The sequence below is a fragment of the uncultured Streptococcus sp. genome (assembly GCF_901875575.1).
Classification (GTDB): Bacteria; Bacillota; Bacilli; order Lactobacillales; family Streptococcaceae; genus Streptococcus.
The window spans coordinates 1-57,671 of the sequence record NZ_CABFMF010000004.1 but is presented as its reverse complement, the minus strand read 5'-3'; the positions used below and the strand labels follow the sequence as shown (position 1 = coordinate 57,671).

The 57,671-nt window shown below is 39.4% G+C and carries 51 protein-coding genes, 1 other RNA gene and 1 pseudogene (1 of these 53 running past the window's edge); 14 read left to right on the top strand and 39 right to left on the bottom strand.

Annotated elements, in window-relative coordinates:
- The 7 genes and pseudogenes from QZ114_RS01065 to rpiA form a co-directional block, all read right to left on the bottom strand.
- Nucleotides 1-614: the 5' portion of a chloride channel protein gene (locus tag QZ114_RS01065; RefSeq protein WP_295498677.1), read on the bottom strand. It extends 670 nt beyond the left edge of the window; 614 of the gene's 1,284 nt are visible here — the first part of the coding sequence; its start codon is at nucleotides 612-614; the stop codon falls past the left edge of the window.
- Nucleotides 608-832, bottom strand: a pseudogene (locus QZ114_RS01060) (purine-nucleoside phosphorylase); the annotation flags it as partial. The pseudogene QZ114_RS01060 and the gene QZ114_RS01065, both read right to left, overlap by 7 nt.
- Nucleotides 833-972: 140 nt before the next feature.
- Nucleotides 973-3,702 carry a thiol-activated cytolysin C-terminal domain-containing protein gene (locus tag QZ114_RS09810; RefSeq protein WP_366926333.1) on the bottom strand — a complete coding sequence of 910 codons (2,730 nt, stop codon included), beginning with the start codon at nucleotides 3,700-3,702 and terminating at the stop codon, nucleotides 973-975.
- A 232-nt stretch (nucleotides 3,703-3,934) separates the two neighbouring features.
- A complete protein-coding gene (locus QZ114_RS01045; protein WP_295498674.1) occupies nucleotides 3,935-4,744 on the bottom strand; it encodes a purine-nucleoside phosphorylase in 810 nt (269 codons plus the stop codon).
- Nucleotides 4,741-5,301 carry a DUF1697 domain-containing protein gene (locus QZ114_RS01040; protein ID WP_295498671.1) on the bottom strand — a complete coding sequence of 187 codons (561 nt, stop codon included), beginning with the start codon at nucleotides 5,299-5,301 and terminating at the stop codon, nucleotides 4,741-4,743. The genes QZ114_RS01045 and QZ114_RS01040 overlap by 4 nt, the downstream gene beginning before the upstream one ends.
- A 1-nt stretch (nucleotide 5,302) precedes the next feature.
- Nucleotides 5,303-6,514, bottom strand: a complete 1,212-nt coding sequence (locus tag QZ114_RS01035; RefSeq protein ID WP_295498668.1) for a phosphopentomutase — start codon at nucleotides 6,512-6,514, stop codon at nucleotides 5,303-5,305.
- Nucleotides 6,515-6,527: 13 nt separating this feature from the next.
- Nucleotides 6,528-7,211: a ribose-5-phosphate isomerase RpiA gene (gene rpiA, locus QZ114_RS01030; RefSeq protein ID WP_295498664.1), complete on the bottom strand. Its 684-nt coding sequence runs from the start codon at nucleotides 7,209-7,211 to the stop codon at nucleotides 6,528-6,530.
- A gap of 232 nt (nucleotides 7,212-7,443) precedes the next feature.
- On the opposite strand from rpiA, the gene QZ114_RS01025 reads away from it, so the two are divergent.
- Nucleotides 7,444-7,629 (top strand): hypothetical protein, encoded by a 186-nt coding sequence (locus QZ114_RS01025; protein WP_295498661.1) that lies wholly within the window; start codon nucleotides 7,444-7,446, stop codon nucleotides 7,627-7,629.
- Nucleotides 7,630-7,652: 23 nt separating this feature from the next.
- Here QZ114_RS01025 and QZ114_RS01020 read toward each other — a convergent pair whose 3' ends face one another.
- The 10 genes from QZ114_RS01020 to QZ114_RS00975 all read right to left on the bottom strand — a co-directional run bounded on the left by QZ114_RS01020 (nucleotide 7,653) and on the right by QZ114_RS00975 (nucleotide 26,618).
- Entirely contained in the window at nucleotides 7,653-8,504 is an 852-nt protein-coding gene (locus tag QZ114_RS01020) for an NAD(P)H-hydrate dehydratase (RefSeq protein WP_295498658.1), read from the bottom strand.
- 242 nt (nucleotides 8,505-8,746) lie between these two features.
- A complete protein-coding gene (locus QZ114_RS01015; RefSeq protein ID WP_295498655.1) occupies nucleotides 8,747-15,745 on the bottom strand; it encodes an SIALI-17 repeat-containing surface protein in 6,999 nt (2,332 codons plus the stop codon).
- Between the two features lie 579 nt (nucleotides 15,746-16,324).
- Nucleotides 16,325-17,182 carry a bifunctional methylenetetrahydrofolate dehydrogenase/methenyltetrahydrofolate cyclohydrolase gene (locus QZ114_RS01010; RefSeq protein ID WP_295498652.1) on the bottom strand — a complete coding sequence of 286 codons (858 nt, stop codon included), beginning with the start codon at nucleotides 17,180-17,182 and terminating at the stop codon, nucleotides 16,325-16,327.
- A gap of 158 nt (nucleotides 17,183-17,340) precedes the next feature.
- Nucleotides 17,341-18,684, bottom strand: coding sequence for a DEAD/DEAH box helicase (locus tag QZ114_RS01005; protein ID WP_295498689.1), 1,344 nt, complete (start codon nucleotides 18,682-18,684; stop codon nucleotides 17,341-17,343).
- Between the two features lie 336 nt (nucleotides 18,685-19,020).
- Complete coding sequence (gene carB, locus QZ114_RS01000; RefSeq protein ID WP_295498649.1) at nucleotides 19,021-22,197, bottom strand: carbamoyl-phosphate synthase large subunit; 3,177 nt, start codon at nucleotides 22,195-22,197, stop codon at nucleotides 19,021-19,023.
- Nucleotides 22,198-22,644: 447 nt separating this feature from the next.
- Nucleotides 22,645-23,724 carry a carbamoyl phosphate synthase small subunit gene (locus tag QZ114_RS00995; RefSeq protein WP_000166853.1) on the bottom strand — a complete coding sequence of 360 codons (1,080 nt, stop codon included), beginning with the start codon at nucleotides 23,722-23,724 and terminating at the stop codon, nucleotides 22,645-22,647.
- Between the two features lie 49 nt (nucleotides 23,725-23,773).
- Nucleotides 23,774-24,697, bottom strand: coding sequence for an aspartate carbamoyltransferase catalytic subunit (locus QZ114_RS00990; RefSeq protein ID WP_295498642.1), 924 nt, complete (start codon nucleotides 24,695-24,697; stop codon nucleotides 23,774-23,776).
- A gap of 17 nt (nucleotides 24,698-24,714) precedes the next feature.
- On the bottom strand, nucleotides 24,715-25,236 hold the full coding sequence (gene pyrR, locus QZ114_RS00985; RefSeq protein WP_267248267.1) for a bifunctional pyr operon transcriptional regulator/uracil phosphoribosyltransferase PyrR: 522 nt from the start codon (nucleotides 25,234-25,236) through the stop codon (nucleotides 24,715-24,717).
- 210 nt (nucleotides 25,237-25,446) lie between these two features.
- Nucleotides 25,447-26,076, bottom strand: a complete 630-nt coding sequence (gene nth / locus QZ114_RS00980; RefSeq protein ID WP_000244443.1) for an endonuclease III — start codon at nucleotides 26,074-26,076, stop codon at nucleotides 25,447-25,449.
- On the bottom strand, nucleotides 26,076-26,618 hold the full coding sequence (locus tag QZ114_RS00975; RefSeq protein ID WP_295498633.1) for a DUF177 domain-containing protein: 543 nt from the start codon (nucleotides 26,616-26,618) through the stop codon (nucleotides 26,076-26,078). Before QZ114_RS00975 ends, nth begins: the two co-directional genes overlap by 1 nt.
- 167 nt (nucleotides 26,619-26,785) lie before the next feature.
- Between QZ114_RS00975 and QZ114_RS00970 the strand changes: the two genes are divergently transcribed.
- The 3 genes from QZ114_RS00970 (at nucleotide 26,786) to QZ114_RS00960 (ending at nucleotide 29,153) form a co-directional block, all read left to right on the top strand.
- Nucleotides 26,786-27,115 carry a helicase BlpT gene (locus QZ114_RS00970; RefSeq protein ID WP_295498629.1) on the top strand — a complete coding sequence of 110 codons (330 nt, stop codon included), beginning with the start codon at nucleotides 26,786-26,788 and terminating at the stop codon, nucleotides 27,113-27,115.
- 186 nt (nucleotides 27,116-27,301) lie between these two features.
- Entirely contained in the window at nucleotides 27,302-27,577 is a 276-nt protein-coding gene (locus tag QZ114_RS00965) for a hypothetical protein (protein WP_295498626.1), read from the top strand.
- A gap of 16 nt (nucleotides 27,578-27,593) precedes the next feature.
- Nucleotides 27,594-29,153, top strand: coding sequence for an ATP-binding cassette domain-containing protein (locus tag QZ114_RS00960; RefSeq protein WP_295498623.1), 1,560 nt, complete (start codon nucleotides 27,594-27,596; stop codon nucleotides 29,151-29,153).
- A 45-nt stretch (nucleotides 29,154-29,198) separates the two neighbouring features.
- On the opposite strand, the gene htpX is transcribed toward QZ114_RS00960, so the two are convergent.
- The gene (gene htpX / locus QZ114_RS00955) at nucleotides 29,199-30,098 is read right to left on the bottom strand and encodes a zinc metalloprotease HtpX (RefSeq protein WP_295498621.1); all 900 of its coding nucleotides are present in this window, start codon (nucleotides 30,096-30,098) and stop codon (nucleotides 29,199-29,201) included.
- Between the two features lies 1 nt (nucleotide 30,099).
- On the bottom strand, nucleotides 30,100-30,660 hold the full coding sequence (locus QZ114_RS00950; protein WP_295498618.1) for a LemA family protein: 561 nt from the start codon (nucleotides 30,658-30,660) through the stop codon (nucleotides 30,100-30,102).
- A 93-nt stretch (nucleotides 30,661-30,753) separates the two neighbouring features.
- On the opposite strand from QZ114_RS00950, the gene rsmG reads away from it, so the two are divergent.
- The gene (rsmG, locus tag QZ114_RS00945; protein WP_295498616.1) at nucleotides 30,754-31,467 is read left to right on the top strand and encodes a 16S rRNA (guanine(527)-N(7))-methyltransferase RsmG; all 714 of its coding nucleotides are present in this window, start codon (nucleotides 30,754-30,756) and stop codon (nucleotides 31,465-31,467) included.
- 301 nt (nucleotides 31,468-31,768) lie between these two features.
- Nucleotides 31,769-33,052, top strand: a complete 1,284-nt coding sequence (locus tag QZ114_RS00940) for a uracil-xanthine permease family protein (RefSeq protein WP_295498613.1) — start codon at nucleotides 31,769-31,771, stop codon at nucleotides 33,050-33,052.
- Between the two features lie 353 nt (nucleotides 33,053-33,405).
- Here QZ114_RS00940 and ssrA read toward each other — a convergent pair.
- From ssrA to QZ114_RS00920, 4 genes are all read right to left on the bottom strand, one after another.
- Nucleotides 33,406-33,754, bottom strand: a transfer-messenger RNA (tmRNA) gene (gene ssrA / locus QZ114_RS00935).
- A gap of 199 nt (nucleotides 33,755-33,953) precedes the next feature.
- The gene (tnpA, locus tag QZ114_RS00930; protein WP_295498610.1) at nucleotides 33,954-34,418 is read right to left on the bottom strand and encodes an IS200/IS605 family transposase; all 465 of its coding nucleotides are present in this window, start codon (nucleotides 34,416-34,418) and stop codon (nucleotides 33,954-33,956) included.
- 295 nt (nucleotides 34,419-34,713) lie between these two features.
- On the bottom strand, nucleotides 34,714-35,553 hold the full coding sequence (locus QZ114_RS00925) for an HAD family hydrolase (protein WP_295498607.1): 840 nt from the start codon (nucleotides 35,551-35,553) through the stop codon (nucleotides 34,714-34,716).
- A 24-nt stretch (nucleotides 35,554-35,577) separates the two neighbouring features.
- On the bottom strand, nucleotides 35,578-36,900 hold the full coding sequence (locus QZ114_RS00920) for a CapA family protein (protein ID WP_295498604.1): 1,323 nt from the start codon (nucleotides 36,898-36,900) through the stop codon (nucleotides 35,578-35,580).
- A gap of 171 nt (nucleotides 36,901-37,071) precedes the next feature.
- On the opposite strand from QZ114_RS00920, the gene def reads away from it, so the two are divergent.
- From def to QZ114_RS00905, 3 genes are read left to right on the top strand one after another with little or no spacing between them, the layout of a single operon-like run.
- Nucleotides 37,072-37,683: a peptide deformylase gene (gene def / locus QZ114_RS00915; protein ID WP_295498601.1), complete on the top strand. Its 612-nt coding sequence runs from the start codon at nucleotides 37,072-37,074 to the stop codon at nucleotides 37,681-37,683.
- Between the two features lie 48 nt (nucleotides 37,684-37,731).
- Complete coding sequence (gene rlmB / locus QZ114_RS00910; protein WP_295498598.1) at nucleotides 37,732-38,460, top strand: 23S rRNA (guanosine(2251)-2'-O)-methyltransferase RlmB; 729 nt, start codon at nucleotides 37,732-37,734, stop codon at nucleotides 38,458-38,460.
- A 47-nt stretch (nucleotides 38,461-38,507) separates the two neighbouring features.
- Nucleotides 38,508-38,654: a hypothetical protein gene (locus QZ114_RS00905; RefSeq protein ID WP_295498595.1), complete on the top strand. Its 147-nt coding sequence runs from the start codon at nucleotides 38,508-38,510 to the stop codon at nucleotides 38,652-38,654.
- Here QZ114_RS00905 and trxB read toward each other — a convergent pair.
- The 7 genes from trxB to QZ114_RS00870 form a co-directional block, all read right to left on the bottom strand.
- The gene (gene trxB / locus QZ114_RS00900) at nucleotides 38,651-39,562 is read right to left on the bottom strand and encodes a thioredoxin-disulfide reductase (protein ID WP_295498592.1); all 912 of its coding nucleotides are present in this window, start codon (nucleotides 39,560-39,562) and stop codon (nucleotides 38,651-38,653) included. The two genes, QZ114_RS00905 and trxB, sit on opposite strands and share 4 nt — an antisense overlap.
- Before the next feature lie 65 nt (nucleotides 39,563-39,627).
- Nucleotides 39,628-39,852, bottom strand: a complete 225-nt coding sequence (locus tag QZ114_RS00895) for a DUF4059 family protein (protein ID WP_295498686.1) — start codon at nucleotides 39,850-39,852, stop codon at nucleotides 39,628-39,630.
- A gap of 77 nt (nucleotides 39,853-39,929) precedes the next feature.
- On the bottom strand, nucleotides 39,930-40,673 hold the full coding sequence (locus QZ114_RS00890; RefSeq protein ID WP_295498588.1) for an amino acid ABC transporter ATP-binding protein: 744 nt from the start codon (nucleotides 40,671-40,673) through the stop codon (nucleotides 39,930-39,932).
- The gene (locus tag QZ114_RS00885; protein WP_295498584.1) at nucleotides 40,673-41,473 is read right to left on the bottom strand and encodes an amino acid ABC transporter permease; all 801 of its coding nucleotides are present in this window, start codon (nucleotides 41,471-41,473) and stop codon (nucleotides 40,673-40,675) included. The genes QZ114_RS00890 and QZ114_RS00885 overlap by 1 nt, the downstream gene beginning before the upstream one ends.
- Before the next feature lie 157 nt (nucleotides 41,474-41,630).
- On the bottom strand, nucleotides 41,631-41,987 hold the full coding sequence (locus QZ114_RS00880) for an arsenate reductase family protein (protein ID WP_295498581.1): 357 nt from the start codon (nucleotides 41,985-41,987) through the stop codon (nucleotides 41,631-41,633).
- A gap of 20 nt (nucleotides 41,988-42,007) precedes the next feature.
- Complete coding sequence (locus tag QZ114_RS00875) at nucleotides 42,008-42,511, bottom strand: methylated-DNA--[protein]-cysteine S-methyltransferase (protein ID WP_295498683.1); 504 nt, start codon at nucleotides 42,509-42,511, stop codon at nucleotides 42,008-42,010.
- The gene (locus QZ114_RS00870) at nucleotides 42,511-43,005 is read right to left on the bottom strand and encodes a GNAT family N-acetyltransferase (protein ID WP_295498578.1); all 495 of its coding nucleotides are present in this window, start codon (nucleotides 43,003-43,005) and stop codon (nucleotides 42,511-42,513) included. The genes QZ114_RS00875 and QZ114_RS00870 overlap by 1 nt, the downstream gene beginning before the upstream one ends.
- Nucleotides 43,006-43,139: 134 nt before the next feature.
- Between QZ114_RS00870 and QZ114_RS00865 the strand changes: the two genes are divergently transcribed.
- Together QZ114_RS00865 and QZ114_RS00860 are read left to right on the top strand one after the other, a co-directional pair.
- The gene (locus QZ114_RS00865) at nucleotides 43,140-43,589 is read left to right on the top strand and encodes a DUF1836 domain-containing protein (RefSeq protein ID WP_295498576.1); all 450 of its coding nucleotides are present in this window, start codon (nucleotides 43,140-43,142) and stop codon (nucleotides 43,587-43,589) included.
- Complete coding sequence (locus QZ114_RS00860; protein WP_295498573.1) at nucleotides 43,586-44,233, top strand: hemolysin III family protein; 648 nt, start codon at nucleotides 43,586-43,588, stop codon at nucleotides 44,231-44,233. The genes QZ114_RS00865 and QZ114_RS00860 overlap by 4 nt, the downstream gene beginning before the upstream one ends.
- Before the next feature lie 22 nt (nucleotides 44,234-44,255).
- On the opposite strand, the gene pdxT is transcribed toward QZ114_RS00860, so the two are convergent.
- From pdxT to nox, 3 genes are all read right to left on the bottom strand, one after another.
- On the bottom strand, nucleotides 44,256-44,837 hold the full coding sequence (gene pdxT, locus QZ114_RS00855; protein ID WP_295498570.1) for a pyridoxal 5'-phosphate synthase glutaminase subunit PdxT: 582 nt from the start codon (nucleotides 44,835-44,837) through the stop codon (nucleotides 44,256-44,258).
- A complete protein-coding gene (gene pdxS, locus QZ114_RS00850) occupies nucleotides 44,838-45,713 on the bottom strand; it encodes a pyridoxal 5'-phosphate synthase lyase subunit PdxS (RefSeq protein ID WP_295498568.1) in 876 nt (291 codons plus the stop codon).
- A gap of 151 nt (nucleotides 45,714-45,864) precedes the next feature.
- Nucleotides 45,865-47,244 (bottom strand): H2O-forming NADH oxidase, encoded by a 1,380-nt coding sequence (gene nox, locus QZ114_RS00845; protein WP_295498565.1) that lies wholly within the window; start codon nucleotides 47,242-47,244, stop codon nucleotides 45,865-45,867.
- 307 nt (nucleotides 47,245-47,551) lie between these two features.
- On the opposite strand from nox, the gene QZ114_RS00840 reads away from it, so the two are divergent.
- The 3 genes from QZ114_RS00840 to QZ114_RS00830 are packed head-to-tail and all read left to right on the top strand — an operon-like array spanning nucleotide 47,552 to nucleotide 50,403.
- Nucleotides 47,552-48,475: an FAD:protein FMN transferase gene (locus QZ114_RS00840; RefSeq protein WP_295498562.1), complete on the top strand. Its 924-nt coding sequence runs from the start codon at nucleotides 47,552-47,554 to the stop codon at nucleotides 48,473-48,475.
- A gap of 59 nt (nucleotides 48,476-48,534) precedes the next feature.
- Nucleotides 48,535-49,140 (top strand): NADPH-dependent FMN reductase, encoded by a 606-nt coding sequence (locus tag QZ114_RS00835; protein ID WP_153222858.1) that lies wholly within the window; start codon nucleotides 48,535-48,537, stop codon nucleotides 49,138-49,140.
- 18 nt (nucleotides 49,141-49,158) lie between these two features.
- On the top strand, nucleotides 49,159-50,403 hold the full coding sequence (locus tag QZ114_RS00830) for an NAD(P)H-dependent oxidoreductase (protein ID WP_295498556.1): 1,245 nt from the start codon (nucleotides 49,159-49,161) through the stop codon (nucleotides 50,401-50,403).
- A 113-nt stretch (nucleotides 50,404-50,516) separates the two neighbouring features.
- On the opposite strand, the gene QZ114_RS00825 is transcribed toward QZ114_RS00830, so the two are convergent.
- The 6 genes from QZ114_RS00825 to pgdA all read right to left on the bottom strand — a co-directional run bounded on the left by QZ114_RS00825 (nucleotide 50,517) and on the right by pgdA (nucleotide 57,519).
- On the bottom strand, nucleotides 50,517-50,774 hold the full coding sequence (locus QZ114_RS00825) for a DUF896 family protein (protein ID WP_173253493.1): 258 nt from the start codon (nucleotides 50,772-50,774) through the stop codon (nucleotides 50,517-50,519).
- A gap of 41 nt (nucleotides 50,775-50,815) precedes the next feature.
- Nucleotides 50,816-52,852, bottom strand: a complete 2,037-nt coding sequence (gene glyS / locus QZ114_RS00820) for a glycine--tRNA ligase subunit beta (protein ID WP_295498550.1) — start codon at nucleotides 52,850-52,852, stop codon at nucleotides 50,816-50,818.
- 212 nt (nucleotides 52,853-53,064) lie between these two features.
- On the bottom strand, nucleotides 53,065-53,982 hold the full coding sequence (gene glyQ / locus QZ114_RS00815; protein ID WP_295498547.1) for a glycine--tRNA ligase subunit alpha: 918 nt from the start codon (nucleotides 53,980-53,982) through the stop codon (nucleotides 53,065-53,067).
- A gap of 192 nt (nucleotides 53,983-54,174) precedes the next feature.
- Complete coding sequence (locus QZ114_RS00810) at nucleotides 54,175-54,936, bottom strand: elongation factor Tu (protein WP_295498544.1); 762 nt, start codon at nucleotides 54,934-54,936, stop codon at nucleotides 54,175-54,177.
- A gap of 272 nt (nucleotides 54,937-55,208) precedes the next feature.
- The gene (locus QZ114_RS00805) at nucleotides 55,209-56,051 is read right to left on the bottom strand and encodes an aldo/keto reductase (protein WP_295498680.1); all 843 of its coding nucleotides are present in this window, start codon (nucleotides 56,049-56,051) and stop codon (nucleotides 55,209-55,211) included.
- A 76-nt stretch (nucleotides 56,052-56,127) separates the two neighbouring features.
- Nucleotides 56,128-57,519, bottom strand: a complete 1,392-nt coding sequence (gene pgdA / locus QZ114_RS00800) for a peptidoglycan-N-acetylglucosamine deacetylase PgdA (RefSeq protein WP_295498541.1) — start codon at nucleotides 57,517-57,519, stop codon at nucleotides 56,128-56,130.
- Between the last annotated feature and the right edge of the window lie 152 nt (nucleotides 57,520-57,671).

Below are 57,671 nucleotides of genomic sequence, written 5' to 3'. Positions count from 1 at the left end.
ACATAGGTAGTCAAACCGACTAAGACAAATCGTTTAATAGATAGAGCAATTCCTAGAGTTTCAAAAACAAAGAAGACACTTGTTAATGGAACCTGGTAGACAGCTGCTAGACCAGCACCAGCACCACAAGCAAGGAGAAATATTTGATCCTTCTTAGAGAGAGAACATATTTTCCCAATTGGTCCTGCAAATAGAGTTCCAATCTCTCGTGGTGCAGCTTCTTTACCAATAGGGGCTCCTCCTCCAACTGCAATAATTTGCCAAATTGAATGAAATAGCTGTTTTAAAAAATGAAGTTTGTATTGTGAAATCTCATCCTTCATCTGTGCTTTAATAGAAAAAATCTGTGATTTTTTTTGCAAGAAATACCAGACCAAGGATGAACTGACACCTACGATTATTAAACTTAATCCTATCCGCGATGAGGAAACTCCATCTGTCAAGAATACAGTTTGATGCTCTGATTGACCAAAAGCTATCCCCTCTATCATCTTTAAAAGATAATGTAGAAAAATACCAGATAAACCAGAAACTAGCCCTTGCAAAATTACTGCTAGAAATAATTTAAGATTATAAGGGATTTTCTGAAAAACACTCCTCAATTCTTTTAACATAATAATAATTCAGTAAAAACGGCTTTAAGTAAGCCTTTAACACACTCAGTCACTTCTATAACCTCTTTGTGGTTAAGCTCTTCTTTGAAACCAGTAGTATAGTTAGTAATACATAAAATTCCTAGAACTTTCAAACCTGAGTAGTCCACAACAATAACTTCAGGAGCAGTTGACATTCCGACCATATCTGTTCCAAGTATCTTATAGGTACGAATTTCCACTCGTGTTCAAATTAGAACACCTCACTCTACCTTTCTGTTTAATTTTGTTCTCTCACATAGAACTAGCTGAGTCCTGTTCAAGATCAGCTAGTCCTTTCTTATAAACTAGACAAACGAACTGTCATTGTATCGTCAGATTATAAGACATCATCGTCACTCACCTTAGAATTCAATGTTGTTCCCCAGTGAGTAATTTTACGATGTGGTTGGGCGAGAAGAGGTCTGTTGTCATAGATTGTTTGCCATCTATTCCAGATAAGACCTGTTCTCTTTTCAATCTTAATTCGAAGATTGCGCATATTAGACTTAATTGGGAGATTGAGGATAGAGCCTGCGGTCTGATTGCGCCCATTCCCTTCCCAAGAACGACTTCGGACAACTGATTGACCATTTCTATCTACTGTAACTTCTTCCCACGATATTGAATAACGTGCAATATAAGCGCCGCTATGTTGGATAGTTAGGGTCTTATCTTTTACAGGAGTGTAGTTTAACAGTTGTACAGGTTTAGAAGCTTGCGTAGTTACATTATTTTTAGCTACAAATCGAAAAACTTCTACTTCTGCAAGGCTGAGAGCTTGATTTTTTTGACGCAATTGAACACGAACACGGCGACCTAGTTTACCATTCAACTGGAGATCTAAACTGCTTCCTGCTAAACGAGAAACATATTGTCTAGCAACTTCTGTCCCTTTTTCATCATATAAAATCACATCAAAGTCTGAGAGACGTTTAGAAAGTTCTCCATCCCCACGGTTATGAAGGCGAACAAGTCCTACCTGTTCTGTACGACCTAAATCAACTTCCCACCAAGGCTGGTTTTCAAATTTTGTATGTGTAATTGATTGCTGGCTATAACTACTATTGGTATTGCCATCCAAGGCACGACTAGCATCTCCTCCAAAATCAGTAGAACTTTGCTTAGCTTGTTTTTTCCAAGCGATATTTTCAGCGCGAAAAACTTGAACTTCTGCAAGACTGAGAGCGTTATATCCATCTAACTCAATGCGTACAAAACGAGCTTTCTTATAATCAATTGAAATCTGAGCGGAACTATCTCGTAAGTATGCAATGCGCTTTCTTTCAATTTCTTTTCCAGAACTATCTAAAAGAATCACATTAAAATTAGTCAGTCTATCTTGAGCAGCATCTGTTCGATTGTAAATATTAATCTGGCGAATCGTTTCTTCCTTATCTAAATCGACTTGCCACCAAGGTTTTGATTGAAAATCTGTATGAGTGACAGAATGATGTCCGTAGTTTCCATCTAATTTCCCATCAACTGCTCTTCTAGCATCTCCTCCAAAAGCTGTCGAACTTTGAGTTACTCGTTTCCCTAGAGCTATGTTTTCAAATGATTCTACACTAGGTTGAGTAGACAAGAGGGGAACTTCCTTTTTCTTAAAGAAATAAACTTTGTCCAATTTTTGATCACGATATCCCTGTTTATCAAGCGTATCACGTTTTCCAATATTAAAATTCGGGATAGCATTCATTCTACTTTCAAAATAACCACGCGAACGGTGCTTGAAACTAGAGTTACCTGTAAAGGTTACAATATCATGATCATTACGAATCAAAGATGTCACAACATTATCATTATCGACCACATAATGTTTTATTTTACCAGATAATGCCAACTTACGACTTTCTAATCCTACATCCCAGAAACCATTTTTAGCATTCCAAATAGTTCGAGAAGTAATGACTTTAGGAGCGCTAAATGTCGTAACTTTTTTCAAAACATTATTATAAAAAGTAGGATATTTTTGATAAGCTTCAACTGCCGCTATTTGAGCTAAGTAGCCTCCCAGCGAATGACCTGTCATATACAGATTGGTGATACTGGAATCCTGCGCCAGTTCTTTTACAACATTACGGATATCATCCGCTTGTGCAGGTTTATTTCCACCAAATAAAACAAAATCTGCACTTAAATCCTTGGCGTCATTAACTCGCGTTCCACGAATAGCCAACATTTGAATCGTATTGTCTTTTAAATAAGGAAGATCACTCTTAGTTTCAAACAAGAAAGCATCCAAACCACTTGCTGTATGATAAGCCTTTTTCATCTTCCAAAATGGGGCTAACTCATTGTGCATCATTTTATATTCTTGACGATCAAGATAGAGACTTGGAAAAGGATTTTTATGATCTAGAATTTTTTCAATGTAATCATCATCACGATAAGCCAACTCCATAAAAAGGAGGGAATCACGATCTGTGACATACCATTGTTTCTTGTTATCATCTTCCCCGTCTTCTAGTCCATCTCCATCACTATCTGCTAGTAAAGGATGGCTATGGTATCCTAAGTAGTCTTTCCCATCTTTATTGTAAATATACAATTCATCCTTATTCTTTATTCCATCATGATCATCATCTCCATCAGGATCTAAAAATTTTCCACCGTATAAAGAATTATCGACAAGTTCCTTCTCTACATGGAGTTCTCCTTTAGAAATTTTGACAAAGTCTGCCTCTGTTACTGGACGAGAATTTTTCGGCTCATCCTTTAGAATTTCCTCTTTCTTCAATTCCTCGTGAGGCACAGCAGATTCTTTTTGATATAATTCTTCTCCTGCTTTTTCTTTCTGATTTTTAACAACTTCTTTTGTCTCTAAAGTTGATTGAGTAGTTGTTGCTTTCTCCTCTGTAATAGATATTTCCTGTTTTTTATCAGTGCTTTCTTTTATGGAACTATCCGTTGCATTTACTACTAGAGGAGTCTCATTTTTCACAACTGGGTTACCTTCATTGGCAGAAATTCCTGTCGGTGCTAAAAAAGCAAAACCAACTGCAATAGACACAACTCCGATACTTAGTTTTTTTATACCAAAACGCATAATTCGTTGATTAATTCTCATTTATTCATATATCTTTCTTTTATTTTTCCCCCTCTTTACCAACACTATTCTCCAATCAGCTAATCTCCTTTAGAGTCACAGTTTCATTTTTATACTTGGTTAGCAAGGATTTGATGAGGTTTATAAAAGTATAGAAACCTCATTCAATTTTCATATCATAATTCTATATGGAAGTTAATTGTTTCATTCATCTTCCAACTTACAGAAATATTTTCCTACTGATTTTTCTTTCTCATAGTTCAGCAAGAATGGCTTTTAGCAAGCCCTTGAAGTCGCCTTTAACACGTTCAGTCACTTCTACAACTTCCTCGTGATTGAGTTCTTCTTGGAATCCAGCTGCAAAGTTAGTGATACATGAGATTCCCAGAACTTTCAAGCCAGAGTGGGCTGCCACAATAACTTCAGGAACAGTCGACATACCAACTGCATCTGCTCCCAGTGTCTTATAGGCACGAATTTCTGCTGGTGTTTCATAAGTTGGACCAGTAACACCGATATAGACACCTTCATCAAGCTTGATACCAATTTTTTTAGCCACTTCATGGGCAGTCACACGGTATTCTGGTGTGTAGGCCTTAGACATATCTGGGAAACGAGGACCAAATTCATCCAAGTTTTCACCCATCAATGGATTTTGACCCGTCATGTTGATATGGTCTGAGATAGCCATCAAAGTACCAGGCCCATAACCAATACCACCAGCTGCATTGGTTACAATGACACCTTCACATCCAAGAACTTTCATGACACGTACTGGAAAAGTCACGACTTCCAGAGGATTGCCTTCGTAGAAATGGAAGCGACCTTGAAGAGCCAAGACCTTGCGACCTGCAAGTTCCCCATATACCAATTTACCAGCGTGACCGACTACTGTTGAACGGCCCCAGTTTGGAATCTCAGCATAGTCTACTACAACTGGGTTTTCAATTTCTTCTGCCAATTCTCCCAGTCCTGATCCAAGGATTAGACCGAACTCAGGCGTTTGGATTCCCTTGTCTTTCAGGAAGGCAGCTGTTTCATTGATTTTATCTAAAAATGTCATTGTGTGTCTCCTTTTTTAGTTTTTAGCATTTGACCGATTTTGTCAAAAGTTTTAGCATTGCGAATGGTGATGTTACGATAAAAGGGCATCTTGAGTAAGTACTTGTGATAGGCTGTTTCGTAGTATGATTCTTCGGAGTATTTTCCCCAGAAAATACCAAGTTTTCCAAAATGAACGACTTCATCTTCCAGTTCCAAACCGTTCACTTTCTCGATCACTTGATCCACATCTAAGCCCTCCGTGTAAAAGAGGACATCCTTTCGTGCCAAATCTTTGGTCCACCAATCTGGCAGATTATTCAGCTCTTCTTCATAATCTTCCTGACTCAGCAAGGAAAAGCTCTTAATAAATGGATAATGGACTGCAAAGAAAGCCTCTAACTTTTCAACCAATCGGGCTTTGGGGTCTGTCGAAGTAAAGAAAATATTGCCACTGTTGATGTAGGTCTCAAGCTTTTCCAGTCCCAACTCTGTCAGTTCTTGACGAAGTTGCGCCATGACAACCTTATTTTTCCCACCGACATTAATGCCCCGAACAAGTAAAGCATATCGCGTCATCTTATACCAATTTATCTAAGAAACTTTCACCAATCATGGCAGTTTCAACACCAAAGTTATCCGCAACTGTTGCTGAGATATCTGCAAAATGTCCAACTGGAATGACACCATTTCCCTTAAAGCTAGGGCTATAGGCCAACAATGGAATATATTCACGAGTGTGGTCTGTTCCTGCATAGGTTGGGTCATTTCCATGGTCCGCAGTAATCAAGAGAAGGTCATTCTCTCTCATGGCTGCGATAATTTCAGGCAAGCGTTCATCAAACTCATGCAAACAATCACGGTAACCATGAGCATTACGACGGTGGCCGTATAGGGCATCAAAGTCCACCAAGTTTGTGAATGAGAATCCTTTTTCAAACTCAGCAAGTCCCATAGTCTTCAATAGTGTATCAATTCCATGGCTATTTGACTTGTTGTGGCCCATGTCATGATTGATACCAGCGCCGTTAAAGATATCGTTGATTTTACCAACAGCGTATGTATCAATACCTGCTTCATTCAATTTATCCAAAACAGTCGGTGCAAATGGAGATACAGCCAAATCACGACGGTTTGCTGTACGAGTGAAGTTACCTGGTTCACCTACGTAAGGGCGAGCAATGATGCGACCAAGAAGTGCTGGACGCTCAAGTGTAATCGAACGAGCGTATTCACAGATACGGTACAATTCATCCAACGGAATGATATCTTCGTGAGCTGCAATTTGAAGAACTGGGTCAGCTGAAGTATAGATAATCAACTCCCCTGTTTCCATCTGACGTGGTCCAAAATCATCGATAACAGCCGTTCCTGAGTAAGGTTTGTTTGCTTCACGAATAACCTTGCGTCCTGAGAATTCTTCAATTTTTGTCAAGATTTCTTCTGGGAATCCATTCCAGAAAGTATCGAAAGGCTCCGTAATATTGAGACCCATGATTTCCCAGTGGCCAGTCATCGTATCCTTACCAAGAGATACTTCTTCTAATTTTGTCACATAACCTGTTGGATTGCTTTCAGCTGGCACCGTCTTCAATGCTGTTTCACGAGGAATATTTCCAAGACCGATTTTAGCCATGTTTGGGACATTCAAACCAACTGTTTTTGAAATGTGTCCCAATGTGTCAGAAGCTCCATCTGGAACCCCTGCATTGACAAAGTTATTGGCATCTGGTGCCGCACCGATTCCTACAGAATCCAATACTACCAAATGAATACGATTAAATTTTGACATTTTATGTCTCCTTTTATTTCTCTTTTGTTGAAGTTAAAATCTGAACTCCATCTCGTCCAGCAACGATGACCTTGTCCACCATTTGGTTAAATAAGCCATGCTCCACGACACCAACAACATGGTCCAATTCTTGTCCGAAAGCAATTGGATCTTCAATGACATCCAAGGCAAGGTCAATGATAAAGTTCTGCATATCAGTCACAAAACGTTGACTGTCTTTTTCACGGAAACTTGGTTTATAGCCAGCTCGTTCAAAACGACGAAAAACCTGCTCTGCACCATATTGAACCACTTCCACAGGCAATTTAAAAGCACCTAGTTTCTCTACCAGCTTGCTTTCATCAACTACCCAAATGTATTCTTTAGATGGTGTTGCAACCACCTTCTCCATTAGGAGGGCACCGCCACCGCCTTTGATTCCATTAAACTGACTATCCACTTCATCTGCCCCATCAACCGTCACATCAACAGAGTCCACTTGGTCAATAGACTTGAGAGGGATATTGAGTCCTTCTGCCTGTTTACTGGTTACACTAGAAGTCGTCACAGCTGTAATCTGCAAGCCTTCTTCCTTGATACGACGACCGATTTCTTCTACAAAATAATAGGCAGTCGAGCCAGTACCTAGTCCGACTACCATACCATCCTTGACAAACTCAGCAGCCTTGATACCTGCCATTTTCTTCAGTTTTTCCACTCAAACACCTCCATTAGAGAGCTATTTCTATTATAACATGTATCACTTTTTATTTCATGGATACACTAGAAAAAACCGAACATTTTTATGTATGATTTCTAATTTTCTTTCATCATTCTAGCATCCGAATCATAACATCCTATATCTTACTATAGAAAACTCTTTAAAAACTAGAGTTGATTTTCTTTATAAAAGATGATTAAATAGTAAAAAACATAAGAAGAGAATTACCATGAATCCATTAGATTTATTTAATCAAGTAAAAGAGTTAATCGAAACTAAAGATTTCGATGCTGCAAAAATATTTATTTCAGAAAATCAAGATCAACTCGGAGAATACTTCTCTCAAGCTCAGCAGTTGATTTCTGGTTCTGAAGGCCTAGATGGCCTCGTTGGAAAGATTAAAGGATTTTTCTAAAAATATAAAGACTCCTGAAACTATCAGGTGCCTTTTTGAGATATTTTTTTCATCATTTTAGGAATCTCGTGACTAATCTCAGTCGGCAAGACCACATAATGCTCTTGAGCTAATTCTTGAGCAATAGCTGAATGAAGATGAGTTGCAACTACAACTCGCTCAAAGAGACTGGCTTGCTGGAATTGGCCTGCAAATCCTGCGATCATCCCAGCTAGTGTATCTCCCATACCACCAGTCGCCTGATAGGGACCACCAACCTGTAACTGATAACAATCAGACTGTCCAGCTTGCCAAATACGAGTAGCTGGACCTTTTTCAACTAAAATCGTTCCTTGAGGGAAGGAAGTCAGGGCACTAGCCGTTGCATCTTTGTTTTGCTTTTCAATAGCAATACCAGACAGTTTTTCCCATTCTTTTTGGTGGGGAGTTAGGATAAGCTGGTTAGACGGAAATGACAAACTTGTTCTAGCAAGGATGGTCAAGGCCCCTCCGTCTACAATCAAAATCTGATTTTGTCTTAAGCCAGCAAAGACCTGTTTGACCAGATTTTCTCCATAAGCATCGTCTCGTAAACCAGGCCCCAGCAAGACAACCTCTGCCTTCTCCAATTGCTCTTTTAACAATTGCTGGTCTTGAAGAGAAAAGGCCATAGCCTCAGGTAAATGGCTGTGCAGAGCTGGAATATTTTCCCTGTCCGTTCCAACGGTCACCAATCCTACACCACTCTTAACTGCAGCTAGCGCAGCCATAATGATAGCACCACCATAAGGATAGGTACCACCTAACAGAAGCAAGCGACCATAGTCTCCTTTATAACTTGTACGAGAACGTTCAATCATGACTTTTTCTAGTAAGGTTTGATCAATCACTTTCATCGTTTTTTCCTCTCAACTTCATTATACTACAAAAAGGTACACACCTTGCAATTTGGATTACTATTTTCTGTCTAACTTTTGGGGCATAATTCCCCTCTCTTGCTTACACCTATATAAAACTGGAGAAGACCATGATTGTCTTCTCCAGTTTTTAGATGCCATCAACTTACTATAGTTGAAAAAGAAAGCAATTTTTAATCATTGACTAATATCTACAAATAGGAAGTCATTAGACGTACAGACTAATCTTCTTTACGTTTTGCAGTTAATAGTGCTGCTGACAAGGCCAAGCTAACACCTGCCAAGAAGATGGATGTCTCAGATTCTCTCTCTCCTGTTTCTGGCAATCTCTTGTCTTCCTTGACAACTTGAACTGGTGCTTCTGGAGTCTGAGCTTTTTCTAACGAATTAAGCTTGAACTTTGGTTTTTCTACTGTAGGAGCTGGTTGATTACCTACTGTGGCTAGAACACCACGGTACTCTGGTACTTCATTTAGTGCTGCTTCTACAAAATTAGCACCGCCTTTGAATTCTGGAACTTCGTTAATTAGAGCCGACTCCTCTCCTTTACTACTTAAAGTAGATGTTTTTACTCCTACTTCAATAATACGATCCTGAGCCTTTCTTTCTTCAGAATGAACAAGAGTTCTAGTAGTTCCCAACACTTGAATATAGTCAACTTTTTCTCCAGCTTGTCCTTCAGAAACTACACGACGTTTACCTTGAGCAAGCTCAGGGGTTTCACGAATAACTTCTTTAAATGGAAGTGAAGTCTTTTCAATTTCCAAACTTGGTGCTGCTGCAACTAAGTTCTTAACGCCTTCTGTCGGTGTTGTTTGGAAAGTAGACTTAAAGTGTAAACGATATTCTTTCACTAGATTTCCATCTTTGGAAACAAGACGAACGAGTGTTGGAAGATTGGCATTTCCAGGATCCACAACTGTAACTACTCCATGTCCACTAGTTGTTGCAGTGACTTTTGGTTTGGAGCCCATTGTTGTTAGGGTGTAATCTGTCACATTTGGATCAAATTTTTCCAATGCTTTTCCATCGATCGAAATAGTAGCCGATGGTGTTTCCACCTCCACTTCTTTACCAGCAGAATAGGCTGTAAATTCGACTACTGCTAGCCCGTTAGTAGTAGACTTACGAGTCATTCGAGCACGAATAGCTGTTGTTTGAATCGGATCAAAGTTAAACTCAATTGGTTTACCAGCTACTAATTCTCCAGAAGCTTTGTAAGAAATTGGTTCCCAATTTTCTGCCTTGTTGAATGGATGGTCAGCATTTTCTTCATAACGAGAGATAGTAGTTGGTTCAGTCAATGCTGGACCAATGTATCTTTCTAAAACCATTTTCTCTGGAGCATCTGTTCCACTGTCTTTAAAGAACTGCATGGCAACTTTTCCAATAGCTTGTGAGGTAATGTTACCGTTCTTCTTAAACAATATTCCCACAGAAGTTTCTTGATTTTTTGGTGTACGAGACCAGTTTGTCCAACGTCCATCCTCATTAAATTTTCCATCATTGATATAGAAAATTCTATCATGTGAATTTGCTTGTGTATCGTTCGTTGTTGAAGCAAAGGCTTTAGAATCCGTTTCATTGTTGCTTGGATTTTCTGAGATGACTTGATTTCCTTTAGCTACAACTGTCACTTGCATGGTAGTTGTTAGATTTGTACCGATGACATGACCAGTTACTTGGAATCTTCCCTCATGCTCTGTCGCATGTTCAGGAATAGCATCCCATTTCACTGCCAGTTTATCTGTAGTCCAAGTATTTGAAGTTGGATAATAAATAGTGACTTCTGATGGAAGTTGAAGGGTATCTCCGAGCTTCAAAGTAGTTGCACCATTTTCAGCTGCTAAAGGTAGACTTGTATCTTTTTCATCATTACGGTAGATTCGATATTCTTTTAAAATAGTGCCATCTTCAGCCTTCAAAATAAGACGTGTCGCACCTTTTGGACTTGTTGCTGGAACAAGAGTAACCAAACCATTGTTGCTAGCTGTTGCAGTGATTTCTTTGCTAGATTGAGGAATATAATAATCTGTTTTCGATGGATTAAAATGTTCAAGATCCTTGCCATCTACTTTGATAGAAATATCTGAACTTGTTTCACTTAAGACCTTGTTTCCAAGGACAGTTAGCTCTGTCAGACCAACTCCTGCAGTACCTTCAGCCTTTTTCATTCGAAGACGAATAGCATAGGTTTCTACCTTGTCAAAGGTGAAGTGATTTGTTTGAGTTGCTGAAAGTTGACTTGGAGCATGTAAGTTTTCAACTGCTTTCCAATTGTCTGGATTATTAAATGGATGATTGCTATCTCGCTGAGCATTGCTGACATCACTTGGTAAATCTGGAATTTCTTTACCTACATAATATTCAACTACATAGTCTTTTGGAAGCCCAATTGCTCCATCAGTATAGAAATCAACTGACAAATTATTGACAAATCGTTTCGTCAAGTCTCCTGAATTACCAAACAAGATAGAAGCCCAATCATTATCAGTATTTGTTCTCCAAGTAGTCCATCTATTTTTAGCATCTGTTGGTTTTCTTGACACAGTCAGGTCGTTCAAGGAATTAGCTGAATCATCTCCTCCTGTATTGGATACAATGGCAGCTGGCAATTGCGAACCTGTCCATTGTTTCGAGATATTATTTCCAGCAACAACTTGACTAGACACTCGAACATGAGCTTTAGTGGTAAGATTGCTACCCACTAAACGACCATTGATTTCATAGACTCCTTCTGTTTGACTAAAGTTTTCTGGAACCTTATCCCAAACTACATCTTTGTAGATAGTTGTTCCATTAGAATGGTAAGCACGTACATTAGCTGGCAATTGAACGGTTTCACCCCTAGGAACTGTGAGACTGATTTCCTCAGCAACTTGTAAGCCTTCAACCGTTACAGTCGCTTGAGCTTCAATATCTGTACCTTCTACGCGTCCTTTAATAGTAAAGCTATGATAGTGGTTTAGATCTTTTTCATCTATCTTGTCCCAAGTTACAGACACTTTGCGTGGCAAGCCCTTATCAAATTCTGCTCCAACTTCTTTAGGTAGATTCGGTTGCTGATGAATATCTGTAGATACAGATACTGGATGAAGTTTTACAATTTTCTTCTCCACTTTATTTTCTTTAATCACTACTTCAGTAGTTACAGATTCCGTAGTCTCTTTTTGATTATCGATGCGTGGTGTCAATGTCACGCGTCCTTTGCTATAAAGAAGGAGGTTTTGTCCATTCACTTCAAGATGTCCGCCATCAGACGATTTAGCTTCTAGGTGAATATCTGATGCTGAAAATTCTGTTTGAGAACCATCTTCATATTGACCAATCACACGATAAGTTAAAACTTGATCTTCTGTGGCACCTTCTTTACCTTTTACATCTACTTCTAAGCGTTTCAAAGCTGGAGCTTCCTTCACAAATTGAATCAAGTAACTTTGTACCAAATCTCCCTTTTGATTACTTAAGAAGACTGAAGCCTGATAATCATTTGCAGCTGAAGCCTGCTGTACGTTTACCTGATAACCTGTAGCTTGAGCTCCAACATTCGGAATTGGAGCTGTATAAGGAAGTGATACGCGATAATAAGTCTTGCTAGGATCAAAGTTTTCAAGAGTTTTATCCCCAACTGTAATTCCTGCAACACTACTCATTGTTTCCTTGTTGCTCGCAATAAAGGTTGCCGTAACCTCATGACCATCACCTACTAATTTACCAGTAGCTTCCGTACGTCCACCTTCTTTTGTCAAGGCAGAAGGATCTTTCAAGGTCCATGAGACAACCTCTGTATCAATTAAGTTCCCATCTGTCAAAACAGCTGTGACCGTTTTATCCAGATCAGCTTCATTGGTACCAACCGGTACTGTAGCAACTTTTGGTAACCATTTATCTAAGGCAACCACTTTTACAAGTGCCTCAACTGGTTTTTCCAAACCTTCTACTCGTCCAGATACTTTTTTTACACCTGCGCTTGTCAGCAAGTCTGATGGTAATTCCCAAGTTACAGACTTCTCTTCAACACTACCATCACTATAAATAGCTGTTACCGTCTGAGGTAATACAGGATTTGTGCTAACATCAGTTGTCGCCTTCACAGGAGAATAGGATACAAAGTGACGGTTTTCTTTCTTACCAGAAACAGTTGCGACCGTTGCACTATCAGAAGTTAAACCAGCAGAATCTGCATAAAGCGTAAATTTACCTTCTTTTTCTGTTGATTTTACAATAACAACCCCTTTACCATTGAAAGCACGTCTTTGCCATGTTCCGTCTGCTTGGGCTTTGTAGCGCTCACGACTAGCTTGTTCTCCGTTATCGACCCCAACAATTTGTCCCTGACCATGAAGATTGAAATGAACAAGATTGTTCGCTGTCGGAACCACATTCCCATCGCCATCAACAATTTCGTAATGGATGTATGATAGGTCTTTACCATCTGCCGTGATGACATGCTCTTCTTTCGTCAAGCGAACTTTTGCTGGTTCACCTGCTGTTGTCACACTATCACGTGCAATTTCTTTGCCATTTTCATCTCGAGCAATAGCAGTCAGTGTACCTGGTTGGTATTTTACAAGCCACTCGAGATACAATTCACTTGGTTTAGCCCCTTCATGATAAGGACGTCCATCTTCTGTCGTTTTCTTCGTATATTCCTTTTTACCAAGCGACTGTCCATTTAAGAATAATTCTACACTTGTAGCATTTGAGAAGGTCCTAACCGGAACCTTTCCATCAACTAACATCTTACGTTCTTTAAGTGTTTCTTCAGTCCAGTTCCAATGTGGTAGAATACGAACAGTTGGTTTTTCTTTAGCACTATACCACTCACTGCGATAAAGGTAGAAATCATTTTTTGGTAAACCAGCCGTATCGATGATACCAAAGTAAGAGCTTTTTACAGGTGTATTATCTTGGTTATGCCATGGAGTTGGTTCACCAATATAATCAAACCCAGTCCAGATAAATTGTCCGGCATATCCTGCACGATCACGGTCAAAAGTCCATGATTCAGTAGCTGTTCTTCCCCATCCAACACGGTCATTACCATAGTCAGATTGTTCATAGTGACGATTTGGACGGTTATCATGTCCAAGTATTTGAGCAGGATTGTAATAAGAATCACGCGTTCTAGTAGCTGAAGAGGTTTCAGAACCATAAATGAGCCAATCTGGATGCGCACTACGAACCGCATCATAAAAACGTTCACCATAGTTCATACCCACAGCATCCATGATTTCTGCAACCTTTAAGAAATCACCTGTCGCTGCACGACTAAATTTATTTTCACCCATGGTTACATAACGTTCAGTATCAATCGCCTTGATAATAGCCTTCAGACGCTTAGCAGTTTCGATAGAACGAGGACTACCATTTGCCTCTTCCACTTCGTTTCCAAGAGACCACATGACAATAGATGGATTATTTTTATCCCGTTCTACCATCGTTCTGAGATCAAAATCAGACCACTTCTCACCCTTTTTAGCCTCTGGGTGTGTTGCATCTTGATCAAAGAAACGTCCATAGTCGTATGTTTTCTTACCACCATACCAGGTATCAAAAGCTTCCTCTTGAACCAACAGACCTAAACTAGCTGCAGCATCAAGCAACTGAGGGCTAGCTGGATTGTGTGTTGTACGAATAGAGTTAACCCCCATATCTTTCAGGAGTTTTAATTTACGATAGGTAGCCTTATAATTCTCTTCTGCACCCAAGGCCCCATTGTCATGGTGAATACTTACTCCGTGGAATTTCATCCGCTCGCCATTCAGAGAGAAACCATCCTTAGCAGTCCAATTGAAATAGCGGTAACCAAATGTATCTTCTGTTACATCAACAAGTTTCCCTTCTTTGTATACCTTTGTTTTAAGTACATACAGTTGAGGGTGATAACTTTTCGTAGTCCAAAGTGTTGGCTTATTAACTAGAATTGTTTGATTGAAATCTGCTGTTTCATTTTCTGACAAAACCTTAGTTGCAGAACGAGTCAATTCTGAAACAGGCTTACCCTCCTTGGTAAAAATTTGTTGCTCCACAAATACCTTAGCAGATTGTTTATCTGCATTTTTAATTTTACTTTGGACTTGAGTTTCAACATTCCCTTCTTTTTGCTCAGCCAGTTTTGGAGTAGTGATATGATTACCATTTTCGGCAACATGGACTTTATCACGATAACTTAGAGTGACATCACGATAAATACCACTTCCAGAATACCAGCGACTACTTGGTTGTTTATTAGTCACTTGAACAGTGATTGAATTTTCACTACCATCTTTATTTAAAAACTTAGTGATATCATAGGAAAAATGATTATATCCACTCGGATAATGGCCAACAAATTGACCATTTACATAGACCCTAGAATCCATGTAAACTCCATCAAAATTGATCCGTACATCCTTGTTCTTGTCAGCTTCATTGACTGTGAACGTTTTACGATACCAAGCTGTTCCACCATTTAACTGTCCACCTTCGTTTCGAGCGGGAGACTTATGGTCGAAATCAAAATAAATGCTCCAATCATGTGGAAGATTCAATTTAGACCAATCATGTACATCCACATCTTTTTTTGAAAAATCGCCTTGAGCATTTAATTTAAAATACCAATCTTTATTAAAATCTTGTTTTCGTTCCGATAAGAGTTGTTTCTCTTTATCAATTTCTGCTTTGTTGGACTTGTCAGAAATAGCTTGAGAATTGTCAGAAGAAGGTTTAATTTCTGTATCTGCTTTTACCTGGTCGTTTCCAGAAGCTTTTTGAGAATCCTCTTTCACTACTGTTTCAGCTGTTGTTGCAGGTTCAACAGGCTTTGGATTTATCTCTTCAGATTTCTGTTTGTTCTCGGCTTTGTTTCCTTCTTCTACTTTATTTGGAGTTTCAACTTTAGGACTAGCCAATTCATTACTGTCCTTGTTAGCTGGTGTAGTTGGTTCTGTACCTTTAATAACTTTATCTTCTGCTGATTCAGCTTTCGGTTTTTCAAATTCTCGCCCACCATTCTCATCAGCCTTTGCAATAGCGACTGCCACTTCATCGGGAAGCTTATCTAAAGGTTGTGCTTGATGAACAGTTGTTTCTTCTGATGGTGTATTGGATGAAGATACTTCCTCAGCTTGTACTACTGATAAACCAAATATACTAGCTCCAATCATGACAGAAGCAGCACCTATTGCAAATTTACGAATACTGTAATGACACCGTTTATCAAAAAGTCTTTTATCCATTAAAATCCTCATTTCTTTCTCTTGATATCTAGTAAGCGTTTACTTTTTACTAGAAACCTCCTTCCGAAAACACAAACAGATACCGAGTCAAATAATATATTCTACATGATAAATATATCAAAATAAAGACTGAATTGCAATTAATTATTGTAATTTAAAGCTAATAAATGACTGTTTAAGAAACTCTTTAAAACAGACTTATCTAAAAAAATCTACTATCATAGAACCTTCATGCGATTATTTTCTTTCTACGAGAAAACTCTAAAAATATAAAGCTAAACCCTTCGTCTTATTCTGTATCATTTATCCTTTTAAAAGCAATAAAAAAGAGGTAAAAACCTCCTTTTAAATCATGATAGGTAAATAAGTTAAAAAAGTATTTCAAAGTTTAGCTATTCTTCTCATGAATCATCTCCACCTATCAATACAGCTCATCTTAATGAACATAAGATTTAAAAAAACTTTTAATTTATGCTAAGGATTAGATTTCTAAAATACTGTCATATAATTTTGAGACATTCAAAAACCATAAAATTCTCACCCTTAAATTTTTGCAGATTAAGTACGAATCCTATTTTCTTATCTCTTGTCCAATGTCCGAAGGGCTGCCTGATAAGTTTGCTCCATCAGCATGGTAATAGTCATAGGACCGACACCTCCAGGGACTGGCGTGATATGGCTAGCAAGTGGTGCAACCGCCTCATAATCCACATCTCCACAAAGCTTGCCATTTTCATCTCGGTTCATCCCAACGTCAATAACAACTGCTCCAGGTTTAACAAAGTCAGCAGTCACAAACTTAGCACGACCGATCGCTACAACTAGGATATCTGCTTTCGATGCTAGTTGAGCAAGATTATGGGTACGTGAATGGGTCAAGGTCACTGTCGCATTCTTGGCCAACAGAAGCTGGGCCATGGGTTTCCCAACAATGTTTGAGCGACCAATAACAACCGCATTTTTACCTTCCAAGTCAATCCCATATTCATGAAACATTTCCATAATTCCTGCAGGTGTTGAAGGAATCATAACTGGGTGCCCAGACCAGAGACGCCCCATGTTTAGCGGATGAAAACCATCTACATCCTTTTCTGGATTAATGGCTAACAAAACTACCTCTTCATCGATATGTTTGGGTAAAGGCAACTGAACCAAAATCCCATGCCAAGCTGGATCTTGATTGTATTTGGCAATCAAGTCCAACAATTCCCCTTGGGTAATGGTTTCTGGAACTCGCACTACTTCGCTACGGAAACCAGCCGCAAGGGCTGAGCGCTCCTTGTTTCGAACATAAACTTGGCTGGCAGGATTGTTTCCAACCAAAATCACTACCAAACCAGGTACTAGACCTGTTTCTTCCTTTAATCTTGCAGTCTTTTCAGTCAACTGTCCTTGTAACTTAACAGCTAGAGCCTTCCCATCAATAATCTGTGTCATATCACTTCTCTTTTCTTACAAATATCTTTAATTATACCAAAAAATAGAATATAGCTCTAACACTTCTTGGCTAGGTCATCCTATAGTTTCAAACTATAAGAAAAAGCCCTTTACGAGCTTTTTAGTTTTTCAAAAGTTCACTTGAAGAAATGCAATCATTAAAAAGTTTGTCGTTTAGCTTTACGCTCTGCACGGCCACGCGCACGATTTTCTGCACGCTTGGTTTTACGGCGTTTTTCATCCACTGCCCACTGGATTTTCTTCTTATAGCCTGGTTTCACTTTTTTCTTTTTCTTTTTAACCAAACCTATCATCTCAATGTCAAGTTGATCTTGCTTCTTCTCACGGTTAACACGTCGATCACGGTCATAGGTATCTTGAAATTCTCCATCCTTAACTATCTTAGGAGTGAATTTTATTCCCAGCTTCTCCAACTCACGGATATCTGAATCATCACTTGGTTGATAAAGAGTAATAGCTGTACCAGGCAAGCCATTGCGCCCAGTACGCCCAACACGGTGAACAAAGAAAGATAAATCTTGTGGAATAGCATCATTGATAACATGGCTAACCCCTTCAATATCAATTCCACGAGCTGCTAAATCCGTTGCAACAATATACTCAAAGTCAAGATTTTTCACCTGATTCATGATTCGCTTGCGTTCACGAGGGGCAATATCACCATGAATCTTTGCCACCTTTAGTCCTTGAGCCGTCAAGTAAGAATGCAATTCATCCGCACGCGTCTTTGTATTGACAAAAATCATTGCCAAATAAGGCTGCATCAACTGAGTCAACTGGTAAATTTGAGCATTCTTGTCACGTCCCTTGGTCGAAATCAACCAGTTATCAATGGTATCAGAAATAACCGTCTTTGTCTTGATTTTCTCCATAACAGGGTTTGACAAATATTTTTTCAAAAATGGCTGCAACTTTTGGGGAATAGTTGCTGAAAACACCATAAATTGCAAATCTTTTGGAAGGCTTCCAGCAATCTTATCAACCGTATCTAAGAATCCCATATCCAAGGTCATATCTGCTTCATCCACGACAAAGATCTTAGCCTTGTGAATAGCTAAATCTCCTGATTTGACCAGATCATAGATGCGCCCTGGAGTTCCAATGACAATATGGGGCTGATTACTAGCTAATTTGTCTATCTGACGAGCCTTATCTGTACCACCCACATAGTTCACAACACGAACATCTTCTTCGGAATGACTTGCTATCTGACGAGCCGCTTGGTAAATCTGAGTAGCCAACTCACGACTCGGAGCCGTAATCACTGCCTGTACACTATCGTTAGATTCATCTAATTGCTGAAAAATCGGCAATAAGAACGTATGGGTTTTCCCAGACCCTGTTTTTGATTCACCGACCAGGTCTCGTCCCGCTAAAACAATGGGGATTAACTTCTCTTGTACCTCTGTAGGAGTGATGAATTTCAACTCCTCCAGAGCTTCATTAATATAATTTTTAAACTGAAATTTACTAAATGACATAATATCCTCGATTCTATCCATCTTCTCCATTATACCATATTTTGCGTTGTTACAGTAGAGGAACTTGAATAGCTTATCTTGGTAATGTCAGCTAAAGAGTTATTTTCATTTTAATCTGTTAGTTTTATTTTAGATTCACTTCTTTTTAGAAAAAAACTATTTTACTACAAAATAAATCCTCCCAGTAGAGAGGAAAATCCGCAGCATGTATGTATTCGTTAAAATCTTATTTATCCCTTTTTACGAATCAAATAACGAAATCCATCACAGTGGCTGAGTACTATTTTATCCAATCTAAAAAAAGAGAAGACATTTGCATCTCCTCTTTCTGTAATTTTAGATTGCTTCTGTAACAAAGCTACGACTTTCAAGAACCTTCAGCATGGCATTTGCTGTGTCTAATGCGGTAAACAGAGGAACTCCATGTTCAATGGCTGAACGGCGGATTTGTTCACCATCCACGTCTGCAGTTCGTTTAGAACCAACCGTGTTAATAATCGCTTGGATTCTACCTTTACGAACAAAGCTTGGAATATCCTTGTCATCATCACCAATTTTACCAACCAACTGGGCTTTAAGGCCATGATTTGCAAAGAAGGCTGCTGTCCCTTCTGTAGCTAGGATACCATAACCAATATTTTGGAAGCGACGAGCCAAATCCAAGGCTTCCTCTTTGGAATCATCAGCAATAGTAAAGACAACGTTACCAAAGGTTGGCAAGTGTAAGTAAGAAGCTTCAAAGGCTTTATAAAGAGCTTTTTCAAGAGTAGTATCTGATCCCATTACTTCACCTGTTGACTTCATTTCAGGACCTAACAAGCTATCCACTTTTGCTAGCTTCGTAAAGGAGAAGACTGGTGCCTTGATGTGAACGCGAGTACTTTCAGGGTAAAGACCATCTTGGTAGCCAAGTTCTTCCAAACTTTGACCGAGAATAAGCTTGGTCGCTACTTGAGCCATAGGAATATTGGTCACCTTAGAAAGGAATGGAACCGTACGGCTAGCACGTGGATTGACCTCGATAACATAGACTTTTTCATTCTTGATGACAAACTGGATGTTCATCATTCCAAGGCAGTTAAGACCGATTGCTAGGCGTTTAGTGTAATCTGCAATGGTTTCTTGCACTTTATGAGACAGGGTCTGAGGAGGATAAACCGCCATAGAGTCGCCTGAGTGGACACCTGCACGTTCGATATGCTCCATGATACCTGGAATGAGTACGTTTTTACCATCTGAAATCGCATCAACTTCACACTCTTGTCCCACAATATAAGAGTCAACAAGAACCGGGTGATCAGGACTAGCCTTAACCGCTGTACGCATATAAGAACGAAGATCTTCTTCATTTTCTACAATTTCCATGGCACGTCCACCAAGTACATAGGATGGGCGAACAAGAACTGGGAATCCAATATTACGAGCTGCAAGAACTGCTTCTTCTTCATTGGTTGCCGTTTGACCTGGTGGCTGTGGAATATCCAATTCTTTAAGGGCTTGCTCAAAGAGGTCACGGTCTTCGGCACGGTCTAGGTCAGCAACCTGTGTACCAAGGATGGTCACTCCTGCTTTTGCCAATGGCTCCGCAAGGTTGATGGCTGTTTGACCACCGAATTGAACGATAACTCCTTTTGGTTGCTCAAGGTCAATGACATTCATAACATCTTCGAAAGTCAATGGCTCAAAGTAAAGTTTATCTGATACAGAGAAGTCGGTTGAAACTGTTTCTGGGTTTGAGTTCATAATGATGGCTTCGTATCCGGCTGCCTGGATAGCCTTAACAGAGTGAACGGTTGCGTAGTCAAACTCAACCCCTTGACCGATACGGATTGGACCCGAACCAAGAACCAAAACAGATTCCTTATCAGATTTGATAGATTCATTCTCCCAACCATAGGTTGAATAGAAGTATGGTGTTTCAGAATCAAACTCCGCCGCACAGGTATCCACCATCTTGTAGACAGGGACAATCTTATTTTCCAAGCGAAGCTGGCGAACGTGATCAGCGGTCGTTTCCCATAGTTCAGCAATCTTACGGTCTGAGAAACCATTGAGTTTAGCTGTTTTCAAGACTTCTAAATCTTGTGGATGAGCGCCTAATTCTTGCTCGATTTCAAAGATATGCAAGAGTTTATCAAGATAGAAGATATCGATTTTTGTAAGCTCTGCAATTTCTTCAGGTGTGTAACCACGACGAATAGCTTCAGATACATAGAAAAGACGATCGTCTTGGGCTTTAACTACTTTTTCAATCAAGTCATCGTCTGAAACACTGGCAAGTTCTGGAATCTCATTATGATGCACGCCGATTTCAAGCGAGCGGCAAGCCTTAAGAAGAGATTCTTCGATGTTACGACCGATAGCCATGACTTCTCCTGTCGCCTTCATCTGTGTTCCAAGACGGCGTTCACCCTTTTCAAATTTGTCAAATGGGAAACGAGGAATCTTAGCAACAACATAGTCAAGGGCTGGTTCAAACATAGCATAGGTTGAACCTGTAACAGGGTTAATCACCTCATCCAAGGTCAAACCAACTGCAATCTTAGCAGCAAGCTTAGCGATTGGGTAACCCGTAGCCTTAGATGCAAGGGCTGACGAACGTGATACACGTGGATTTACTTCGATGACATAGTACTTGAAGCTGTGGGGATCAAGGGCAAGCTGAACGTTACATCCCCCTTCAATCTTGAGGGCACGAATAATACTCAAGCTGGCGTCACGAAGCATTTGATTTTCATAGTCTGACATAGTCTGCGCTGGGGCAAATACAATGGAATCTCCTGTATGAATCCCAACTGGGTCAAAGTTTTCCATGTTACAAACAACCAAGGCATTGTCAGCCGAGTCGCGCATCACTTCGTATTCGATTTCCTTGAAACCTGCAATTGAACGCTCAATCAAACATTGGGTAACCGGTGACAATTTCAAACCATTTTCAGCGATTTCACGTAATTCTTCCTCATTGGCACACATACCACCACCAGTACCACCAAGGGTAAAGGCTGGACGAACAATAACTGGATAACCAATTGTCGCTGCAAAGGTAACTGCCTCTTCTACTGTGTTGACAATTTCAGATTCTGGAATGGGTTGTTCTAACTCTTCCATCAACTGTTTAAAGAGATCACGGTCCTCCGCTTGGTCAATAGCTGATAATTTGGTACCTAGAAGTTCCACTCCTAGCTCATCCAAAATCCCATTCTTAGACAATTCCATAGCCATATTAAGACCAGTTTGTCCACCAAGGGTTGGAAGCAAAGCATCTGGACGTTCCTTACGAAGAATACGTGTCACAAACTCAAGTGTAATCGGTTCAATATAAACCTTATCAGCAATTTCCTTGTCCGTCATGATGGTTGCAGGGTTTGAGTTAACCAAAACAACCTCATAACCTTCCTCTTTCAACGACAAGCAAGCCTGGGTCCCTGCGTAGTCAAACTCAGCAGCCTGACCAATAATAATCGGACCAGAACCAATCACCATAATTTTTTGAATATCAGTACGTTTAGGCATAGTTTATGATACAAAGCCCGTAAAGAACACAGTGAAAATAGGAAACTCGGTGCAGACACCTTCAGCGTCAAGACGATGTTTATCTTTTTCACACAGTTCTTAGGGCGTGTTCACTTCCGCGAACAATGTATCTTCTCCTTTCTATTTGGCAACTCTCAGGTTGACATTAAATAAATTCTCCGACGATTTTTTAGCGAAACGATACTTTTCGGTAAAAAATCTAGTGCAGGGAGTTTTTAGTTCGCCTGATAGCGACTAAAAGAAACGACCTGCCTTTCTATTCGTAGCCTCTCAGGGCGACAATAAATAAGATACAAAGGACGAATAGAAAACGATTGAATTTTAGGAAACCAAAGAAGGATTGACAATCCAAATTGGTTTCTCTAAATTCCAAGTTTTCCGTCCGTGTTCAGTTACATAAATTCTTCGACGAGCTTTTACTCGTTCCTAGTTTGATTGTTTAAAAGCTTCCATCATCTCGATAAACTCATCAAATAGGTAGCTAGCGTCGTGTGGACCAGGGGCTGCATCTGGGTGGTATTGAACAGAAAAAGCAGGTTGATATCTGTGACGCACACCTTCAACTGACTTGTCATTGATTTCTTCGTGGGTGATAATCAAATGCTCTGGCAAATCCTCACGGCTAACTGCATAACCATGGTTTTGACTTGTAAAATCCACACGTCCTGTAGCAATTTCACGTACCGCATGGTTAAATCCACGGTGACCAAATTTCATCTTATAGGTCTTAGCACCATTTGCCATTGCAAAGAGTTGATGTCCCATACAAATACCAAAGATTGGAATTTTCCCTTGCACACCGCGAATCATATCGAGTGCCTGTGGAACGTCTTCTGGGTTACCTGGACCGTTTGACAACATCACTCCGTCAGGATTGAGATGGAGAATTTCTTCAGCCGTTGTCGAATACGGAACAACCGTTACGTTACAGTTACGTTTAGAAAGTTCACGTAGGATTGAGTGCTTGAGGCCAAAGTCCACTAACACCACGCTCAAACCAACTCCTGGAGCTGGATAGGATGTTTTAGTAGAAACCTGCTTGATATTGTCTGTCGGCAATACTGTTGCTTGGAGCTGGTCAGTCACATGGTCCATGCTGTCCCCAACATGGGTCAAGGTTGCACGCATGGTACCATGCTTACGGATAATCTTGGTAAGGGCACGCGTATCAATTCCTGAAATACCTGGAATTTTCTTGGCTTTCAAAAATTCATCCAAGGTCATTTGGTTGCGCCAGTTACTAGCTCTACGTGCTTCTTCGAAAACAACAACTCCCTTACAAGTTGGAATAATAGATTCGTAATCATCACGGTTGATTCCATAATTTCCTACCAAAGGATAAGTAAAGGTCAAGATTTGTCCATTATAAGACTGGTCTGTAATGGATTCTTGGTAGCCGGTCATTCCTGTATTAAAGACGATTTCGCCTGTTACATCAATATCTGCTCCGAAGGCCTTGCCTTCAAAAACTGTGCCATCTTCTAGTACTAGAAGTCTTTTTGTCATATTTTCACCTCTCGTGGACGCTCACTGGCGTCTTTTAACGTCTTGTGTTTTAGTTGGCGTTTCTACTCGCCAGTACGGATTCTAAGATTGCCATTCGAACAAAGACACCATTGGTCATTTGTTGGACAATCCGTGATTTTGGTGCTTCAACCAAGTGGTCTGCGATTTCTACATCACGATTGACTGGAGCTGGGTGCATAAGGATTGCTGTTTCTTTCAAACGGTCATAACGTTCTTGAGTCAAGCCATGTTGGGCATGGTAGTCTTCTTTTGAAAAGACTGCACCACTATCATGGCGTTCATGTTGCACACGGAGAAACATCATGACATCTACCTGATCAATGATTTCATCAATAGTTACAAACTGCCCATAGTCTGCAAACTCTTGACTTCTCCATTCCTCAGGTCCAGCGAAAAAGAGTTCCGCTCCCAAGCGTTTCAAAATCTGCATATTGGATTTGGCAACACGTGAGTGATCCAAGTCACCTGCAATAGCAACCTTGAGACCTTCAAAGTGACCAAATTCCTCATAAATAGTCATCAAATCAAGCAAGCTCTGGCTAGGGTGTTGGCCCGAACCATCTCCACCATTGATAATAGAGGTCTTTATACTTGGACTCTCTATCAACTGTCTATAGTAGTCAACCTCTGGATGACGGATAACACAGACATCCACCCCTAAGGCAGAAAGGGTCAAAATGGTATCATAAAGTGTCTCACCCTTATTGACCGAGCTCGTCTTAACATCAAAGTCTAATCGTTCCAACCCTAATTTAATCTCTGCCACTTCAAAAGACTTATGGGTCCGTGTAGAATCTTCAAAGAAGAGGTTAGATACAATAGAATAATCTTGGTATGGTAACTGAGCTCCGTTTTTAAACTCAACCCCCCGCTTAATCAATTTCATCACTTGATCGACAGTGAGGTCTTCCATGGACACCACATGGTTCAATGCTTGTTGATTTTCTGACATAACTACTCCTTTAGCTTTTATGCTTCTTCAGTAATCAGAACTCTATCTTGGCCGTCTAGTTCTGTCATCTCTACAATGATTTCTTCAGAACGACTGGTTGGGATATTTTTTCCAACATAATCTGGACGGATTGGTAGTTCTCTGTGGCCACGGTCAACTAAAACAGCTAGGCTCACGCGCGCAGGGCGACCATGACCGACAATATTATCAATGGCAGCGCGAATAGTACGACCTGTATAAAGCACATCATCCACCAAAATAACTTCACGATCTGTCACATCTACTGAAATCAAAGAAGTATCTTCACCGCTTTTAACATCATCACGGAAGGGTTTTGTATCTAGTTCTACAACAGGAACTGAAAGATTTTCTAGTTGCTCCAAACGTTCTTGGATACGGTGGGCGATAAAGACACCACGAGTTTTAATACCAGCCAAGACGATTTTATTCAAATCTTTATTACGTTCGATAATCTCGTAAGTAATACGCGTAATCGCCCGTTTGACGGTCAATTCGTCTACAACTTCTTTTGTCTTCATGACAAACCTCCAAAAAGAAAAGTCTCCTTAAACAAGGAGACTTGAAATGTATAGTCAAGCGAGCCCTACTGCAAACAGTATAGACTTCACCCTTCTACTTTATCGCGCTCCTTGCCTGCCTCACGGGACAGGTTTAAAGGAATATTTAGTTATCAATTAATATAGCACAAAGCAAGCCTAAAATCAAGCAAAAACTTTTGATGATTCATCTTATAAATTGCTAAAATCATATAATTGTGGATACTGGTCACACTCTGGATTTTTAGGATGACAGATAGCTCTTCCAAAATAAATCATGGCCTGATGGGCTGCTAACCACTGCTCCGGTGGTAAGATGTCCATGACCCGCTTTTCCACCTCAAGCGGTGTCGCTGATTTTTTAACGATATCGTGGTGTTTGCAGATACGCTCAACATGAGTATCTACTGCAAAGGCTGGAATCCCAAATCCTACACTCATGACAACATTGGCTGTCTTGCGACCAACCCCTGCTAGACTTTCTAGTTCTTCGCGTGTCTGAGGGACTTGACCATCAAAATCGTCTAGTAACTGTTGAGCACATTTTTTAAGAAATTTAGCCTTATTTCGATACAGTCCTAGGCGAGAAATGTGTGAAGCAATCTCACTCTCTGTTGCTACAGACATGGCTTGTGGCGTTGGAAAGGCAGCAAAAAGACCTGGCGTCGCCTTATTTACCGCTGCATCTGTTGTTTGCGCTGAAAGCATGACTGCGACTAAGAGTTCAAAATGATTGGTAAAATCAAGACTAGGCTTGGCATCTGGGAAGAGGGCAATGATTTCTTCTAGCACTTTTCGTGCTCGTTTTTTTGACAAAACCATTATTCGTCACCATCAAATAGTCCTTGTAGACCAGCAAAAGGACTGTTTTCTTCTTTTTTGATAGCTTGTTGAGCCTGGTATTCTTCCTCAGTCATGATTTGCCAGTCATTTCCTGAAACAAATCCGTGACCAGCCTCTTCTTCAGCCGTCAAGACCTTGATAGGGATATTGAGAAGAATATTGTCTGATACGCTCTCTGCTAGGTCAAGTTCTCCATTTTCGATAGGCAAAACCAAATCATCATCTAGAACTTCTTGATCTAGCTGGTTACTTGCTCCTTCCATGAAAACTTCCGTGACTGGATAAGATTCAACTAACTCAACTGGCTCCATACTACGACTTGAAGCAAGAACAATGGTATAAGATAATTGATAATCTAAAAAATACATACGATCTTCGTATTGAACCTTCCCAACTGCAAGGATATCTTTTACATCTATAATTTCTTGATTACGGTTACGTAAGTCTGCGGCTAGATCTAACGTTTGTTCAAAGTGTAAGCCTTCAGACTGCTTACGAATCTCTTGAATATTTAATTTCATACTTCCTCCATAAAGATTTATTCACTTGATTATACCATGAAAAGGTTACAAATCAGCCCACCAAACTTTATAATTAAAATTCGATTTTTTAACATATTTACTATGACATTTTGTTTTTTAGTGCTATACTATAGGCAATAATACATCAGAGCAAGGAGGATGCTCACATGGAAGACAAAGAACTCATTACCAATGCAACCCAACTCCTATTCGAGTTAAATAAAAGTTTCCAAAGCTGTAAACAAGGTACAGCTGATGACTTCCGACTACAAGAATTACTGAATGCTACTTTACAAGAACTTAAAAAAGCTGAAAAGCTTGACAACAGTATTTTAATTGACCTTGAAAAATTTTACCAACGTACCAGTCTTCTGATTGGACTGGGTAGCCTAAAACTGAACAATCAAGCTCGTACTGCTTGGCGGAACTATGATAAATTCCATTACGAGCATGTCAAACACGTACTGACTCTTTATGGACCTGTTTTTGGATTTTAGAGAGTAGAATTTCCAATTTTCTATTGACAAAATATCCTGAAAGGTATAGGATAAAGGTACTAATACTCGGAGGTAAGGGAGACATGAACAACTAAGTCTATCAAATAAAGAACCTTTATTTAGTAGATCTTGTTTTTGTCTCTTTTTGTGTGCTCTTTTATGCTCTTTTCTGGCATTTTATACTCAATGAAAATCAAAGAGCAAACTAGGAAGCTAGCCGCAGGTTGCTCAAAGCACTGCTTTGAGGTTGTAGATAAGACTGACGAAGTCAGCTCAAAACACTGTTTTGAGGTTGTAGATAAGACTGACGAAGTCAGCTCAAAACACTGTTTTGAGGTTGTGGATAGAACTGACGAAGTCAGTAATCATATCTACGGTAAGGCGACGCTGACGTGGTTTGAAGTTGATTTTCGAAGAGTATTAATAGAGTTTTTTGACATAGACTTTGGCTCTACTAGGTAAAGTAGAGCTTTTTGTTATGCACTATGAACATTCTAGAAAGGGCAATCATATGATAAAAATCAATCACCTGACCATCACTCAAAACAAAGATTTGCGAGACCTTGTAGCCGACTTAAGCATGAGCATCCAAGATGGGGAAAAGGTAGCTATTATTGGCGAAGAAGGAAATGGCAAATCAACCTTGCTAAGAGCTTTCATGGGGGAAGCTTTGCCTGATTTCATAATTAAGGGAAACATTCAGTCTGATTATCAATCACTAGCCTACATTCCTCAAAAACTCCCCGAGGAGATGAAAAAGAACACTCTACATGACTACTTCTTTTTAGATTCTATTGATTTGGACTACAGTATCCTCTATCGTTTGGCTGAGGAATTGCATTTTGATAGCAATCGTTTCGCTAGCAACCAAGAGATTGGTAGTCTATCAGGGGGTGAGGCTTTGAAAATTCAGCTCATCCATGAGTTAGCCAAACCCTTTGAGATTCTGTTTTTAGATGAGCCTTCAAATGACCTGGATTTGGAAATGATTAATTGGCTAAAAGATCAGATTCGCAAGATTCGGCAAACCGTTATTTTCATTTCCCATGATGAAGACTTTCTTTCTGAAACGGCTGATACTATTGTCCACTTGCGACTGGTCAAGCACCGTAAAGAAGCGGAAACACTAGTAGAGCATTTAGACTATGATTGCTATAGTGAGCAGAGAAGGGCTAATTTTGCCAAACAAAGCAAGCAAGCTGCTAACGACCAAAGAGCCTACGATAAAACCATGGAAAAACATCGGCGAGTCAAGCAAAATGTAGAAACTGCACTTAGAACTACCAAAGACAGTACTGCCGGTCGCCTATTGGCTAAAAAGATGAAAAATGTTCTCTCTCAAGAAAAACGCTATGAAAGAGTAGCTCAGTCCATGATTAAAAAGCCACTTGAAGAAGAACACATTCAACTTTTCTTCTCAGATATACAGCCATTACCAGCTTCTAAAGTTTTAATCCAACTGGAAAAGGAAAGTTTGTCCATTGGCGAGCGAGTTTTGACTCAGGAACTACAATTAACTGTCCGTGGCCAAGAAAAAATCGGTATCATCGGCCCAAATGGTATTGGGAAATCAACTCTGTTAGCCAAGTTACAGCAACTATTAAGTACAAAAAGAGAGATTGCTCTTGGTTTTATGCCACAAGATTACCACAAAAAACTACAATTGGATTTATCCCCAATAGCCTATCTAAGTAAAACTGGTGAAAAAGATGAACTACAGAAAATCCAATCCCACCTAGCCAGTCTCAATTTCAGTTATCCAGAAATGCAGCACCAAATCCGCTCTTTGTCTGGTGGTCAACAAGGAAAACTCCTGCTTTTGGATTTAGTCTTGCGCAAACCAAATTTTCTTCTTCTGGATGAACCTACACGAAACTTTTCTCCCACTTCTCAACCCCAAATCAGAAAACTCTTTGCCACTTACCCAGGCGGTCTCATCACTGTTTCGCATGACAGACGTTTCTTAAAAGAGGTCTGTTCGACCATCTATCGTATGACAGAACAGGGTTTGGAAGTAGTTAATTTAGAAGATTTATAAATTTGCAGCATATTAAAAATCCAGAGATGAGCTCTGGATTCTTTTTTACATCTGTTTTAAACGTTCAATCCGTTCTGAGATAGGTGGGTGGGTATAAAAGAGTTTTTGGAACCCTCCCCCTTTCTTGGGATCATTGATATAAAGTGCACTGCTAGCATCATCTACAGGACGACTCATAGGTTTACTATTATCCAACTTATGGAGAGCATTAATCATCCCTTGAGGATTGCGAGTCAACTCGACACTGGAAGCATCAGCTAGGAATTCCCTCTGACGAGAAATAGCTAACTGTACCAAGGTTGCAGCGAGAGGTGCCAGCACAATAGCTAGCAGGGAAACCACAAGCATAATGATTTCTAAGCCATTTCCGTCTCGATCATCGTCACTTCGTCTGCGACCTGCTCCGCCCCACCACATCATACGACCTGCCATACTAGAAAGCATGGTGATAGCACTAGCAAGGGCAACAGCAATAGTCGAAATACGGATATCGTAATTACGAATATGACTGACTTCATGTCCCATAACAGCTTCTAGTTCTTCACGATTCATGATAGCTAGGAGACCTGAAGTTGCAGCAACTGCTGCATTTTGAGGATTGGAACCTGTCGCAAAGGCATTTAAGGCTGGATCATCAATGATGAAAACACGAGGCATAGGAATCTGAGCGACCATAGCCATATCTTCTACTACATGGTAGAGGTCTGGTGCCGTTTGTTCATCCACCTCACGCGCCCCATTCATGGACATGACAATCTCAGTAGACTGAAAAATCATGGATAAAGCATAAATAAAGCCGATAATCAGTGCGATAACCAAACCACCAAGCCCAGAACGCATAAAGAGGTAACCAACCGCATAGCCAACAAGAGCTAAGAGTAGGAAAAAGACTATCAATAATACCCAAGTTCTACGTTTATTGCTTGCAATTTGATCAAACAGCATCTTAGTCACCTAAAACGCTAAAATCAACTTTAGGAACTGCCTTTTCCTCTTCTGGTGTTTGAAGGAAATCTGCTGCTTTAAATCCAAACATTCCAGCGATAATATTGCTTGGGAAAGTTTCTAATTTTACATTGTAGTTGCTGACAACACTATTGTAAAGTTGACGAGAGTAAGAAATTTTATTTTCTGTGTTTGTCAACTCCTCTTGCAATTTAACAAAGTTGGCGCTTGCCTTCAAATCTGGGTAACTTTCTGCAACTGCAAAAATACCTGAAACCTGACGAGTGAGGGCATCACTAGCTTTCATAGCTTCTGCTGGTGAAGTCGCTGCTGCCACTTGGTTACGCAGTTCTGCCACCTTTTCAAGGGTAGAACCTTCATATTTAGCATAACCTTTAACAGTTTCAATCAAGTTTGGCAAGAGATCATTTCGACGCTTCAATTGAACATCAATCTGACTCCAAGCCTCCTTGGTTTGCATACGATTTTTAACCAAACCGTTATAACTAACGATCACAAAAATCACAACAAGTGCGATAACTCCAAGAATAATCCAAGTCATGATATAAGTCCTTTCTGTTTTTAGATTAGTACCAGTATATCAAATTTTTTATGAATATGGTAAAATAAGATGATACTATAGAAGGAAATAATTATGAAACCAGAAACATTTTACAACCTGCTTGCTGAGCAAAATCTTCCACTTTCGGACCAGCAAAAAGAACAATTTGAACGTTATTTTGAACTCTTGGTTGAATGGAATGAAAAGATTAATCTTACAGCTATTACAGATAAAGAAGAAGTATACCTGAAACACTTTTACGATTCAATTGCACCCATTCTGCAAGGCTTGATTTCAAATGAAACTATCAAACTTCTTGATATTGGAGCTGGGGCAGGATTTCCTAGTCTGCCGATGAAAATCCTCTACCCGGAGCTAGATGTTACTATCATTGATTCCTTAAACAAGCGTATCAACTTCCTGCAACTTTTGACTCAGGAGCTTGATTTAGACGGTGTTCATTTCTACCACGGTCGTGCAGAAGATTTTGCCCAAGACAAAAACTTTCGTGCCCAGTTTGATATGGTAACTGCCCGTGCTGTAGCCCGTATGCAGGTCCTATCTGAATTGACTATTCCCTATCTTAAAGTTGGCGGAAAACTATTGGCACTCAAGGCCAGCAATGCGCCTGAGGAGTTATTAGAAGCTAAGAATGCCCTCAATCTCCTTTTTAGTAAGGTAGAAGACAATCTTAGCTACGCTCTTCCAAACGGAGACTCTCGCTACATCACAGTTGTTGAAAAGAAAAAAGAGACTCCCAACAAATACCCAAGAAAAGCTGGTATGCCTAACAAACGCCCACTTTAAACTTTATGTGAAAAAATGATTTACAAAATCAACCTCGCTCTCTTATTTCTAGGCTCGGGAAAAAATGATTTACAAAATCAGCCTCGCTCTCTTATTTCTAGGCTCGGGAAAAAATGATTTACAAAATCATTTTTTTCTGCTATACTATCACAAGCAAAGGTTTTTAATGTCATCCCGTGAGGTGACGAAGACGCAGAAATACTTGAAACTCTTTAAAGTCTAGATTTTAGAGAAGTCTTACTCTGAGGGCCTATTGCTGTAAAATAATGGGCTCTTTTTGATGCCCAAAAGTGAGGTTTATATGAAACAAGAATCAACTGTTGATTTGTTACTAGACGTTGACCAACGTCCTTCGACTGGAAAAGGAATTCTCCTTAGCTTCCAACACGTTTTCGCCATGTTTGGTGCGACCATCTTGGTACCCTTGATTTTGGGAATGCCTGTATCTGTTGCCCTTTTTGCTTCGGGTGTTGGAACACTCATCTATATGATCGCAACTGGTTTTAGAGTTCCAGTTTATCTAGGATCATCATTTGCCTTTATCACAGCTATGTCCCTAGCTATGAAGGAATTAGGAGGGGATGTATCAGCTGCTCAAACAGGGGTTATCCTAACAGGTTTTATCTATGTCCTCGTTGCTGCTGGTGTTCGTTTTGCAGGTACAAAATGGATTGATAAACTCTTACCTCCTATCATCATTGGTCCAATGATTATCGTTATTGGTCTTGGTCTTGCAAGTTCAGCTGTAACAAATGCCGGTTTAGTTGCTGATGGAAATTGGAAGAATGCTCTTGTGGCAGTCGTTACTTTCCTTATTGCTGCCTTTATTAATACTAAAGGTAAAGGATTCCTACGAATCATTCCATTCCTCTTTGCCATTATCGGTGGTTACCTCTTCGCACTAACTCTTGGCTTGGTTGACTTTACACCAGTTCTTAAAGCTAACTGGTTTGAAATTCCTGGTTTCTACTTCCCATTTAGCACAGGTGGTGCCTTTGAAGAGTATAGCCTATACTTCGGTCCTGAAACAATCGCTATCCTACCAATCGCTATCGTAACAATTTCTGAACATATCGGAGATCATACTGTTTTGGGTCAAATTTGTGGCCGTCAATTCTTGAAAGAACCAGGTCTTCACCGCACTCTTCTTGGTGACGGTATCGCAACTTCTGTATCTGCCTTCTTAGGTGGACCAGCCAATACTACTTACGGAGAAAATACAGGAGTTATCGGTATGACTCGTATCGCTTCTGTCTCAGTTATCCGTAACGCTGCCTTTATCGCGATTGCCCTTAGCTTCCTTGGTAAATTCACTGCCTTGATTTCTACAATCCCAAATGCTGTACTTGGTGGTATGTCAATCCTTCTCTATGGTGTTATCGCCAGCAACGGTTTGAAAGTCTTAATCAAAGAACGTGTTGATTTCGGTCAAATGCGTAACCTAATCATCGCAAGTGCTATGTTGGTCCTTGGACTTGGAGGAGCTATCCTTAAACTCGGTCCAGTTACACTTTCAGGTACTGCCCTTTCAGCCATGACAGGAATCATCTTGAACTTGATCTTGCCATACGAAAATAAAGATTAAATTTAAAGTTTTTAAAATAAAGATAGACAGTAGAAAGTTAAATCTACTGTCTTTTTGATACAACTTAAACAGAGAAGTAAAAAACTTCTTTAAATATTTCAATTAGTATCAAAATAAATCAGATAGATATTTTATTGGATTTACAAATTCATTTTGTGAGAAATACAATAAACAAAAAGATATCGGAGAACGCTTTGCGAATTGTATTGATTTTTAAGGAGGTTCGCCTCCTTTTTGTAACTCCTTTTGTGACTCCCTTTTTCGCAAAAGAATACTAAGGAATACCAAGGACAAAAATAAAAAACGTTGATTTAACAACGTTTCACCAATTTTTGCAAAAGAATGCAAAGGAATAATGGAGCCGGTGGGAGTCGAACCCACGTCCAAACACCTGCCAACATATTTGTCTACAACCATAGGTTATGTATTGTTTTAACAACTCCTCGACACATAACTCAAGCCTAGGAACTGCGAGTCTATTAATCTCTTATCAAACCTCTAGACAAGGCCTGATCGTATCTCGCTAATAATAAGACCTGTCATTGAACACGAGCAATTCAAATCGGGTCACGCCTGCTGGTTTTTAGGCAGCTAAAGCGTAAGAAGTGTTATTTTTTGCAGTTATATTTAACTGGCATTTTTACATCTGCCGATGAGTCGCAAAATATGCCTCATAATGCCTGTCGAATCCGTAACGACCCCTAAAGACAATAAGACTATTATACCCTATCTAAAGTAAAAAAGCAAAATAAAGTCAAAATCATGACCACCCGTCAAACGGGTGGTTTGTACCAGGGCTATAAGCCCAAATTACCAGCCAGCGCCTAAAGACGCTGGCTTTCACGTTGTTCAAGCCTGATTGATATTGACTCGTCACTTGCCTCTCAAAGAGGCTTTAGTATTACTTACCACTATCCCTAAAGGGATCCTCATATTCTTTTACACTTAATTTATCTAGTGCTATATCATGCTTTTCCTGATCTTGGATATATTTCTTAATTGTGGCTTCATTGAGTCCCACCGTACTTACATAATAACCTTCTGCCCAGAAATGCCGATTCCCAAACTTGTACTTGAGATTGGCGTGTTTGTCAAACATCATGAGTGCACTTTTTCCTTTTAAATAACCCATGAAACTCGAAACACTTATCCTTGGTGGAATACTTACTAACATGTGTACATGGTCTGGCATTAAGTGACCCTCGATAATTTCAACTCCTTTATAACTACACAAGCGATGAAATATTTCGCCTAAACTACTTCGATATTGATTATAAATGACTTTTCGTCTATACTTAGGGGTGAACACAATGTGATATTTACACATCCACTTTGTGTGTGATAAACTATGTGCCTTTTGTGCCATATTTTTCTCCTTTCGCTTTACAATTGGCTTGAACACCTTTATTGTATCGCGTTTGGAGTTTTTTTGGTATAACCTTCGACGCGCACCCGCATAGCGGGTGGTTTTTTGTCTCGCACCTAACGGAGCGAGACGGACTAATAGTCGCATAATAAAAAAAAGTTATCATCTCTTATAAGATCTGATAACTTTCTAATTAAGCTCTCATTCTGATTGTCCGGAAACCTTCCAAGAAGAAATAGTTGAAAACATAAACTATAAATTCGAAATGCTATATTCGATCAATTATTTATTATCCTTAAACTGTTGCATGTTCATCATCCACTAACCATTTTTCTAGAACTTGATAGACTCCCCCTTGGCTGTTGGCTGGTGCTAGAGCTGTTGCAACAGCCTTAGCCTTGTCATCTGCATTTCCCATAGCATAAGCAATACCAGCCATTTCAAGCATTTCAACATCATTTTCACTATCACCAAATGCCATGATTTGTTGGGCTTTCAAGTTCCAACGCTTGAGTAATTCTTCCAATCCCCATGCCTTGTGGATACCATCCTGTAGAATATCAATGCAGCCAAAGCCACTTGATACCGCTCTAACATATCCACCAAATAAATCATTGATTTCTGTTAGTACGGCATCAGAGCGTTCTTCACCAACTACCATACTCATTTTTAGTACGCCACCAAAGAGTTCCGGCTTCAATTCCTTGACAAAATGCATACGTTGATAAAATTTCTCAATCATTTCCGGAGTCATAAAGCTCTCTAAATCTGTAAATACAGTTCCTTCTTTAACAAAGCTGCCGTTCATAGATGTTACGACAAATTGGTCTTGACAAGCTCTGTCATTAAAATAAGCGATAGCTTTTTCAACTATTCTATCATCCCACGTCTGCGCTTGAATTAACTGATTACCGTCAAATATTCGTGCGCCATTAGCAACAACTAGCACCACTCTATCAACTAAATGATCTAGTAATTCTCTCATGCGGTATACTTCGTTTCCTGTCGCAATGACAAAACGAATACCCCTTTGATCCAACTGATCCAGAATCTTTTCTAAACGCGGAAGGTCCATTTGCCCTTTAGCATCTAGCAAAGTACCATCCATATCTGTCGCAATTACTTTAATGTCCATCTTCATTCCTCGTAGTTACTCTTACTACCACTTCAATCCTACATGTTCATTCATCTCTTTGTAAGCTGTATCAATCCGTTCCTTGGTAGCAGCATCTAACAGGTCACGATGTTTACCACCCTCTATAAAGTCTTCCAAAATATAGGTCTGATAATGATAAAGAGGATACCCTTCTGGAGAAAATGTCCCTTTAGGCCTACGATTTACCCATGTAGGGTGGGCTTGAGCAGTCTCAATGCTAGTCTTGCCAGCTTTTTTCTTAAGTGTTACATCCATAAGAACACCCCGCTCAGTCCACTTGGCATTTTCTACACCAGTCATCGTTTCAATCCGTTGATTCGAAATAAAATTCCCCATAGAGTAGATAATCAATTTTTTATCTCCATCTTTTTCAACCGTTTCAGATGGTTCAACTACGTGCGGATGACCTCCAAAGATAATATCAGCCCCCCAGTCAATCATTTTGTGGTAGAGAGCCTTCTGCTCTTCAGTAGGTTCTATGCGATATTCTACCCCCATCTGAGGCATAATAATTGTAATATCTGCCTCTTTTTCAGCTCGTTCAATCTCAGCCTTCATCTTTTCTTCATTCAAGTCAGAAAGATAGCGATTATAATCTTCTTGAGACAAATTTTGCTCAATTCCATTGAAACCATAAGAGTAAGCTAATAAAGCCACTTTAATACCATTTACTTCTTTGATGACAAGAGGAGCCTTATCACGTGGCTCATGAGTGTATACTCCAATTGGCGTTATACCTGCCTTTTCAATCGTATCTGCTGTTGAAATAACACCCTCGATTTGTGAATCTAAAATATGATTATGAGCCAAATCCAAAACATGATATCCTGCATCCTTAATAGCATCCATCACTTGGGTAGGAGCATTAAATAAAGGATAGCCCGCTAAATAATGATCTTTATTAATGGTCCCTTCAAAATCACCTATAGCCAAATCTGCCTGTTTAAGCCAAGGAGTAACGTACTCAAAATTCTCATGAAAATCATAGCTACCATCTTCTTTTTTAGCTGACATATAAATAATATCATGGTAAAGTAAATCTCCATGGGCCATAATACGGGCACTTGTTTCTTCGTCCTGTTTCTTAGCTTCTTGGTTTTTCTTAGTTTCCTCTTGAGTGAAAGTATTGCGTTTTTGACTAGCCAAAGGCATGCCATTGAAACTCTCAAAAAGTAACACTAAGCCCATTGATAGAAAGACTGCCACTAAAAGAACTACGACAAAACCTTTATTACTCCACCTGCTATAACGCCTGAAGAAATCTACAATCTTCCGTATAAATCCTAAAACTGCTTCTGCTTGGTGTCTATCTTGTCTTCTTTGCATATTGATTTCCCTACTTTCTTATGCAAGCCTTTTTCTTTATTATATCACAGTTAAGAGATTCTTACACAGTTCAATTCATTCTACTAACTATTATCTAAAAATCACTGCATCGAAACACTTTCAATCCTCCTTATTTTGTGTTATCATGTAGAGGTAATGAAAGGAGAGAACATGTCTGCTATAGAACGTATTACAAAAGCTGCTCATTTAATCGATATGAACGATATTATCCGCGAGGGGAATCCAACTCTTCGCGCTGTTGCTGAGGAAGTAACTTTCCCTTTATCTGATCAAGAAATTATCCTTGGTGAAAAGATGATGCAATTCCTCAAGCATTCTCAAGATCCTGTCATGGCTGAAAAGATGGGATTACGTGGTGGTGTCGGCCTAGCTGCTCCTCAATTGGATATCTCAAAACGGATCATTGCTGTCTTGGTTCCTAATATTGTTGAAGAGGGAGAGACTCCTCAAGAAGCCTATGACTTGCAAGCTATCATGTACAATCCCAAAATTGTATCCCACTCAGTTCAAGATGCTGCTCTTGGTGAAGGGGAGGGGTGCTTATCTGTTGACCGTAACGTGCCAGGCTATGTTGTTCGCCATGCCCGTGTCACTGTTGACTATTTTGATAAAGACGGAGAAAAACACCGCATCAAACTCAAAGGTTATAATTCTATCGTTGTCCAACATGAAATTGACCACATCAACGGTGTTATGTTCTACGACCGTATCAATGAAAAAAATCCATTTGCAGTCAAAGAAGGACTGCTTATTCTTGAATAAAGAAATAAAATCCCGTTAACAAGCGGGATTTTGTGTTATAATAAGGGCATGAAAACAAACGATATTGTCTATGGCGTCCATGCCGTTACTGAAGCCCTCCTTGCAAATACTGGAAACAAACTCTACCTCCAAGAAGATCTCCGAGGTAAAAATGTTGAAAAGGTCAAAGAATTAGCCACTGAAAAAAAAGTTTCCATTTCTTGGACTTCTAAAAAATCACTCTCTGAGATGACTGAAGGTTCTGTTCATCAAGGTTTTGTCCTAAGAGTTTCTGAATTTGCTTATAGTGAATTAGATCAAATCCTTGCCCAAACAGAGAAAGTGGAAAATCCACTTCTAATTATTCTGGATGGTCTGACTGATCCCCACAATCTAGGCTCTATACTAAGAACAGCAGATGCGACTAATGTTTCAGGGGTTATCATTCCTAAACACCGAGCTGTAGGTGTGACTCCGGTCGTTGCTAAAACTGCGACAGGGGCCATTGAACACGTACCTATTGCAAGAGTGACCAACCTTAGTCAAACTTTGGATAAACTCAAGGAGCAAGGTTTCTGGATTTTCGGAACCGATATGAACGGTACTCCGTGTCACAAATGGAACACTCAAGGTAAACTGGCTCTCATCATCGGAAATGAAGGAAAAGGAATCTCTAGTAACATCAAAAAACAAGTAGATGAGATGATTACTATTCCAATGAACGGCCATGTTCAGAGCCTCAATGCCAGTGTTGCTGCAGCTATTCTTATGTATGAAGTATTTCGAAATAGACTATAAAAAAGTTTCCAGTCATCTGATTGGAAACTTTTTTATGATTATACTCAATGAAAATCAAAGAGCAAACTAGGAAGCTAGCCATAGACAGCTCAAAACACTGTTTTGAGGTTGTGGATAGAACTGACGAAGTCAATAACCATACCTACAACAAAGCGAAGCTGACGTGGTTTGAAGAGATTTTCGAAGTGTATTAACTATGTTCTGTGATAAATTTATAAGCTTCTTGACCAGCGATAGCTCCATCTCCAACTGCTGTTGTTACTTGACGAAGATCTTTCAAGCGAACATCTCCAACCGCAAAGATACCGTCAACTGCAGTTTTCATGTGGTTATCTGTCACAATCCAGCCTGCCTGATCTTGAATATTTAATTCTTTAACAAAATCGCTAACAGGGTCCAAACCAACATAGATAAAGACACCACCGAAGGCTTTCTCTGTCACTTGACCTGTTTTCACATTTTCAAATACGACAGACTCCACTCTATTTTCACCCTTGATTTCCTTAACTACAGAATCCCATATAAAGCTGACTTTTTCATTAGCGAAGGCACGATCTTGTAAAACCTTTTGGGCACGAAGTTGGTCACGACGGTGAACAATGGTAACCGTTTTAGCAAAACGAGTCAAGAAGAGCGCTTCTTCAACTGCTGAATCCCCTCCACCAACTACTAGCAAATCTTGGTCACGGAAGAAAGCTCCATCACAGACTGCACAGTAGGAAACTCCACGACTGTTGAGTGCTTCTTCACCTGGAACTCCTAAAAGACGATGTTTAGAACCAGTCGCTACGATAACTGTGTGTGTATCGTATGATTGGCCATCTGTAATCACTTTCTTAAAATTACCATGGTCTTCTATATTTTCAACATAACCATAGATATGCTCCACTCCAAGGTTTTCAAGCGGTTCAAACATCTTTTCAGCTAACTCTGGTCCACTGATATTGGCATAACCTGGGTAGTTTTCGATATCCGATGTATTGTTCATCTGTCCACCTGGTAAACCACCTTCAATGAGAGCAACTTTCAGATTGCTACGAGCAGCATACAAGGCCGCAGTCATTCCTGCAGGTCCAGCACCTATAATGATAGTATCGTACATTTTGATCCCTTCTTTCCTGTTGTAACTATTTTTATTCTAACTCTTTCTTATCATTCATGCAAGTATTATGCCTTGAAAACCAAAAGCAAACTCATAACAGCAAAAGATAATACTGGAATAACCAAAGCGCCAATCATGATCATCTCATAAAAACGAGCTTTTCGATCCTCTGGAGTCTTATCAACTCTAGATATGATCCTTAATCCCATCCAAATACCTAAAAATCCCCCTACTAAGAGTGCTGTTATAATTAAACTCTCAAAATATAAAGAAAACAATTGCAGTAGCATGATTTCTCTCATTTCTATCTTTTTTAAAGAGTAAACTCAGCTAGTCTATCTAACTGAGTTTTCTTCTTTCCATTATATCAAATATATGTCCGTTTGTAACTAGAGAAGAATTCTTTTGTCCGTTCTTCTTTAGGATTGTTGATGATTTGATCCGGTGTACCTGACTCAATAATTTTTCCCTTATCTAGGAATAAAATCTTATCAGCAACTTGAGCTACAAAAGACATGTCATGGCTAACTAAAATCATGGTTTGACCAGATTTAGCTGCATCTGCAATAGATTTTTCAACTTCTCCAACTAATTCTGGATCGAGAGCTGATGTTGGCTCGTCTAGAAGCAAAACATCAGGTTTCATAGCAAGGGCACGCGCCAAGGCAACCCGTTGCTTTTGTCCACCAGATAGGTGGCGAGGGTAATGGTGTTCTTTATCAGAAAGCCCTACCTTAGCTAACTCTTCCTTAGCAATCTTAGTTGCTTCCTCATCTGATAATTTCTTAACAACTACTAAGCCTTCCTTGACATTGTCAAGTGCAGTTCTGCGTTCAAACAGATTAAACTGTTGAAATACCATGGATAGTTTACGTCTAAGGGCTAATATTTGATCTTGGCTAATCTGAGAAAAATCAACTGAAAAATCATCAATCTGTATCGAACCACTATCTGGTGTTTCCAGATAGTTGAGACTACGTAGGAAAGTTGACTTCCCTGCACCTGAAGAACCAATCAAGGCCACTACTTCCCCTTTTTGGATATCCAAGTTCAAATGATCCAAGACGGTCTGACCTGAAAAGGATTTACTTAAATTCGAAATCTTAATCATTAACGAAGGTCTCCTTTCACATCTGTAACAACTGTATCCGGTGCTGAAATAGCCATCCTTTTCTCAATGAAACGGCCAAGGCCCTCAATACCAATATTTACTACCCAGTAAACAAGCGCTACAGAAATAAATCGCTCAAAATAACGATAGTCTGCACCACCCAAAATCTGAGCTTGAGCAAATACCTCTACAACACCAGCACTAAAGGCTAGAGAAGTCCCCTTTGTTAGTCCAATAAGGGAATTAATCAAAGTTGGAGTCGCAACAACTGCAGCATTGGGAATAATCACACGACGGTAAACTTGGGCACGAGTCATACCAAGACTTCGAGCTGCTTCAATCTCGCCAGGATTAACTGAGAGAATAGCTGCACGTATGGTTTCACTGGCATAGGCCGCCTCGTTAAATGCAAAAGCTACAATAGCAAAAACAGCTGCTGGAATGGCATTGATATTAAAACCGGTACCCCACTGCTGATTGAGAGCTTTCAAAACTAAAGGAATCCCATAGTAGGTCAGCATAAGCTGCACTAAGATTGGTGTCCCTTTTAAAAAACTAACAAAAAAAGCCTGTAGAGGGTATAAAATCTTCACGCGGTTAATTTTTACTATGGCAAAAACTAAGGCCAAGACCAAACCAAATATTGCTCCACCTATCGTTAACATCAGAGTTATAGGTAGCTGTTGGACAATTCTCGGAATCCCATCAAAAACCGAACGCCAGCTAAAGAGCTTTCCATCCGGAATATATTGCATCAAGTTTTGATACCAATCTGATGCTAAAAATGTTGTAATATTCATAAGAACATCCTCTCCTGATAATGATTCATTCTACCATACTTCTCCCTGTAATCAAATTATTTGCTACGGGCAACTGTAGATAATCTCTATCTACTAGTTTATCATACTTTAAAATTGGAAAGTAATATATTTTCCCTATCAAAGTGATAGAGAAAAGCTATTTCAAACTTAAATCTCCATAAGATGTTCGATAACCAATTTGTTTAAGGATACCATTTTCTACTAAAAGAGGGCGTTTTAATAACATGCCATCACTTGCTAGAAGTTTCGCTGCATCTTGCTTAGACAAGCTTCCAATCTTATCTTTCAAGCCCATTTCACGATATTTGATTCCACTAGTATTAAAAAATTGCTTTAGTTCAAAACCAGATTTCTCCAGCCAGTCTAAAATCATTTCTTCACTCGGAGTCTCTTCTACGATATGAACATCTTTGTATTCAAGCCCTAACTCATTCAATTCATTTTTTGCTTTTTTACAAGTTGAACATTTTGGGTATTCGATAAATTCTAACATCTTTCTCTCTTTCTTTATTCTCATTCTTGAAAATGTATACCTTCATGTGCTAGTAGCCAAGCCTTCTTTTCCACTCCTGCGGCATATCCTGTCAGGCGATTTCCTTTCCCTAGGACACGATGACAGGGAACTAAAATAGACCATGGATTGCGTCCCACTGCTCCTCCAATTGCTTGAGCAGACAGGACTTGCAATTCTTGAGCGATTTGGCCATAAGTAACTGTTTGACCATAGGGAATATCCTGCAAGTAGGTCCATACTCTCTTTTCAAACTCTGTCCCAATAGGAGCTAGGGATAGCTGAAACAAGTCCTGAATTTCCCCTTTAAAATAGGCATCTAAGTAGAAAATAACCTGATCCAGGATAGCATGACTTTTAACTTCTTCCAAACTATCTTCTACTAAACCTCTCTCAAAATTAGACTGCCCCTGAAACCAGATTCCATACAGGTAGTGGTCATCTGCTACTAAGGATAGGAATCCAATTGGTGAGGAGTAGAGCATTTTAGCATACTTTTTCTGCATCATTTTTTTAATTTTTGATAGGCTAAGCGTTCCCCGTCTACTGGAACTTTACCAACCTTTTCAAAACCAAGTTTTTCAAAAATATGTTGCATAGCTTTGTTTTCAGCATGCGTATCTGAGCGAAAATCAAGATAATCAAATCCTTCAATCAAGCCTTCTAAGAAGGTTTGAGCAACTCCTTGTCCTTGAAAATCTCTTGCTATAGCAATACGGTGAAAGACCAGATATTCTGATTCTCCCTCTTGCCAACTTCCTTCATAAATGGCTTCATAATCTTTCTCGGGACTCTTAGTTACAGCTGCATAGGCCAGCAAGTCCCCTTCTTCAAGTGCTACATAAGCTTGACCTGAGATAATATCCTCAATAATAATATCGGCATTTGGATAACCATTTTGCCACTGATTACTTCCTGCATCAGCTAAACATTTTTTAGCATCCTCAATTAGTTGCATAATGGTATTGACTTCATTTGGAAAGGCTAAACGAATTTCCATTTTAACTCCTTTTTACTGACTATTTTTATCCATCATAGCATAATTTAAGCCTTTTCACAAGCAGTTGAAATTTGACTTTTCGTTTTTGTTATTTTATAATCTAGTTATTAAAACTAGATGAAAGGAAGTTGGAAATGAATACCTGTTTTTCCTACCCCAAATGGGAAGAAATCCCGAGCATTGATCTCTACCTGGACCAAGTTTTACTTTATGTGAATCAAGTTTGCTCCCCTGTCTTTACGGAGAAAGAAAAAGGGTTGACTGCATCCATGGTCAATAACTATGTTAAACACGGATATCTTACAAAACCAGACAAGAAAAAGTACCAACGCCAACAAATTGCTCGTTTGATTGCTATCACAACCCTCAAATCTGTCTTTTCAATTCAAGAAATTGCACAAACACTCAATACACTTCAAACACAAGCCAGTTCAGAGCAACTCTATAATGCCTTTGTAGATTATATGAACCAAGGAATTGATCCATCAAATCCCATCATCCAAAGCAGCTGCCAAACTATCAAACTTTATCACTACACCTTATCACTAGTCACACATCACTCTGAAAAGGAGGAGACTAAATGAATACTAGCCTAAAACTCAGTAAACAACTTAGTTTTGGAGAAGAAGTCGCTAATAGCGTCACCCATGCTATTGGTGCGCTTTTCATGCTGATTTTGTTACCTATTTCATCTACCTACAGTTACCAAGTACATGGATTTTTATCATCATTTGGTGTTTCTATCTTCGTGATTAGCCTATTTCTAATGTTTCTTTCATCTACAATCTATCACTCCATGGCTTACGGCTCAACCCATAAATATGTGTTACGAATCATTGACCATTCTATGATTTATGTTGCCATTGCTGGCTCATACACGCCCGTCGTCTTAACCTTAATGAATAACTGGTTTGGTTATCTGATTATTTCCATTCAGTGGGGAACGACCATCTTTGGTATTCTCTATAAAATCTTTGCTAAAAAAGTCAATGAGAAATTCAGCCTTGCTCTTTACCTAATTATGGGTTGGTTGGTTCTGGCTATCATTCCTGCCATTATCAGTCAAACGACACCAATCTTTTGGAGCCTTATGGTAACAGGTGGTCTTTGTTACACTGTAGGAGCAGGATTTTACGCTAAGAAAAAACCTTATTTCCACATGATTTGGCATCTCTTTATCCTTGCTGCATCTGCCCTCCAATACATCGCCATTGTTTATTACATGTAAAAAAAGTTGAGAAAATTCCTTCTCAACTTTTTTCTTTACACATATTGATAAAGTACTGGTGCAAGCGCACATCATCAGTCAATTCAGGATGAAAAGAAGTTACCAACATATTTTTTTCTTGGGCTGCAACGATCTGATTGTCCACTATTGCTAGAATTTCTACATCTTCTCCAACACTACTGATAATCGGACCGCGAATAAAAGTCATTGGAATCTTACCAACTCCCTTACATTCTGCTTCGGTATAAAAACTTCCAAGCTGGCGTCCATAAGCATTGCGCTCGACCACCATATCCATAGTTCCTAGATGACTCTCGTCCTGAGAAGTAATTTCCTTAGCCAGCAAAATTAAACCCGCACAGGTTCCAAACACTGGTAATCCAGATAGAATTGCTTCTCGAATGGGAAGCAGCATGTCTTGGTCTCGCAAAAGCTTGCCCATTGTTGTTGACTCCCCACCCGGTAAAATTAAACCAGACAGTTCTTTTTGATATTTCTGAAAATCTTCTAGGTTTCTTAGTTCAACATTTTTAACTCCAAGTCTTTCCAGAACTCGCTCATGTTCTGCAAAAGCACCTTGTAGAGCCAGAATTCCGATTTTCATCTATTTGCCTCGCTCTGCCATGAGGATTTGAATCTCATTCTCATTAATTCCAACCATAGCTTCCCCAAGGTCTTCAGAGATTTCAGCTAGGATTTTTGGATTGCGATAATTAGTAACAGCCTTGACAATAGCACTTGCCCGTTTTACTGGATCTCCTGATTTGAAAATACCAGACCCAACAAAGACACCCTCAGCCCCTAGTTGCATCATGAGGGCTGCATCAGCTGGCGTTGCAACGCCTCCAGCTGCGAAGTTTACAACTGGTAATTTTCCATGCTCATGGACGTATTGTACCAATTCTACAGGTACTTGTAAGTCTTTGGCAGCAACATAAAGCTCGTCCTCACGCAAATTTTGAATACGACGGATTTCTTGATTCATCATACGCATATGACGAACTGCTTGAACGATATCGCCTGTACCTGGCTCCCCCTTAGTTCGAATCATAGAAGCACCTTCAGCGATACGACGTAAGGCTTCACCCAAGTCCTTAGCTCCACAGACAAAAGGTACTTTGAATTCTTTCTTATCCACATGGAAACGGTCATCAGCCGGAGATAAAACCTCACTTTCATCGATGTAGTCAATCTCAATGGCTTCTAAAATCTGTGCTTCAACAAAGTGTCCGATTCTAACCTTGGCCATAACAGGAATACTAACCGCATCTTGAATTTCTTTAATCATCTTTGGATCGCTCATACGAGAAACACCACCAACAGCACGAATATCAGCCGGAATCCTCTCCAAAGCCATAACAGCTGCTGCACCTGCAGCTTCTGCGATACGAGCTTGCTCAGGATTTTGAACATCCATAATAACGCCGCCTTTAAGCATCTGTGCTAAGTTTTTATTTAATTCATAACGATTTTCAGTCATTTTTTTGTCCTTATACCTTATATTAGTAGCTACAATTTTATTCTAAGATAGAAAAGATAGAATGACAAGACAAAAAAACAAATATTGTCTGGGTACAATATAACTAAAAAAACTATCTAACCTCTAACAAGGCCAGATAGTTCATCAAATATTATTTTTCAGCTGTAAGAGCAGCCATTGTGATATAGTTGTATGGTTTGTTGAAGTGTGGCAAGAAGAAGAGATCTGTCAAGGCCAATTTTTCAATTGTTACATGTTCTTGGATAGCAAGCGAGAACATGTGGATTCCCATGCTAATTGCAATATCATGTGAAACCATTTGGGCACCAAGAATTTCACGACTATCTTTGTCAAAGACAATCTTAATCGCTACTTCATGGTTATCATGTTTCATGAATTCTGGTTTTTGTAGATCGTTAAAGCCTGTTTCAGTTGCATTGTAACCAGCAGCTTTTGCCTTTTCAAGAGTCAAACCAGTTGAAACCATGTGAAGTCCGTAAATTGAGATACCATTTGATCCTTGCACACCGATTCCTTCCAATTCATGGCCACAAGCGTTGTAGGCACCAACAATACCAGTACGAACAGCGTTTGAAGCAAGCGCAATGTAGCTAGTTTCTTTACGAGCATTGTCATAGACAGTCGCACAGTCACCAACTGCAAATACACCTGGAAGTGATGTTTCTTGTTTCTTGTCTACAAGGAAGGCACCGTTGCGGAAGAGTTCAATCTTACCATCAGCAAGGGCAGTGTTTGGACGGAAACCAACTGCAAGGATAACCATATCCACATCGAAAGTTTCTTTATCAGTAATCAAGCGTTCAACTTTACCGTCACCTTCGATTGCTTTAACAGTTTGACCTAGAGCCAAGCGGATGTTGTGATCTTCCAAGTTCTTGGCCATCATTTGTGTGAAGTCTTTATCATAGTAGCCGTTCAAGACAGTATCAACGATATCAACAAGGACAACTTCTTTTCCAAGACGTTCAAAGGCCTCAGCAAGTTCAACACCGATGTAACCACCACCAACAACAGCGATACGGTCAAGGTGCTGGCTCTTGTCAGCAAGTTTATTGATAACTTCTTCAGCGTTTTGGTACAATTTAACGAATTGTACATTGTCAAGAGTTGCTTTAAATTCGCGGTTTCCTTTAACAATTTCAACACCTTCGATTGGTGGCAAGATTGGTGTAGAACCTGTAGCGAAAATCAATTTCTCGTATGATTCTTTGTGCTCTTTCCCTTCAACTTCTGCTGTAACTACTTTGTTATCATAGTCGATTGAAAGAACTGGTGAGTTCATGTAAACCTTAGCACCTTTAGCTTCCAATTTTTCTTTATCAGAATAGAATAAGCCTTCAGGACCATCAATTTGTTCACCAATCCAAAGGGCCATTCCACATCCTAGGAAAGAGATATTAGAGTTTTGGTCAAATACAACGATTTCGTTCTCATTCCCAAAATTATCCAACATAGTATTAATACATGCTGTACCAGCGTGGTTAGCACCAACTACAACGATTTTACTCATAGAAAAATTCCTACCTTCAATTTTAAATTTACTCTTCTAGTATAACATTTACTGTTAGCGTTTACAAGGGTTTTGCTAATTTTCCTGATTTTTTTGTAAAAAAATGTAAATAATCTGTATTTTATCAGCCTTTCTTGCAATTACTCTTTATTTTCTGAGCATATTTCTTGACAACTTTACAAATTTCATTTGTGAAAACGCTGACTTTATGGTATGCTAGTACTATGGAAAGAAAATGTAAGGGATGAATTTTTCATAAATTTACTATATTTCAACCTTCTTTTCATAAGAGAAAGGAGTTGGTAGCTTGCCTCTTAGTTCACATTCTGAAAGGCTAATGGGGACTACTATCACTATTTCATTAGTGGATGAGCGAGCCGATATCTTGCTCCAAAAATCCTTTGATTTGCTCAAAGAGCTAGAATACCGCTTCAATGCCAATAGCCAAGAATCTGAGTTGATGGAAATCAATTATCAAGCTGGAATAGCTCCAGTCAAAGTTCATTCAGACCTGTTTGAACTGATTTCACTTGGGTTAGAGCATAGCCTAGCACCCTCTAGCCATCTCAACATCAGTATTGGTCCCTTGATTCAAACCTGGCGCATCGGTTTTTCAGATGCCAAAGTTGCTCAACCCCAAGAAATTGAATCGGTGCTACCTTTAATTAATCCTCATTATATCGAGTTAGATTCTTCTGCTTCCACTGTGTTTTTAAAACAGAAAGGAATGAAAATCGATCTTGGTTGTTTAGCCAAGGGTTATAGTGCGGATAAGCTTGCCCAATTTCTGAGAGAAGAGGGAGTGACTTCTGCCTTAATCAATCTAGGAGGGAACATCCTGACCATTGGAAAAAATCAGGCAAGAGGGAATCAAGCTTGGCAAATCGGGATTCAAGACCCAGCCAATCTGAGGGGAAATCACTTAATGACTATCCCCGTTGTCAATAAATCTGTCGTGACTTCAGGCATTTATGAACGTCACCTGACAGTCGATGGAAAAGATTACCATCATATTTTTGACAGTCAAACAGGGTATCCTGTTGAAACGGAACTAGCAAGTCTAACAATCATCTCTGATAAATCAGTTGATGGTGAAATCTGGACAACTCGACTCTTTGGAGAAAGACCTGCTTCTATCCTTTGGCAAGTAGAAAGTTTGGAGGGCATCGAAGCCATCCTCATCGATAAGGAAGGTCACCTAAGCTGTTCTTCAGGAATTCCTACTCTATAGAAATAGATATTTCAATGGAGTTTTAAAATCGTATTATGTAAAAAGAGAAAGGAAATCTCATGTTAAAACTTATTGCTATTGTTGGAACAAATTCAAAACGTTCTACAAACCGTCAATTGCTTCAATACATGCAAAAACACTTTGCTGAAAAAGCTGAAATTGAACTTGTTGAAATTAAGGACATTCCTGTCTTCAACAAACCAGCTGACAAGCAAGTACCTGCTGAAATTCTAGAAATTGCTGCTAAAATTGAAGAGGCAGATGGCGTTATTATCGGTACTCCTGAGTATGACCACTCTATCCCAGCTGTTTTGATGAGCGCTCTTGCTTGGTTGTCTTACGGTATTTACCCACTCTTGAACAAACCAATCATGATTACAGGTGCTTCATACGGTACGCTTGGTTCATCACGTGCCCAATTACAACTTCGTCAAATCTTGAATGCTCCAGAAATTAAAGCAAGTGTCCTTCCAGATGAATTCTTGCTTTCACATTCTCTTCAAGCCTTCACCCCAAGTGGTGATCTTGTGGATCTTGATGTTATCAAAAAATTGGATGCCACTTTTGACGACTTCCGTATCTTTGTAAAAATCACAGAAAAATTACGTAACGCACAAGAACTACTTCGCAAAGATGCTGAAGACTTTGACTGGGAAAATTTGTAAGATAGGAGACCAAAAAGAATGAAATTTGTTGGACTTGTAGGATCAAACTACGATCAATCATATAACCGTAAACTCTTGGAATTTATCCGTCGTCACTTCAAACTCAAATTTGAATTAGAAGTCCTCGAAATTGATGAAGTTCCAATGTTTAACCAAGACGAAAAATGGGACGAAAGCTTCCAATTGCGTTATTTATATAACAAAATTACTCGTGCTGATGGTGTCATTATCGCTACTCCTGAGCACAACCATACAATCTCAGCTTCCCTAAAATCTGTTCTTGAATGGCTTTCATACGAAGTTCATCCATTTGAAAACAAACCAGTCATGATTGTGGGTGCTTCTTACTACGACCAAGGTACTTCTCGTGCCCAAGTTCACCTTCGTAAGATTCTTGACGCTCCAGGTGTCAATGCCTATACTCTTCCAGGAAATGAATTCCTTCTCGGTAAAGCTAAAGAAGCTTTTGATGTTAATGGGAATATCACAAATGAAGGAACTATTAATTTCCTTGAAACATGTTTAGACAACTTTGTAAAATATGTGGGAGTCGTTTCAAAATTGAAAAAACCAAAACCAATTGCACCAGAAGATTTATATTGTACAAATTCAATTGCAACTACCATTCAAGGTGTTGATCCAGATGATCCTGAATGGGTAGAAAAAGCAGCTGAACTTGTTGGAGCTGTTTCTGGAGATACTTATGTTAAATTAGACCATGGTATCTTGACAGTTAACCAAATTGACATGTTCTTGAAGGCAATGCCATTTGAATTGACATTTGCAGATGATAATAATCAATTCTTATACTTTAATGACGCACACCAAGACCCAAATACAATGTTTGGTAAACGTGTACGTGCTCAATCAGGAAACCGTTTAGGAACTGTACACGGTTCATTGCCAGATTCTAGAATGAAAAACGTTGAATGGGTTGTCGGTGTATTGCGTAACGGGGATCAAGAATATGTCCGTACAATTGTACCAGGAACACCAGAAGGCGTTATTAATACCCACAATTACCAAGCAATGTACTATCCAGATGGTTCATATGCTGGAATTAATGAGATTATCTTTAATTTCCAACCATGGCTTGACTGGTACCTCAATACAACTGGTCAACGTCTAGTTGGTGGAAATGCTGCAGCTTCTGCTGGTGGACATGGTCACGGCGATGCAGATGCTACATCTGGAGCTTCTGATGCAGGTGATGCTGGAGGCCACGGTGGTGGTGCAGACGCTACATCTGGTGCAAGTAACTAATCATTTTAGGAACCATCTTGGTTCCTTTTTTAGTAATCAAAAGACTAGCAGACAAAAACTGCTAGTCTTTTGGTTATTATTTCATCTATCTTTATTAAAAGAAAAAATACTTATTATGAATTTGGGTCATCGAGACTACGACCATGTAATCCTTTTTCACGTTGTGCCTGACGTAGTTTCTCTGGTGTAACATCGTTTCCTTCTTCGTCCACAATTTTGATCCCTTCGATGTGGTGACGAACAGTGCGACGATAACCTTCGATGTACTCCTCACGTAGTTTGGCTTGTTCTACTTTTTCTTCTGGGGTCAAGCCTTCTGTTTTTTTCTTTTTAGCAAGCTCGTTGATACGAGCAATTTTTTTCGGATCCATTTCTTCTCCTTTATGATAAGATAAACTCCGTTTGACTGAGTTTATTTAGTATTGATTTGGTTAAATCGAGCAAGCTTAGCTGCTTTTTGAGTTAAATGAGACAAGATAGCCAAACGATTTTGACGGATAGCCTGATCTTCGGCCATTACCATGGTATTCTCAAAGAAGGCATCAATAACTGGACTAAGCGCAAAGAGTTGCTTCAATTGCTGACTTGCAGAACCTGATAAAACAAGCGTATCTACTGCTTCAGCCAAGGCTTTCTCTTCTTCATTCTCAAAAAGAGCTGAATCAACTGTAGCAACTCCTTCTGCCTTCTCAGCCAAGTTAAAGGCACGAGAAAGTGATTCAACAGATGGTTTGAAATCTTCTTCCTTACTTGCTTCTACAAGAGCACTTGCTGATTCCAACATATCTGCCACAACAAAGTTCGAACTTGCAAGTACTGCTTCCTTAATATCTTTTGGAGTAGAAGCCATCATCTTATCAACACGAGCCTTGATAAAATCCATAACCTCTGCCTTATTTTCATAAGTCAAGCTGTCAAATGTTAGAGCATAAAGGCTATCAATCAGCTTGTCCATAGCAATGTGCCAACCAAAGGCATCCAAGATACGAACCACACCTTGAGTCGCGCGACGAAGGGCATAAGGATCATTAGAACCTGATGGAATCAAACCTACTGAGAAGAAACTCAAAATCGTATCCAATTTGTCTGCAATGGCAAGCACTGCACCGACCTTGCTCTCTGGAAGTTCTCCTTCAGCTGATGTAGGCATGTAGTGTTCACGAATAGCAACCGCAACTGCTGGAGTTTCCCCAGCAAGAAGGGCATATTTCTCCCCCATAATTCCTTGGAGCTCGTCAAATTCACCAACCATACCTGTCAACAAGTCAAACTTGTAAATAACTGCTGCACGAGCTAGATCAACTGTTTCATCCGCTGACAAACCTGCTTTTTCTGCCAAAAGTACAGCGATTTGACCCGTACGAATCATGTGTTCACGAAGGGAACCAATCTTCTCGTGGAAAGTGACATTGTTTAATTTTTCAACAAGGTCTGAGATAACCAATTTTTGGTCTTCTCGCCAGAAGAATTCACCGTCTTCCAAACGAGCTACCAAAACTTTTTCATTTCCTTTGATGACATTTTCCAAATGCTCTGCGTTTCCGTTACGAACAGAAATGAAGTTCGGCAATAGTTTTCCATCTTGATCACGAACAACAAAGTAACGTTGGTGTTCCTTCATCGAAGTCACCAAGACTTCTTCTGGAACGTCAAGGTATTTGGCATCAAAACTTCCCATAAAGGCAGTTGGGTATTCAACCAAGTTCAAGACTTCATTCAGCAAATCCGCATCAATTTCGATACCCACACCATGTTTTGCCTCAATTTCCTTGATTTGGTCAACAATCATTTGCTCACGTTCACGTGGATCTGCAATTACAAACTGACGACGAAGGTCTTCTTCATAGCTCAATGCTGACTGAATCTTAGTTTCTTTTCCCAAGAAACGATGGCCACGACTCACACGTCCTCCCTTAATATCAAGGAAATCCAAATCAAACTCTTCTTCATCTAAAAGAACTGTTAAAGTGTGAACAGGACGAATGTACTCAAAGCTATTTCCAGCCCAGTGCATGCTAACAGGGAAAGTCAATGACTTCAAGACATCCACAACACCTGGAATGATAGATTCAACTGGTTGACCAACTTCTTCCTTAGTGACATAGACATATTCTTCACCCTTGATTTCACGGAATTCGATATCTTCAACCGTCAAACCTTTTCCACGGACAAATCCTTGTGCTGCTTTCGTGAAGTTCCCATCGCTATCCAAGGCAATTTTCTTTGCTGGACCCTTGAAATCTTCTGTCAAATCAGACTGTTTGTCTGCCAAACCTGTCACACGAACAGCCAAACGACGTGGTGTTGAGAAGGTTTGAATGGCTTCAAAAGACAGACGGTTTTCCTTGAGGAAGGCTGCCATTTTTTCGCCTAGTTGTTTTTCACTTGGTGTAACAACATAGGCTGGTAATTCTTCAAGACCGAGTTCTACTAATAAGTTTTTTGTCATGTTTTTTCTCCGAAAAGTATCTTTTTATTTTCCAGTTTGCCTTATGTGATTGGGCACGCAAGCAACCAACTTCGTTGTTTCATTGCTAAAATTGGAGTCAAAAGTCTCCAATTTTGCCTAGTATCCTTAGCTTCACTAAGGATACCTTCATCACTGCGGCAACTGGTTCAGGGCTCACACTGTTCGCCCATTTTCGTAATTTGTCACTCTCTTTATTCTGCGTCTTCTGCTAAGAGTTTAGCTCGTGTTTCTTCATCCAAAAGTGGGTAACATAGACGTTTGCGTTCTGAGACAAAGGTTTTAGCTACAACTCGAGCTAAATTACGGATACGAGCGATATAGCCTGCACGCTCTGTTACAGATACCGCACCACGCGCGTCAAGCAGGTTAAAGGTGTGTGAACATTTGAGAACATAGTCATAGGCAGGGTGTACCAAACCTTCTTCTAATGCACGACCAGCTTCTTTTTCAAACTTATCAAAGTTTTCAAGCAACATTTCTTGGTCTGAAATTTCAAATGAATATTTTGAGTGCTCATACTCAGGCTGAATAAAGATTTCTCCGTATTTTACACCATCAGCCCACTCAATATCATAGACAGAATCTACTTCTTGGATGTAAGAAGCCAAACGTTCCAAACCATAGGTAACTTCCGCAGTCACAGGGCCAGTTGCCAATCCACCGACTTGTTGGAAATAAGTGAACTGAGTAATTTCCATCCCATCAAGCCAAACTTCCCAACCAAGACCAGCTGAACCAGTTGATGGGTTTTCCCAGTTGTCCTCAACGAAACGAATATCGTGTTCCAAAGGATTGATTCCCAATTTTTCCAAAGACTCAAGGTAAAGTTCCTGGATATTTGATGGAGATGGTTTCATGACCACTTGGAATTGGTGGTGCTGGTAAAGACGGTTAGGATTTTCTCCGTAACGACCGTCAGCAGGACGACGTGATGGCTCTACATAAGCTGCATTCCATGGCTCAGGTCCGATAGCACGAAGGAAAGTGTAAGGACTCATTGTCCCCGCACCTTTTTCGTTGTCATAAGCCTGCATAAGCATACAACCTTGGTCATTCCAAAATTGTTGCAAAGTCAAAATAATTTCTTGAAATGTTAATTTCTTAGACATTGTTTACTCCTTTTTATATAAATTACTTGCGACACGAGTCTGCCTCGTCGATCATACGAGGCAAGACGAGTTAGTACTGCGTCTAGCTCAGGCACTCTAGTGCTGAGCGTGGGGTAGCCCGACTGTAAGGAGGTCTCTGCCACTGACGCAGTGAAATGTTAATTTCTTAGACATTGTTTACTCCTTTAGTTTTTATATTTCTTTTTCAATTAATTTCTGCTGAACAAACCAATTTAACAAGGGAAGAGTTTTATCTGTATTTGCCCATAAATGATAAGAATCGAAGACCGCTTGTACACTACCTAGATTTTCTACCAACTTATCTATTGTCAAAAAACTACGCCAGTATTCGTAAAAAATACTTGCATAATTCTTATCATAAGTCGAAGAACCAAAATCATTCAATGAATGCCAACCATACTTCTTCTGAAAAAGTTCTACGAGAGATTGATTACAAATTTTTTCCGCTTGAAATTCCTCTTCTGTTAAGAAATACTTGCGACTAATATATTCAACCATCCCCTCTTCGAACCAGATATAAGAGTCGTAACCATCAAAATCATCTAAAAAATGCTCCGACCAATGAGCTAACTCATGTCCTACAATCTGTAAGAGGAAATTTTCAGATAAAGAATGATAGTGACTTTCTATTGCTTGAGTTTGCTGAGAACACTCGTAGTCCATCAACTGATACAAATACAACTCTTTCCAAACAGCTAAATCAGGCGTCATAACCATTCGTCTATTATTTGTATAGGCTGGAACAGCACTTTCCCTAATAATCTGTGTGGCAGCATTAAGACTTGACCAAATAACGGCTTGCGGTAAATCATAGACTGCAAGTTCATTCTTTAAAAAAGATTGATAATCTTTCAACTTGTCAGTATTTCTTACTACAAAATCACGAAATGCAGCTAGTTGACTATCGTCTTTTACAAGATAAAGGTTTTCCACGTCTCTCCTTTCTTTCACATAATAGACTGAATAAGAGAAAGAACCGCGTCCGACAATCCTAGGTTGATTTAACCTAGGGGCGTCAGAAACGCGGTTCCACCCTAATTTATTACTTCATTGTTGTTGAAAATAGTACAGAAAGCGCCAGCTCCTTATTTTGCCCTACTTGGCTCCCACTATCCCAAGCTCGCTTGAAGAACGCCATAAGACTTTCTTTCCTGTTGTCTATTATAGCAAAAAACAAAAAGATGTACAATTCTTTTTATGATTTTCTAGAAATCCATTTCGTCAACTTTAGGAGCTCCAGATTTGACCGTAATTCTTTTTAAGATTTCACGCTCCTCCTGACTCAGTTCAATTCCAAAGCAATCTAAATTACTCTTAATTCGAGAAGTAGTCACGGACTTAGGTAGCGGTAAAAATCCTTCTGCCAAGCTCCAAGCTAGTGCAATCTGAGCCACAGATTTTTCATGTCTAGCCGCAATTTCTTTTACCTCTTCCTGATCAAATAATTCTCCCTGACCAAAAGGTCCCCAAGCTTCCAATAAAATTCCTTTTTCTCGACAGTAATCTACTACCTCCTCTTGATACACACCTGGTGCCAAGCGAACTTGATTGACCGCTGGAAAAATTTTTGCTGTTTCAAGCAAGGCATTCAAATGATGGGGAAGAAAATTACTAACCCCGATAGCACGGATTTTGCCTTCTTGATAGAGATCTTCCATAGCTCTCCAAACTTCCGAATTTCGGATTTTCCATTGGTCATTTTCTCTGAGCGGTTTTGGGTTCGGCCAATGAATCAAATACAAATCCAAATAATCCAAGCCCAGTTTCTCCAAAGATTCTTCAAAAGCCTGACGAGCTTGCCCATAGTTGTGATTTGTATTCCAGAGTTTACTTGTTACAAAAATTTCCTCCCTAGGAATCCCACTATCTTGAATAGCACGACCAACGCTTTCTTCGTTTTTATAGATGGTCGCCGTATCGATATGGCGATAGCCTGCTTTTAAAGCCTCTAAAACTGATTGATAGGCAATCTCTCCATTTTCAGCTTTCCAAGTTCCAAATCCCAAAACGGGAATGGAAACTCCATTATTTAAGTTGTAATATGTCATCATCTTCCCTTTCCGAATAAAGAAAATCCAAAGAAATCAGTTCTTAAAGAAAACAAATCTCTTTAGATTCAGTGTTTTATTGATCACGACTATAGAAAAGTTGGTGGGCTCTCAAACGTATATCTAACAAATCTGGAATAGTTACAAAACTATATCCTTGTCCTTTCAGATAGTCAATAATCTTTGGTAAAGCATTTACAGTTTCACCGTGAATATCATGCAGTAATACAATAGAACCGCTGCGAACCTGTCTTTGTACCTCTGTCAAGATGGATGTTTCATTCTTACTCTTCCAATCCAGACTATCTACATCCCACATGATAAAACTCAAATCAAGACTATTGCGAATGTCATCTGTAATTGCTCCATATGGAGGGCGCATCAGTTTAGAACTAGATCCTAAGACTTTTGTTAAAGTATTTTCAGTGTCTGTAATTTGTTTTTTAGCCTCTTCTAGAGAAAGTTTTGAGAGGACTGGATGGCTCCAACTATGATTACCAATAACATGCCCATCCTTTTTCATTCGTTTTAATATCTCTTCATTTCCAGAAATATTTTTACCTAACACAAAGAAAGTAGCTTTAATTCCATACTTAGAGAGTATATCTAGAGCCTTATTGGTCGTTGAAGGATTTGGACCATCATCAAAGGTCAAGGCTACCAATTTTTGATTTTTCTTCTCAAAATAAGCCTTATAAAGTTCTGCATCCTTGTCTTGCAAATACGAAGATTGTAAAACATTAAAGAAAGTGGATACAGGTAAAGCAATCTCATCTATACTTTCAACTTTCTGACTTGGAAAAAGAATAATCTGGCTATCCTTATAATCAAAATTCCAAGTAGACAGATTTTGATCTGAGAATCCTTTGACAAGTTGGTCAAGTTTCTCTTTATCTAATTTCTTGTCCACTAAAAATGCTTTAATTTCTTTTAAAAAAATTTCCTTGGCTTTACTCGTATCTAAAAACAGTTGATTAAGTGTAAAAGATTTCCCATCTTCAGTCAAATGGAACTTTGCAAGTGTGGTTTTTTCAGTTTCTTCAACTTTAAAGGACGCCAAATCGTATACTTGTTTGATAACATTATAATCACTGACTCCTTTTAAAGCAGAATCCTGTTTCTCTGTATAGTAAAAAACAAGGGTATCCTTATCTTCTAACTTTTCCTTAATATCCTGAGTCATGATTCCTTTGATAGACGAGTTTACTTGCTCTCCCTTAAGAGGATAATAAGCAACTACTTCAGCTTGTCCCTTACGAAAATGATCCTTTTGATTCCCTTGACCAAATTGAACTTCTTTTTCATTCTGTAAACTTTCAATCTTCTGTTCAAAACTTTGTTTTGTATATATTTTGTACCCAATTATTGATCCAAGAACACAAATACTAACTGATAATATAGCTACTAAGGTTAGTAAGGCTGTCCTTTTTTTGCCGTAATTCACATGTTTAACTCTACTTTTATTCATAAGACTATCTTATCAAATTCAAGCTATAATTTCAATGAAAAAAGAAAGTCATATTACATTAAAAAAGAGGGAATCTGAACTGCACCCCAAAAGTTAGACAGAAAAATCTAACTTTTGGGGTGTTTTTATTATGAAATTAACTTATGAAGATA

Excerpts from the sequence above, each read along its gene's own strand:
- QZ114_RS00805 (WP_295498680.1), bottom strand. The coding sequence starts at position 56,051 with ATGACATATTACAACTTAAATAATGGAGTTTCCATTCCCGTTTTGGGA.
- QZ114_RS00990 (WP_295498642.1), bottom strand. The coding sequence starts at position 24,697 with ATGTCAGAAAATCAACAAGCATTGAACCATGTGGTGTCCATGGAAGAC.
- QZ114_RS00975 (WP_295498633.1), bottom strand. The coding sequence starts at position 26,618 with ATGAAATTAAATATTCAAGAGATTCGTAAGCAGTCTGAAGGCTTACAC.
- QZ114_RS09810 (WP_366926333.1), bottom strand. The coding sequence starts at position 3,702 with ATGAGAATTAATCAACGAATTATGCGTTTTGGTATAAAAAAACTAAGT.
- def (WP_295498601.1), top strand. The coding sequence starts at position 37,072 with ATGTCTGCTATAGAACGTATTACAAAAGCTGCTCATTTAATCGATATG.
- QZ114_RS00830 (WP_295498556.1), top strand. The coding sequence starts at position 49,159 with ATGAAATTTGTTGGACTTGTAGGATCAAACTACGATCAATCATATAAC.
- QZ114_RS00835 (WP_153222858.1), top strand. The coding sequence starts at position 48,535 with ATGTTAAAACTTATTGCTATTGTTGGAACAAATTCAAAACGTTCTACA.
- QZ114_RS00895 (WP_295498686.1), bottom strand. The coding sequence starts at position 39,852 with ATGCTACTGCAATTGTTTTCTTTATATTTTGAGAGTTTAATTATAACA.
- carB (WP_295498649.1), bottom strand. The coding sequence starts at position 22,197 with ATGCCTAAACGTACTGATATTCAAAAAATTATGGTGATTGGTTCTGGT.
- QZ114_RS01010 (WP_295498652.1), bottom strand. The coding sequence starts at position 17,182 with ATGACACAGATTATTGATGGGAAGGCTCTAGCTGTTAAGTTACAAGGA.
- glyQ (WP_295498547.1), bottom strand. The coding sequence starts at position 53,982 with ATGTCTAAGAAATTAACATTTCAAGAAATTATTTTGACTTTGCAACAA.
- QZ114_RS00940 (WP_295498613.1), top strand. The coding sequence starts at position 31,769 with ATGAAACAAGAATCAACTGTTGATTTGTTACTAGACGTTGACCAACGT.
- QZ114_RS00920 (WP_295498604.1), bottom strand. The coding sequence starts at position 36,900 with ATGCAAAGAAGACAAGATAGACACCAAGCAGAAGCAGTTTTAGGATTT.
- QZ114_RS01040 (WP_295498671.1), bottom strand. The coding sequence starts at position 5,301 with ATGACGCGATATGCTTTACTTGTTCGGGGCATTAATGTCGGTGGGAAA.
- pdxT (WP_295498570.1), bottom strand. The coding sequence starts at position 44,837 with ATGAAAATCGGAATTCTGGCTCTACAAGGTGCTTTTGCAGAACATGAG.
- glyS (WP_295498550.1), bottom strand. The coding sequence starts at position 52,852 with ATGACAAAAAACTTATTAGTAGAACTCGGTCTTGAAGAATTACCAGCC.
- QZ114_RS01005 (WP_295498689.1), bottom strand. The coding sequence starts at position 18,684 with ATGTCATTTAGTAAATTTCAGTTTAAAAATTATATTAATGAAGCTCTG.
- QZ114_RS01020 (WP_295498658.1), bottom strand. The coding sequence starts at position 8,504 with ATGAAAGTGATTGATCAAACCTTACTAGAAAAAGTCATGATTGAACGT.
- htpX (WP_295498621.1), bottom strand. The coding sequence starts at position 30,098 with ATGCTGTTTGATCAAATTGCAAGCAATAAACGTAGAACTTGGGTATTA.
- QZ114_RS00905 (WP_295498595.1), top strand. The coding sequence starts at position 38,508 with ATGAAAATCAAAGAGCAAACTAGGAAGCTAGCCATAGACAGCTCAAAA.
- nth (WP_000244443.1), bottom strand. The coding sequence starts at position 26,076 with ATGGTTTTGTCAAAAAAACGAGCACGAAAAGTGCTAGAAGAAATCATT.
- nox (WP_295498565.1), bottom strand. The coding sequence starts at position 47,244 with ATGAGTAAAATCGTTGTAGTTGGTGCTAACCACGCTGGTACAGCATGT.
- QZ114_RS00880 (WP_295498581.1), bottom strand. The coding sequence starts at position 41,987 with ATGTTAGAATTTATCGAATACCCAAAATGTTCAACTTGTAAAAAAGCA.
- QZ114_RS00950 (WP_295498618.1), bottom strand. The coding sequence starts at position 30,660 with ATGACTTGGATTATTCTTGGAGTTATCGCACTTGTTGTGATTTTTGTG.
- QZ114_RS00865 (WP_295498576.1), top strand. The coding sequence starts at position 43,140 with ATGAATACCTGTTTTTCCTACCCCAAATGGGAAGAAATCCCGAGCATT.
- QZ114_RS01045 (WP_295498674.1), bottom strand. The coding sequence starts at position 4,744 with ATGACATTTTTAGATAAAATCAATGAAACAGCTGCCTTCCTGAAAGAC.
- QZ114_RS01015 (WP_295498655.1), bottom strand. The coding sequence starts at position 15,745 with ATGGATAAAAGACTTTTTGATAAACGGTGTCATTACAGTATTCGTAAA.
- pdxS (WP_295498568.1), bottom strand. The coding sequence starts at position 45,713 with ATGACTGAAAATCGTTATGAATTAAATAAAAACTTAGCACAGATGCTT.
- pyrR (WP_267248267.1), bottom strand. The coding sequence starts at position 25,236 with ATGAAGACAAAAGAAGTTGTAGACGAATTGACCGTCAAACGGGCGATT.
- QZ114_RS00825 (WP_173253493.1), bottom strand. The coding sequence starts at position 50,774 with ATGGATCCGAAAAAAATTGCTCGTATCAACGAGCTTGCTAAAAAGAAA.
- QZ114_RS01035 (WP_295498668.1), bottom strand. The coding sequence starts at position 6,514 with ATGTCAAAATTTAATCGTATTCATTTGGTAGTATTGGATTCTGTAGGA.
- QZ114_RS00875 (WP_295498683.1), bottom strand. The coding sequence starts at position 42,511 with ATGCAGAAAAAGTATGCTAAAATGCTCTACTCCTCACCAATTGGATTC.
- pgdA (WP_295498541.1), bottom strand. The coding sequence starts at position 57,519 with ATGAATAAAAGTAGAGTTAAACATGTGAATTACGGCAAAAAAAGGACA.
- QZ114_RS00960 (WP_295498623.1), top strand. The coding sequence starts at position 27,594 with ATGCACTATGAACATTCTAGAAAGGGCAATCATATGATAAAAATCAAT.
- QZ114_RS01025 (WP_295498661.1), top strand. The coding sequence starts at position 7,444 with ATGAATCCATTAGATTTATTTAATCAAGTAAAAGAGTTAATCGAAACT.
- QZ114_RS00995 (WP_000166853.1), bottom strand. The coding sequence starts at position 23,724 with ATGACAAAAAGACTTCTAGTACTAGAAGATGGCACAGTTTTTGAAGGC.
- QZ114_RS00925 (WP_295498607.1), bottom strand. The coding sequence starts at position 35,553 with ATGGACATTAAAGTAATTGCGACAGATATGGATGGTACTTTGCTAGAT.
- rlmB (WP_295498598.1), top strand. The coding sequence starts at position 37,732 with ATGAAAACAAACGATATTGTCTATGGCGTCCATGCCGTTACTGAAGCC.
- QZ114_RS00890 (WP_295498588.1), bottom strand. The coding sequence starts at position 40,673 with ATGATTAAGATTTCGAATTTAAGTAAATCCTTTTCAGGTCAGACCGTC.
- QZ114_RS00885 (WP_295498584.1), bottom strand. The coding sequence starts at position 41,473 with ATGAATATTACAACATTTTTAGCATCAGATTGGTATCAAAACTTGATG.
- QZ114_RS00965 (WP_295498626.1), top strand. The coding sequence starts at position 27,302 with ATGAAAATCAAAGAGCAAACTAGGAAGCTAGCCGCAGGTTGCTCAAAG.
- QZ114_RS00860 (WP_295498573.1), top strand. The coding sequence starts at position 43,586 with ATGAATACTAGCCTAAAACTCAGTAAACAACTTAGTTTTGGAGAAGAA.
- rsmG (WP_295498616.1), top strand. The coding sequence starts at position 30,754 with ATGAAACCAGAAACATTTTACAACCTGCTTGCTGAGCAAAATCTTCCA.
- QZ114_RS00970 (WP_295498629.1), top strand. The coding sequence starts at position 26,786 with ATGGAAGACAAAGAACTCATTACCAATGCAACCCAACTCCTATTCGAG.
- QZ114_RS00870 (WP_295498578.1), bottom strand. The coding sequence starts at position 43,005 with ATGGAAATTCGTTTAGCCTTTCCAAATGAAGTCAATACCATTATGCAA.
- tnpA (WP_295498610.1), bottom strand. The coding sequence starts at position 34,418 with ATGGCACAAAAGGCACATAGTTTATCACACACAAAGTGGATGTGTAAA.
- trxB (WP_295498592.1), bottom strand. The coding sequence starts at position 39,562 with ATGTACGATACTATCATTATAGGTGCTGGACCTGCAGGAATGACTGCG.